54 protein-coding genes (1 of these 54 running past the window's edge) are annotated in these 57,671 nt (G+C 33.8%); 40 read left to right on the top strand and 14 right to left on the bottom strand.

The annotated features are described in order from the left end of the window. Both J2X17_RS16340 and J2X17_RS16335 read right to left on the bottom strand, forming a co-directional pair. Positions 1 to 622, bottom strand: partial view of an aspartate kinase gene (locus tag J2X17_RS16340; RefSeq protein WP_310300324.1) — the 5' portion only. It extends 638 nt beyond the left edge of the window; 622 of the gene's 1,260 nt are visible here — the first part of the coding sequence; it begins with the start codon at positions 620 to 622; its stop codon lies off the left edge, out of view. Positions 623 to 829: 207 nt separating this feature from the next. Next, positions 830 to 1,303, bottom strand: coding sequence for a GNAT family N-acetyltransferase (locus J2X17_RS16335; protein WP_310300321.1), 474 nt, complete (start codon positions 1,301 to 1,303; stop codon positions 830 to 832). A gap of 259 nt (positions 1,304 to 1,562) precedes the next feature. On the opposite strand from J2X17_RS16335, the gene fbp reads away from it, so the two are divergent. After that, complete coding sequence (gene fbp / locus J2X17_RS16330) at positions 1,563 to 2,570, top strand: class 1 fructose-bisphosphatase (protein WP_310300319.1); 1,008 nt, start codon at positions 1,563 to 1,565, stop codon at positions 2,568 to 2,570. A gap of 111 nt (positions 2,571 to 2,681) precedes the next feature. Here the strand turns inward: fbp and J2X17_RS16325 are convergent, their stop codons facing one another. Then, positions 2,682 to 3,113: a tellurite resistance TerB family protein gene (locus J2X17_RS16325; protein ID WP_310300316.1), complete on the bottom strand. Its 432-nt coding sequence runs from the start codon at positions 3,111 to 3,113 to the stop codon at positions 2,682 to 2,684. Positions 3,114 to 3,284: 171 nt separating this feature from the next. On the opposite strand from J2X17_RS16325, the gene J2X17_RS16320 reads away from it, so the two are divergent. From J2X17_RS16320 to J2X17_RS16300, 5 genes are all read left to right on the top strand, one after another. Next, positions 3,285 to 3,878 carry a HupE/UreJ family protein gene (locus J2X17_RS16320; protein ID WP_310300313.1) on the top strand — a complete coding sequence of 198 codons (594 nt, stop codon included), beginning with the start codon at positions 3,285 to 3,287 and terminating at the stop codon, positions 3,876 to 3,878. A gap of 4 nt (positions 3,879 to 3,882) precedes the next feature. Next, positions 3,883 to 4,314, top strand: a complete 432-nt coding sequence (locus J2X17_RS16315) for a deoxycytidylate deaminase (protein ID WP_310300310.1) — start codon at positions 3,883 to 3,885, stop codon at positions 4,312 to 4,314. Next, positions 4,315 to 5,892 carry a S41 family peptidase gene (locus J2X17_RS16310; RefSeq protein WP_310300308.1) on the top strand — a complete coding sequence of 526 codons (1,578 nt, stop codon included), beginning with the start codon at positions 4,315 to 4,317 and terminating at the stop codon, positions 5,890 to 5,892. 18 nt (positions 5,893 to 5,910) lie between these two features. Beyond that, positions 5,911 to 6,276: a nuclear transport factor 2 family protein gene (locus tag J2X17_RS16305; RefSeq protein WP_310300305.1), complete on the top strand. Its 366-nt coding sequence runs from the start codon at positions 5,911 to 5,913 to the stop codon at positions 6,274 to 6,276. Between the two features lie 78 nt (positions 6,277 to 6,354). After that, positions 6,355 to 6,672, top strand: a complete 318-nt coding sequence (locus tag J2X17_RS16300; RefSeq protein WP_310300302.1) for a hypothetical protein — start codon at positions 6,355 to 6,357, stop codon at positions 6,670 to 6,672. Positions 6,673 to 6,781: 109 nt separating this feature from the next. On the opposite strand, the gene J2X17_RS16295 is transcribed toward J2X17_RS16300, so the two are convergent. From J2X17_RS16295 to J2X17_RS16285, 3 genes are all read right to left on the bottom strand, one after another. Continuing rightward, positions 6,782 to 7,402: an FAD-dependent oxidoreductase gene (locus tag J2X17_RS16295; RefSeq protein WP_310300300.1), complete on the bottom strand. Its 621-nt coding sequence runs from the start codon at positions 7,400 to 7,402 to the stop codon at positions 6,782 to 6,784. Continuing rightward, entirely contained in the window at positions 7,389 to 7,592 is a 204-nt protein-coding gene (locus J2X17_RS16290; protein WP_074660928.1) for a hypothetical protein, read from the bottom strand. Before J2X17_RS16290 ends, J2X17_RS16295 begins: the two co-directional genes overlap by 14 nt. Positions 7,593 to 7,697: 105 nt before the next feature. Further along, positions 7,698 to 8,276, bottom strand: coding sequence for a MarC family protein (locus J2X17_RS16285; RefSeq protein WP_310300298.1), 579 nt, complete (start codon positions 8,274 to 8,276; stop codon positions 7,698 to 7,700). A 374-nt stretch (positions 8,277 to 8,650) separates the two neighbouring features. Here J2X17_RS16285 and J2X17_RS16280 point away from each other — a divergent pair, with 374 nt between their 5' ends. The 22 genes from J2X17_RS16280 to J2X17_RS16175 all read left to right on the top strand — a co-directional run bounded on the left by J2X17_RS16280 (position 8,651) and on the right by J2X17_RS16175 (position 34,423). Next, entirely contained in the window at positions 8,651 to 9,223 is a 573-nt protein-coding gene (locus J2X17_RS16280; RefSeq protein ID WP_072969681.1) for a DUF3109 family protein, read from the top strand. Positions 9,224 to 9,556: 333 nt separating this feature from the next. Next, on the top strand, positions 9,557 to 10,534 hold the full coding sequence (locus tag J2X17_RS16275) for a ribonucleotide-diphosphate reductase subunit beta (protein ID WP_310300293.1): 978 nt from the start codon (positions 9,557 to 9,559) through the stop codon (positions 10,532 to 10,534). Positions 10,535 to 10,784: 250 nt separating this feature from the next. After that, the gene (locus tag J2X17_RS16270) at positions 10,785 to 13,178 is read left to right on the top strand and encodes a ribonucleoside-diphosphate reductase subunit alpha (protein ID WP_310300291.1); all 2,394 of its coding nucleotides are present in this window, start codon (positions 10,785 to 10,787) and stop codon (positions 13,176 to 13,178) included. Between the two features lie 129 nt (positions 13,179 to 13,307). Beyond that, the gene (locus J2X17_RS16265) at positions 13,308 to 13,517 is read left to right on the top strand and encodes a histidine kinase (RefSeq protein ID WP_310300288.1); all 210 of its coding nucleotides are present in this window, start codon (positions 13,308 to 13,310) and stop codon (positions 13,515 to 13,517) included. Positions 13,518 to 13,762: 245 nt separating this feature from the next. Further along, positions 13,763 to 15,160: a DUF1800 domain-containing protein gene (locus J2X17_RS16260; RefSeq protein WP_310300285.1), complete on the top strand. Its 1,398-nt coding sequence runs from the start codon at positions 13,763 to 13,765 to the stop codon at positions 15,158 to 15,160. A 12-nt stretch (positions 15,161 to 15,172) separates the two neighbouring features. Next, positions 15,173 to 16,342 carry a DUF1501 domain-containing protein gene (locus J2X17_RS16255; protein WP_310300283.1) on the top strand — a complete coding sequence of 390 codons (1,170 nt, stop codon included), beginning with the start codon at positions 15,173 to 15,175 and terminating at the stop codon, positions 16,340 to 16,342. A gap of 94 nt (positions 16,343 to 16,436) precedes the next feature. Beyond that, positions 16,437 to 16,643: an addiction module protein gene (locus J2X17_RS16250; RefSeq protein WP_310300280.1), complete on the top strand. Its 207-nt coding sequence runs from the start codon at positions 16,437 to 16,439 to the stop codon at positions 16,641 to 16,643. Beyond that, positions 16,643 to 16,963, top strand: a complete 321-nt coding sequence (locus tag J2X17_RS16245; RefSeq protein ID WP_310300277.1) for a type II toxin-antitoxin system RelE/ParE family toxin — start codon at positions 16,643 to 16,645, stop codon at positions 16,961 to 16,963. Before J2X17_RS16250 ends, J2X17_RS16245 begins: the two co-directional genes overlap by 1 nt. A 330-nt stretch (positions 16,964 to 17,293) precedes the next feature. Then, positions 17,294 to 18,133: a prephenate dehydratase gene (locus J2X17_RS16240; RefSeq protein WP_310300275.1), complete on the top strand. Its 840-nt coding sequence runs from the start codon at positions 17,294 to 17,296 to the stop codon at positions 18,131 to 18,133. Between the two features lie 128 nt (positions 18,134 to 18,261). Beyond that, positions 18,262 to 19,407 (top strand): pyridoxal phosphate-dependent aminotransferase, encoded by a 1,146-nt coding sequence (locus J2X17_RS16235; protein ID WP_310300271.1) that lies wholly within the window; start codon positions 18,262 to 18,264, stop codon positions 19,405 to 19,407. A 109-nt stretch (positions 19,408 to 19,516) separates the two neighbouring features. Further along, positions 19,517 to 20,377, top strand: coding sequence for a prephenate dehydrogenase (locus J2X17_RS16230; protein WP_310300268.1), 861 nt, complete (start codon positions 19,517 to 19,519; stop codon positions 20,375 to 20,377). A gap of 12 nt (positions 20,378 to 20,389) precedes the next feature. After that, positions 20,390 to 21,472 carry a bifunctional 3-deoxy-7-phosphoheptulonate synthase/chorismate mutase type II gene (locus tag J2X17_RS16225; RefSeq protein ID WP_026983484.1) on the top strand — a complete coding sequence of 361 codons (1,083 nt, stop codon included), beginning with the start codon at positions 20,390 to 20,392 and terminating at the stop codon, positions 21,470 to 21,472. Between the two features lie 266 nt (positions 21,473 to 21,738). Further along, entirely contained in the window at positions 21,739 to 22,722 is a 984-nt protein-coding gene (gene rsgA / locus J2X17_RS16220) for a ribosome small subunit-dependent GTPase A (RefSeq protein WP_310300265.1), read from the top strand. A gap of 86 nt (positions 22,723 to 22,808) precedes the next feature. After that, positions 22,809 to 23,261, top strand: coding sequence for a D-aminoacyl-tRNA deacylase (gene dtd / locus J2X17_RS16215; RefSeq protein WP_310300261.1), 453 nt, complete (start codon positions 22,809 to 22,811; stop codon positions 23,259 to 23,261). A gap of 63 nt (positions 23,262 to 23,324) precedes the next feature. Then, positions 23,325 to 25,232, top strand: coding sequence for a DUF3857 domain-containing protein (locus J2X17_RS16210; protein ID WP_310300258.1), 1,908 nt, complete (start codon positions 23,325 to 23,327; stop codon positions 25,230 to 25,232). A gap of 5 nt (positions 25,233 to 25,237) precedes the next feature. Further along, a complete protein-coding gene (locus J2X17_RS16205) occupies positions 25,238 to 27,259 on the top strand; it encodes a transglutaminase domain-containing protein (protein ID WP_310300256.1) in 2,022 nt (673 codons plus the stop codon). 2 nt (positions 27,260 to 27,261) lie between these two features. Next, entirely contained in the window at positions 27,262 to 29,253 is a 1,992-nt protein-coding gene (locus J2X17_RS16200) for a DUF3857 domain-containing protein (RefSeq protein ID WP_310300253.1), read from the top strand. 2 nt (positions 29,254 to 29,255) lie between these two features. Continuing rightward, positions 29,256 to 29,582: a nucleotide pyrophosphohydrolase gene (locus J2X17_RS16195; protein WP_041518431.1), complete on the top strand. Its 327-nt coding sequence runs from the start codon at positions 29,256 to 29,258 to the stop codon at positions 29,580 to 29,582. Positions 29,583 to 29,716: 134 nt separating this feature from the next. Next, positions 29,717 to 30,946, top strand: coding sequence for a 3-phosphoshikimate 1-carboxyvinyltransferase (locus tag J2X17_RS16190; protein ID WP_310300250.1), 1,230 nt, complete (start codon positions 29,717 to 29,719; stop codon positions 30,944 to 30,946). A 353-nt stretch (positions 30,947 to 31,299) separates the two neighbouring features. After that, positions 31,300 to 32,349, top strand: coding sequence for a tRNA preQ1(34) S-adenosylmethionine ribosyltransferase-isomerase QueA (gene queA / locus J2X17_RS16185; RefSeq protein WP_310300246.1), 1,050 nt, complete (start codon positions 31,300 to 31,302; stop codon positions 32,347 to 32,349). 174 nt (positions 32,350 to 32,523) lie between these two features. Continuing rightward, positions 32,524 to 33,801: a kynureninase gene (kynU, locus tag J2X17_RS16180; RefSeq protein ID WP_310300244.1), complete on the top strand. Its 1,278-nt coding sequence runs from the start codon at positions 32,524 to 32,526 to the stop codon at positions 33,799 to 33,801. Positions 33,802 to 34,000: 199 nt separating this feature from the next. After that, positions 34,001 to 34,423, top strand: coding sequence for a YMGG-like glycine zipper-containing protein (locus J2X17_RS16175; RefSeq protein WP_310300241.1), 423 nt, complete (start codon positions 34,001 to 34,003; stop codon positions 34,421 to 34,423). Positions 34,424 to 34,495: 72 nt separating this feature from the next. Here the strand turns inward: J2X17_RS16175 and J2X17_RS16170 are convergent, their stop codons facing one another. Together J2X17_RS16170 and J2X17_RS16165 are read right to left on the bottom strand one after the other, a co-directional pair. Next, on the bottom strand, positions 34,496 to 36,289 hold the full coding sequence (locus tag J2X17_RS16170; RefSeq protein WP_310300239.1) for a hypothetical protein: 1,794 nt from the start codon (positions 36,287 to 36,289) through the stop codon (positions 34,496 to 34,498). 179 nt (positions 36,290 to 36,468) lie between these two features. Continuing rightward, positions 36,469 to 38,031, bottom strand: a complete 1,563-nt coding sequence (locus J2X17_RS16165; RefSeq protein ID WP_310300236.1) for a hypothetical protein — start codon at positions 38,029 to 38,031, stop codon at positions 36,469 to 36,471. Between the two features lie 116 nt (positions 38,032 to 38,147). Between J2X17_RS16165 and J2X17_RS16160 the strand changes: the two genes are divergently transcribed. Beyond that, positions 38,148 to 40,535 carry a penicillin acylase family protein gene (locus J2X17_RS16160; protein WP_310300233.1) on the top strand — a complete coding sequence of 796 codons (2,388 nt, stop codon included), beginning with the start codon at positions 38,148 to 38,150 and terminating at the stop codon, positions 40,533 to 40,535. 75 nt (positions 40,536 to 40,610) lie between these two features. On the opposite strand, the gene J2X17_RS16155 is transcribed toward J2X17_RS16160, so the two are convergent. The 3 genes from J2X17_RS16155 to J2X17_RS16145 form a co-directional block, all read right to left on the bottom strand. Further along, positions 40,611 to 41,063, bottom strand: coding sequence for a hypothetical protein (locus J2X17_RS16155; protein WP_310300231.1), 453 nt, complete (start codon positions 41,061 to 41,063; stop codon positions 40,611 to 40,613). Positions 41,064 to 41,219: 156 nt separating this feature from the next. Then, positions 41,220 to 42,668: a serine hydrolase gene (locus J2X17_RS16150; protein ID WP_310300228.1), complete on the bottom strand. Its 1,449-nt coding sequence runs from the start codon at positions 42,666 to 42,668 to the stop codon at positions 41,220 to 41,222. Positions 42,669 to 42,931: 263 nt separating this feature from the next. Continuing rightward, positions 42,932 to 43,525: a GNAT family N-acetyltransferase gene (locus tag J2X17_RS16145; protein ID WP_310300223.1), complete on the bottom strand. Its 594-nt coding sequence runs from the start codon at positions 43,523 to 43,525 to the stop codon at positions 42,932 to 42,934. Between the two features lie 391 nt (positions 43,526 to 43,916). Here J2X17_RS16145 and J2X17_RS16140 point away from each other — a divergent pair, with 391 nt between their 5' ends. Continuing rightward, positions 43,917 to 45,257, top strand: coding sequence for an FAD-dependent oxidoreductase (locus J2X17_RS16140; RefSeq protein WP_310300220.1), 1,341 nt, complete (start codon positions 43,917 to 43,919; stop codon positions 45,255 to 45,257). A gap of 92 nt (positions 45,258 to 45,349) precedes the next feature. Here J2X17_RS16140 and J2X17_RS16135 read toward each other — a convergent pair whose 3' ends face one another. Then, the gene (locus J2X17_RS16135; RefSeq protein WP_310300217.1) at positions 45,350 to 46,867 is read right to left on the bottom strand and encodes a helicase HerA-like domain-containing protein; all 1,518 of its coding nucleotides are present in this window, start codon (positions 46,865 to 46,867) and stop codon (positions 45,350 to 45,352) included. Positions 46,868 to 47,246: 379 nt separating this feature from the next. On the opposite strand from J2X17_RS16135, the gene J2X17_RS16130 reads away from it, so the two are divergent. The 8 genes from J2X17_RS16130 (at position 47,247) to J2X17_RS16095 (ending at position 53,729) form a co-directional block, all read left to right on the top strand. Then, the gene (locus J2X17_RS16130) at positions 47,247 to 48,071 is read left to right on the top strand and encodes a MotA/TolQ/ExbB proton channel family protein (protein WP_154341446.1); all 825 of its coding nucleotides are present in this window, start codon (positions 47,247 to 47,249) and stop codon (positions 48,069 to 48,071) included. Positions 48,072 to 48,127: 56 nt separating this feature from the next. Beyond that, on the top strand, positions 48,128 to 48,754 hold the full coding sequence (locus tag J2X17_RS16125) for an ExbD/TolR family protein (RefSeq protein WP_310300211.1): 627 nt from the start codon (positions 48,128 to 48,130) through the stop codon (positions 48,752 to 48,754). 19 nt (positions 48,755 to 48,773) lie between these two features. Further along, on the top strand, positions 48,774 to 49,322 hold the full coding sequence (locus J2X17_RS16120; protein ID WP_310300208.1) for an ExbD/TolR family protein: 549 nt from the start codon (positions 48,774 to 48,776) through the stop codon (positions 49,320 to 49,322). A gap of 36 nt (positions 49,323 to 49,358) precedes the next feature. Continuing rightward, positions 49,359 to 50,156, top strand: coding sequence for an energy transducer TonB (locus tag J2X17_RS16115; RefSeq protein ID WP_310300206.1), 798 nt, complete (start codon positions 49,359 to 49,361; stop codon positions 50,154 to 50,156). Next, positions 50,156 to 50,386 (top strand): hypothetical protein, encoded by a 231-nt coding sequence (locus J2X17_RS16110; RefSeq protein ID WP_026983456.1) that lies wholly within the window; start codon positions 50,156 to 50,158, stop codon positions 50,384 to 50,386. Before J2X17_RS16115 ends, J2X17_RS16110 begins: the two co-directional genes overlap by 1 nt. Position 50,387: 1 nt before the next feature. Beyond that, entirely contained in the window at positions 50,388 to 51,311 is a 924-nt protein-coding gene (locus J2X17_RS16105) for a PstS family phosphate ABC transporter substrate-binding protein (RefSeq protein WP_310300201.1), read from the top strand. A 16-nt stretch (positions 51,312 to 51,327) separates the two neighbouring features. Further along, the gene (locus tag J2X17_RS16100) at positions 51,328 to 52,995 is read left to right on the top strand and encodes a tetratricopeptide repeat protein (protein ID WP_310300198.1); all 1,668 of its coding nucleotides are present in this window, start codon (positions 51,328 to 51,330) and stop codon (positions 52,993 to 52,995) included. Positions 52,996 to 53,096: 101 nt separating this feature from the next. After that, the gene (locus J2X17_RS16095) at positions 53,097 to 53,729 is read left to right on the top strand and encodes a 7-carboxy-7-deazaguanine synthase QueE (RefSeq protein ID WP_310300195.1); all 633 of its coding nucleotides are present in this window, start codon (positions 53,097 to 53,099) and stop codon (positions 53,727 to 53,729) included. Positions 53,730 to 53,802: 73 nt separating this feature from the next. On the opposite strand, the gene J2X17_RS16090 is transcribed toward J2X17_RS16095, so the two are convergent. Both J2X17_RS16090 and J2X17_RS16085 read right to left on the bottom strand, forming a co-directional pair. Continuing rightward, positions 53,803 to 54,348 (bottom strand): YfiT family bacillithiol transferase, encoded by a 546-nt coding sequence (locus J2X17_RS16090; protein ID WP_310300192.1) that lies wholly within the window; start codon positions 54,346 to 54,348, stop codon positions 53,803 to 53,805. 18 nt (positions 54,349 to 54,366) lie between these two features. Continuing rightward, positions 54,367 to 55,074: a class I SAM-dependent methyltransferase gene (locus J2X17_RS16085; protein WP_310300190.1), complete on the bottom strand. Its 708-nt coding sequence runs from the start codon at positions 55,072 to 55,074 to the stop codon at positions 54,367 to 54,369. 74 nt (positions 55,075 to 55,148) lie between these two features. On the opposite strand from J2X17_RS16085, the gene J2X17_RS16080 reads away from it, so the two are divergent. Both J2X17_RS16080 and J2X17_RS16075 read left to right on the top strand, forming a co-directional pair. Next, the gene (locus J2X17_RS16080) at positions 55,149 to 55,643 is read left to right on the top strand and encodes a YkgJ family cysteine cluster protein (protein WP_310300186.1); all 495 of its coding nucleotides are present in this window, start codon (positions 55,149 to 55,151) and stop codon (positions 55,641 to 55,643) included. A 119-nt stretch (positions 55,644 to 55,762) separates the two neighbouring features. Next, positions 55,763 to 56,998, top strand: a complete 1,236-nt coding sequence (locus J2X17_RS16075; RefSeq protein ID WP_310300183.1) for an ABC transporter permease — start codon at positions 55,763 to 55,765, stop codon at positions 56,996 to 56,998. The last annotated feature ends 673 nt before the right edge of the window (positions 56,999 to 57,671 follow it).

Below are 57,671 nucleotides of genomic sequence, written 5' to 3'. Positions count from 1 at the left end.
CGAAAATTCCTGCAGTATAATCAGAACCCTCACGTCCTAAAGTTGTAGTGAAGTTATTTTCGTCGGCCCCCAGGAATCCCTGTGTGATATTTAAAGTTTTTCTTGGTACATTTTTGCTGATGTTTTGTTGCGTAGTTTCCCAGTCAACTTCAGCATCACGATAGTTTGCATCGGTTTTAATGAAATTACGAACGTCAAGCCAATTCGTTTTAATACCCATGAAATTCATGAAATGACTTAAAATTACAGTCGAAATCAATTCTCCAAAACTTACCACCTGATCGTAAACGAAATTGTAATTTGGTGATTTGTTATGTGCTAAAAAGTATTCTAATTCTGAGAATTGTTCAGTTACTGCTGCAAAAACCTCATGTTTATCATCTTCAAATAAATCTAATAATATTTGATTGTGATATTTCTTAATTTCTTGTACAGATGAATTTAACTCTGCCGATTTATCAAAATAATTTTTGATCACAACCTCAAGAGCATTTGTAGTTTTTCCCATTGCTGAAACTACTAAAATTACATCTTCATAACCCACTTTTTGCAAAACGTCGTAAACGTTTTTAATTCCGTCTGCATCTTTTACCGATGCTCCTCCAAATTTAAATACTCTCATTGCTAACTTTAGATTTTTAATTTTAGATTTCAGATTAAGTGAAATCTAGTATTTTTTTATTTTTCTGCCACAGATTAAAACGATTTTAAATGCTGGGTAAGTTTGCCGCGAATTTCACGAATGAGCACGAATTAATTAGTGAAAATTTGTGAAATTCGTGGCAAAAAAAAATCAGTGAAAATCATTTAATCAGTGGCTAAATATTTTTTATAGTTTTTCCAGAAATGAATCAATTCCTGCTTCGTCCATTTGAACTACACGCCATTCTTCGAGAATTTTTGCGCCTGAATTCTCGTAAAATTTAACGGCCGGTGTATTCCAGTCTAAAACATTCCATTCTACTCTTCTTACATTATCTCTTTTTCCCTGCTTCATTATTTCAGCATAAAGGGCCGATCCTAAACCAGTACCACGCATTTTATCCTTTACTATTAAGTCTTCAAGGTGTATTGTTTTTCCTTTCCAGGTAGAGTAACGGTAATAGTATAATGCGATTCCAACAATTTCTTTCTCTACTTCTGCAACAAAAACATGAAAAAGTGGTTTTTCGCCAAAACCATCACGTACTAAATCATCAACAGTTACGACAACAGCGTCAGGTTCTTTTTCGAATATTGCCAACTCCTGTATCAATCCCAAAACTGATTCCATGTCCTCAGGATTTCCTTTTCTAATATTCATATTTCTATTATTTTTTGTCTTGTCTATATATTATTGTCTTTTGTTTTACAGCGTTTTTTTGCTCAAATTTTTTTCAGGGACAATTTCTATATTCTTATTATTAAGCGTTTTTTAGCTAAAAAACTGTGTTTTTACTACGTGCTTTTCAGCTTTAATTAGCAAATATACAATAGTAGCAAACTAACAAAATAATTTTTAAACCATTCTCACAAAATAAGCGATATTTGTGACTTAAAATTAAAACTATAACGATATAGCAATGGAAGAACGCAATAAAACACTGGGAGAGTTTATTATTGAGAACCAAAAAGCATTTCAGTATTCGTCGGGGGAGCTTTCCCGAATTATCAACTCTATACGTTTGGCGGCCAAGGTTGTCAACTATAAAGTAAACAAGGCTGGATTAGTCGATATTATTGGCGCTGTAGGCGAACAAAATATTCAGGGAGAAGATCAGCAAAAATTAGATGTGTATGCCAATGAAGTATTTATCCAGACGTTAATTAACCGTGAGATTGTCTGTGGAATTGCTTCTGAAGAAAACGACGAATTTATTACTGTCAAGGGGAGCGACAACAGTAATAATAATAAGTACGTGATCTTGATGGATCCGCTTGACGGATCTTCCAACATTGATGTAAATGTTTCTTTAGGAACTATTTTCTCAGTTTTCAGAAGGATTACACCAATTGGAACCCCGGTAACAAGCGAGGATTTTTTACAACCGGGAGTAAATCAGGTGGCGGCAGGATATGTAATTTACGGAACATCGACTATGTTAGTGTACACAACAGGTCATGGTGTGAATGGTTTTACATTGAATCCGGCGATTGGTACTTTTTATCTTTCACATCCAAATATGCAATTTCCAAAAGACGGACATATTTATTCTGTAAACGAAGGGAATTATGTGCATTTTCCACAGGGAGTAAAAAACTACATCAAATATTGTCAGCGTGAAGAAGACGACAGACCTTATACTTCAAGATACATTGGAAGTCTAGTGTCCGATTTTCATAGAAACATGATTAAAGGAGGAATTTATCTTTATCCAACAAGTTCAAAAGCACCTAAAGGGAAATTACGTTTATTATACGAATGTAATCCAATGGCGTTTATAGCGGAACAGGCTGGAGGAAAAGCGACAGACGGTTTTGGACGAATTATGGAAATTCAGCCAACGGAATTGCACGAAAGAGTTCCGTTTTTCTGCGGAAGCCTTAACATGGTAGAAAAAGCAGAGCAATTTATGGCGGAAGCACTGTAGTGAAATAATTTCACCATTAAGATATTAAGAAAAATTAAGTTTTGCTTTAATGAACCTTAATGTCTTAATGGTAAAAAGTCATAAAAAAAGCTCCAATCTTGGAGCTTTTTTTTATTTATTCATATTTTCCATTTCGAAAAGGAATGTATCCAAATCTACTTTTTTATCAATTAAAGACAATGCCTTTCTTACAATATGGTTTACGTTTCCTGGTGTAAATCCTAAAGCTAATCCCATACGTGTCAGCATAACTTCTTGTTGGTCTCCTAAATGGTGGTCTACGTGTACCATTCGTGCCAAATCATATAAACGCTCAAGACGCTGTGCATATAAATAAGGAGGATTTATTGAATGTTGCCAAGGATCTTTAAGGATTTCCTTGTATTCTTCTTCTGAAATTTCTAATCTTGAAGCTAGTTTGTCCAAAAACGCTTGTTCTTCATCATTAATTTTTCCGTCAGCATAAGCTACACGAACAATTGCAGAGAAATGACCTCTGTTTCTTTGTTTGAATTCGTTATCAAATAATTCTGAAAATGGCATAATTAATAGGGTTTTATATAGAACAAAGATAAATCTTATTTTAATTTAACTTTTTAAATTTCTCATAAAATTTAACTTATTTTTCTGCGTTGTTTTAATATTGCGGTTTCTTTAATTTTCAAAATAAATCGTAAGTTTACAACCCCTTAATCAAATTAAAATTATTGCCCTATGTCAGAATTTTGGATTTATTTTCAGATAGGATTAAAACATGTTTTAGATATCCACGCCTACGATCACGTTCTTTTTTTAATCGCCTTAACAGTTCCTTATCTGTTTAAAGACTGGAAAAGAATTTTGCTTTTGGTTTCGGTTTTTACAATTGGTCATACCTTGGCTTTATTGCTTTCTGTTTTTGGAATAATCGCTATAAAAGTCAATATTGTAGAGTTTTTAATTCCGATTACAATCTTAATAACGGCAATATTTCATCTTTTTACAGCAGGAAAAGCATCAAAAAATGAAGGTGTAAATTTAATCTTCATGGTGACATTGTTTTTTGGAATAATTCACGGACTTGGATTCTCAAATTATTTTAAGAGTATTTTAGGAGGCTCGCCAACGTCAAAATTATTACCTTTAGGCGAATTTGCATTAGGAATTGAAGCGGCACAATTAGTTGTTGTTTTCGTGGTTCTGATAATATCCTATATTGTGCAAACCGTATTTCGTTTTTCAAAACGTGATTGGGCACTTGTAATGTCGGCTTTTATTATCGGAGTGGTGATTCCGATGATTATTGAAAGCCCAATTTGGAACAGATAAATAAATGGATGTAAAAAAAATAAATAAATACGATAAAGCGTACCTTCGTATTGCTAAAGAATGGGGTTCGCTCTCGTATTGCAAGCGTAAGCAGGTGGGCGCCATTATCGTAAAAGACCGAATGATTATTTCTGACGGTTATAACGGAACGCCATCCGGATTTGAAAATTGCTGTGAAGATGAAGAAGGACTAACCCGTTGGGAAGTTCTTCATGCAGAGGCAAATGCTATTTTAAAAGTGGCGCGATCAACACAGTCTTGTGAAAGTGCAACTTTGTATATTACACTTTCGCCTTGTAAAGAATGTAGCAAATTGATACATCAGTCTGGCATAAAGAGAGTGGTTTACCAAAACGGATATCGTGATGATGCCGGAATTCAATTTTTAGTAAAAGCAGGTGTTGAAGTTGAACATATTCCTGTTTTAGAAGAATAAATGAAATTTAATTCTAAATATTTGCCAATTGTTATCGGAGCTGCTTTTGCTCTGGGAACAGTCCTCGGAAGCCTGATGAATGCTCCCGTTGATGATGGGCTTTTGGCTAAAAATTACTCCAAAACAAAACTAAATAAACTGATCGATTTTATTAATAATGAATATGTCGACAGTATCAATACCGATTCAATTGTAAACTTAACAGTTGATAATATTCTCTCAAAATTAGATCCGCATTCTGTTTATATTCCGCCAAGTGAACAGGCTGAAGTGGCTGAAAGCATGAAAGGTGATTTCGTAGGAATCGGAATCAATTTTTATATGTATAAAGATTCCGTTGCAATTATAAGACCTGTCGAAAACGGACCTTCAGCCAAAGCGGGAATAAAATCCGGTGACCGGATTTTATTTGCCGGAAAAACAAAACTATACGGCCGAAAACTGCCTTCAGACAGCCTGTTTTCAAAATTGAAAGGACTTCAGGGTTCAGAGATTGAATTGACAGTTTTTAGAAAATCAGAACAAAAAAAAATAAAATTTAAGGTAAAAAGGGATATTATCGCCATAAAAAGTGTCGATGCCTCTTTGTTGCTTGGTAATAAGACAGGCTATATAAAAATCAATCGTTTTGCTGAAACTACTTTCAATGAGTTTAAAACTGGTTTGACAAGGCTAAAACAAAACGGAATTGAGTCGCTTGTAATTGATCTTCGTGATAATGGCGGTGGTTATATGGAAGAAGCAGTGGCGATTGCTGACGAATTCCTGAAAGACAAACAGCTTATTGTTTTTACAAAAAGTAAAAACGGAACCACGGAAAAAACATATGCTACAAAAGCCGGAAGTTTTGAAACCGGAAAAGTATATATTCTGATTAATGAAAATAGTGCTTCGGCAAGTGAAATTTTAGCGGGAGCATTGCAGGATAATGATCGCGGAATTATTGTTGGCCGACGTTCTTTCGGTAAAGGTTTAGTGCAGCGTGAAATGGATTTTAATGATGGATCAGCGGTACGATTGACTGTAGCAAGATATTATACGCCAACCGGAAGATCGATTCAAAAGCCTTATAAAAAAGGAAATGAAGATTATTTTAAAGAATCGGAATCAAGGGTAAAATCGGGTGAACTTTATGCAAAAGACAGCATAAAAGTGGCAGATTCCTTAAAGTTTAAAACGCCAAAAGGTAAAATCGTATATGGTGGTGGCGGAATCGTTCCGGATCTTTTTGTTCCGATGGAAGCGGAACACGGAAATGAAAATGTTGCGTACTTATTGCAGACTGGTGTGGTTGGTCATTTCGTTTTTGAGGAATTGGATAAAAACCGAAGTGCTTTTGCAGGACTTCATTTTAATGAGTTTTTGGCAAAAATGAAAAATAATGATGTGTATTTCAAAAAGTTCAAAAACTATATTTTCATGACCGGTTTAGATTTGAAATTGGATAAAACGAAAGATTTGGTAAATCGTTATATCACTGCTGAATTTGCCCGACAATTGTACGGCGAAATATACTATTATGATGTGATTTTGAAAGAAGATGCCATGATTAAGGCGATTCAGAATCCAAAGAAATAATGCTGAAACTTTTTAAAGATGAAAATAGAAGCCGTTGTAAATGCTGAGATAGAACTTTTGGCAGCCATTAAAAATGCTGATGTTTCGGCTTTAGAAAAAATCCTTCATGACGATTTGCTTTTCAACTTACCTGATGGAAATACAATTACTAAAGAATTTGATCTGAATTCTTATCGTTCAGGTAAAATGAAAGTTGACGCAATAGAAGCTTTGGATCAGATTATCACTTTAATTGATGATACGGCTGTTGTTGCAGTTACAGTTGTATTAAAAGGATTTGTTGATAATAATCCTATAAATGGTGCTTTTCGTTATATAAGAGTCTGGAAACAGTTTGATGAAAATTTGAGAGTGATAGCCGGAAGCTGTATTCAATTACAATAAAATAATAATAATTTATTAAAATATACTGTAATGAATCTTGTCTATGATAGTTCGAGATTTGTTGTTAAATATATAACTATGAAAAATCTAAAAAAAATAAGCTTTCTATTCGTTTTAATGACTTTTGTAATTTCGTGTAAAACCATAAAAGATAATAATGTAAATACCGTTTCCGGAAAAGTAGATGCAATCGAGGCTGGAAAGGACGGATACACAGCAACAATCTCAACAGCTGAAAAAGAAGTTTATTTGGCTACTATCAGCATCGTAAATCTTGGCGGACCTGAAAAGTATAAACAATTAAAAATTGGCGATAATGTTTCTGTAAAAGGAGAAATCTGGAAAACAGAGGATGAAAAACATATCAAAGTAACTGAGATTGTTTCGGTGAAGTAACAACATAGAATTTTTAAACCATTAAGAGATTAAGTTTATTAAGCGTAAAGTCTTAATTTTTCTTAATCTCTTAATGGTTTAATTTTATAAAAAACTTATGTTTTAAACTTTATCGAATACTATCGTGAACGTGAGTTTGTACGCCATTATTCCATAAAGTAAGAATATCGGTTGCAACAGCGGCACCGCTTCCGGCAGCAATCGCTAATTGGCTTCTCCAGCCCGCTAAAGTTCCAATTACATAAATACCGTCGGCTACTTTATGATCGTCGTTTTTAAGCTGAATGCGTTGTTTTTCGGGAAGTGCTTTTTTGTGAGGTTCAACATATTGCATTAAACCTTCAATATCAAAAGTATTGGCAGAACCAATTCCGATTACAATATTTTTTGTTTTATAAGAGTTTTTGTTGGTAGTAACAATAAATGAAGGAAAAGAGCCTTCAACTTTAATTACTTTTTCATTTGGAATCTGAGTAATATGCGGATAAGTCATAGCTAAATCCTGCGTACTTTCGATAAGTAATTCAGATCCTAATTTACCTGGTGTAATGCCATACGCATTGTAGAAAATTGCTTCTTGTAGCGAAGAATTTTTTTGATGTGTAAAAATTCCGATTTTTTTATCGGTAACAAAAGCTTTGTTTTTTGCTGATCCTAAAACCAGTGCACATGACATGCCAGAAACGCCTCCTCCAATAAGTAGAACGTCAAAGATATTATCTATTGTCATGCATTTTTTCTTCAATTCTTTTTGAAATTCTAAAAATCAAAAGAATTAATACTGCACAAAGCGCAGCTGCGATTCCAATAAGCGCAACGCCGCTGTCTCCCTGAAAAGGATTTTTAAAGTCTAATTGTGTAATATTAAAAACAATTAAAGCTAATGCTAAAAGCACTAAGATTGAAGTAAAGATTTTCATAGGGTTGTTTGTTTGTCTAAATATTAAAATAAAACCTTTAGGTATATGAATATGTTAAAGGTTCTATTTTAGAAATTTTATGGGGTAAATTTATAAAAATATCCGTTAGACGAACAAACCTTTAACATTAGCAGCGAATAATTTAACAGCAATCGCTAAAAGTATGACTCCAAATGTCTTGCGCACTACGCCAAGTCCGTTTTCTCCTAATAAATTTTCTATTTTTTTGGAAGATTTTAAAACGATATACACCAAAATGATATTTAATAAGATCGCTATAATGATATTGATGGTATGAAATTGAGAACGAAGCGATAATAAAGTCGTCATTGTTCCTGCTCCGGCAATCAACGGAAAAGCCAAAGGAACGATAGATGCTGATCCTGGTTCTTCATCACGATAAATTCGGATTCCTAAAATCATTTCCAGAGCCAAAAAGAATAATACAAAAGATCCGGCAACGGCAAATGAATGCACATCGATTCCAATCAGGTTAAGTAAACCTTCTCCAACGAAAAGAAAAACTATCATTATTAATCCGGCAACGATCGAAGCTTTTTCAGAATCAATATGCCCAACTTTTGCTCTTAAATTGACAATAATCGGAATAGAACCCACAATGTCAATTACAGCAAAAAGTACCATTCCAACAGTAATAATTTCTTTAAAGTCGATTTCTAACATATTAGTTTGATTTTAAGGGTTTAAAATTTTTGCAAAGGTAGATAATAAAGATAGGTGTTTTTTGAATACGATGCGTTTTTGTTATAAAAACACGTTTTAGTGGTTAAAAAATTGATATTTGTAACAATTAATAGCTTTACCACAGAGATTCACAAAGTTTGCCACAGAGTTTCGCGGAGTTTAATTTTTAGAGTTCGCAAAGTTTTTGAGTTTTTAAACTTTTGCAAAGCATGATAAATCTTTGTGGATCTCTGTGAAAAAACTTTGCGTAACTCTGTGAAAAAACTTTACTAACGCGACAGTAAAATTTAATCCCATTTCATCTGTTTTCTTTGACTATCTTTGCACTTTATAAATTACAGTACTTTATTATCATGTTTCAATTAGGTAAAACCATTATTTCAGAGGATATTCTTGAAAAAGAATTTGTGTGCAACTTGTCAGCTTGTAAAGGAGCCTGCTGTGTTGATGGGGATGCCGGTGCGCCTTTGAGCGAAGCAGAAACTAAAATCCTTGAAGAAATCTATCCTAAGGTTAAACCTTTTTTACGCAAGGAAGGAATTGCTGCTATCGAAGCGCAGGGGACCTGGGTTAAAGGAACTGACGGTGATCTTGAAACACCATTAATTGATGAAAAAGATTGTGCTTACGTTATTTTTGACGGAAAAACGGCCCTTTGCGGAATTGAGCAAGCCTACAATCAGGGAATCGTAGATTGGAAAAAACCGGTTTCATGTCATTTATATCCAATCCGAGTGAAAGACTTTACGGAGTTTGCTGCGGTTAATTACGACAAGTGGGATATTTGTGATGATGCCTGCTCTTTAGGCAAGGAATTGGAAGTTCCGGTGTACAAATTTGTCAAAGAAGCTTTGATTCGTCGCTTTGGTGAAGACTGGTATTTGGAACTTGAAAAAGTTGCCGAAGAACTTAAAAATTCGAAATAAATCGGCAGCCCATAGTATGGCTGAGAACTACTTCGATTTCGATCAGAAAAAATCAAAATCTGCTTCAAAAAAACTTTTAAAAACTATTCATTATTTCTTGCTTTTTATTTCAAAAAGTCTATATTCTACGGCCCTTCCGAGCGTAAATTAAAGGTTTAAAATACTCATTTGCAACTATTTAATTATTGTCTGAAAAAGATCTCATTTTTGGGCCGTTGTTAAAAACTACGTCCGATTGTGAATAAGTTTGACTTTTATTTTTGGCAACAAATGACAATCTTTGTAATCGTTCTGAATAAGTAAAATTCAGCATAAAAATTAAATAAAACCGTCATGTCACAAGTCGAGCCAATATTACAAGAAAATAAAAATCGTTTCGTTATTTTTCCTATCAAACATCATGATATTTGGGAATGGTATAAAAAAATGGAAGCTAGTTTCTGGACTGCTGAAGAAATCGATTTACACCAGGATTTGACAGACTGGAATAATAAATTAAGCGACGAGGAAAGATATTTCATTAAACACATTTTGGCATTCTTTGCAGCTTCTGACGGGATCGTAAATGAGAATTTGGCAGAGAATTTTGTGAACGAAGTTCAATATGCTGAAGCAAAGTTTTTCTACGGATTTCAAATCATGATGGAAAACATTCATAGTGAAACTTATTCTCTACTGATTGATACTTACGTGAAAGATGAAGCTGAAAAAGCGGAGTTATTCAATGCTTTGGAAGTTTTTCCTGCAATTAAGAAAAAAGCAGACTGGGCTTTAAAATGGATCGAGTCAGATTCATTTGCTGAAAGACTAATCGCTTTTGCTGCTGTTGAAGGTATTTTCTTCTCAGGTGCTTTCTGTTCTATTTATTGGTTGAAAAAACGTGGTTTAATGCCAGGTTTGACTTTCTCTAACGAATTGATTTCCCGTGACGAAGGTGTACACTGTGACTTTGCTGTCCACTTGCACAATCATCACCTGATCAATAAAGTTCCAAAAGACAGAATTAAAGAAATCATTGTTGATGCTTTAGATATTGAAAGAGAATTTGTAACAGAATCTCTTCCGGTAAGTTTAATTGGAATGAATGCTACTTTAATGACGCAATATTTAGAATTTGTTGCGGATAGATTATTAGTAGAATTAGGTTGTGATCGTGTGTATGGATCAGCGAATCCGTTTGATTTCATGGATATGATTTCTCTTCAGGGAAAAACTAATTTCTTTGAAAAACGTGTTGCCGAGTATCAAAAATCTGGTGTGATGAACACAGATAGTGATGCTCAGAAAATTTCATTTGACGCAGATTTTTAGACAACAAGAATATTTAGTGATACCGAAAACACTAAAAGAATAAATCATTTTTTTAAGATTGAATCTCTTTCCCCAAATCGTAGATTCAGTAACAATTTTTAGCGCATTTTCGATCTTTTTACAGGTCGGGGAGCAGGTGACTATTGAGGATTTTATAATTCTCAAATAATTTAAAAACACGCAATGTTTAAGCACTGGGATTTATTTTCCAGGTCTTTCATTATTTCAATAACTAATAAATAGTAAGCTTATGTATGTAGTAAAAAGAGATGGCCACAAGGAGCCGGTAATGTTTGATAAGATTACAGAAAGAATCAAAAAATTGTGTTACGGCTTGAATGAGCTTGTAGATCCTGTTAAGGTAGCCATGAGAGTTATCGAAGGATTGTATGATGGGGTTTCTACTTCTGAACTGGATAATCTTGCGGCAGAAACGGCAGCTTCTATGACTATTGCGCATCCTGATTATGCACAATTAGCGGCGCGTGTGGCAATTTCGAACCTACATTCAAATACTAAAAAATCTTTCTCAGAAACGATGAAAGATATGTATCACTACGTAAATCCAAGAAATGGACAAGAAGCGCCATTACTTTCGGATGAAGTATTTAAAGTGATTCAGGAAAACGCTGCGTTTTTAGATTCTCATATCATCTATACAAGAGATTTCAATTACGATTACTTTGGTTTCAAAACTTTAGAGCGTTCGTATTTGCTTAAAATAAACGGAAAAATCGTAGAAAGACCACAACATATGCTGATGCGTGTTTCGGTTGGTATTCACTTAGACGATTTAAAATCGGTAATTGAAACTTACGATTTAATGTCTAAAAAGTTCTTTACGCATGCTACGCCAACGTTGTTCAACGCGGGAACTCCAAAACCTCAAATGTCTTCTTGTTTCCTTTTGGCAATGCAGGATGACAGTATTGACGGAATTTACGATACATTAAAACAAACGGCTAAAATCTCGCAATCAGCGGGAGGAATTGGTCTTTCTATTCATAACGTTCGTGCGACAGGATCATACATTCGTGGTACAAATGGAACTTCAAACGGAATTGTTCCAATGTTGAGAGTTTTCAACGATACAGCGCGTTACGTAGATCAGGGTGGTGGAAAACGTAAAGGAAGTTTTGCGATTTACATCGAAACCTGGCATGCTGATATCTTTGAATTTTTGGATTTGAAGAAAAATACAGGAAAAGAAGAAATGCGTGCGAGAGATTTATTCTTCGCCATGTGGACTTCAGATTTATTCATGAAACGTGTTCAGGAAGATACAACATGGACTTTAATGTGTCCTAACGAATGTCCTGGATTATACGATGTATACGGAGACGAATTCGAAGCGATGTATACGGATTATGAATTTAGAGGTAAAGGTAGAAAAACCATTCGTGCACGTGAATTATGGGAGAAAATCCTTGAATCACAAATCGAAACAGGAACGCCTTATATGTTGTATAAAGATGCAGCAAACCGTAAATCGAACCACAAGAATTTAGGAACAATTCGTTCTTCTAACTTGTGTACAGAGATTATGGAGTTCACCTCTAAAGATGAAATTGCAGTTTGTAACTTAGCTTCTATTTCGTTGCCAATGTTCATCGATAACGGAAAATTCGATCACCAGGCACTTTACAACGTTACAAAACGTGTAACCCGTAACCTGAACAAAGTAATCGATAGAAACTATTACCCTGTAAAAGAAGCTGAAAACTCTAACATGCGCCATCGTCCGGTTGGATTAGGAGTGCAAGGTTTAGCAGATGCTTTCATCATGTTGCGTTTGCCTTTTACAAGTGACGAAGCAAAAGCTTTGAATCAGGAGATTTTCGAAACATTATACTTCGCAGCTGTAACCGCTTCTATGGAAATGGCGAAAGAAGAAGGACCATATTCAACATTTGAAGGTTCTCCAATGTCTAAAGGAGAATTCCAATACAACATGTGGGGAATGAAAGATGAAGAATTATCAGGACGTTGGGACTGGGCTTCATTAAGAAAAGAAGTTGTAGAACATGGAGTTCGTAACTCATTATTGGTTGCGCCAATGCCAACTGCTTCGACTTCACAAATTCTTGGAAACAACGAAGCTTTCGAACCATATACATCAAACATTTACACACGTCGTGTATTGTCTGGAGAATTCATCGTAGTAAACAAACATTTACTAGAAGACTTAGTAAAACTAGGTTTATGGAACGAAGATTTGAAACAAGAAATCATGCGTCATAACGGATCTGTTCAAAATATTGACATCATCCCGCAAGACTTAAAAGAATTATACAAAACGGTTTGGGAAATGTCGATGAAAGATATTATCGATATGTCACGTCAGAGAGGTTATTTCATTGACCAATCACAATCGTTGAACTTGTTCATGCAAGATGCTAACTATTCTAAACTAACGTCAATGCACTTCTACGCTTGGCAATCTGGTTTAAAAACAGGAATGTATTACTTGAGAACGAAATCAGCTGTTGATGCGATTAAATTCACATTAAACAATGATAAAAAAGAAGAAACAGCACCAGCTTTAGTTGCAGAAACTGAAGAAATCAACATTGAGGATTATAAAGCGATGTTGCTTAAAGCACAAGCTGCAGGTCCTGAGGATTGTGAGATGTGTGGGTCTTAATAACTTTAGATTTTAGATCTGAGATTTTAGATTTTTAGAATATAGAAAGCAGTTATCGTAATGGTAACTGTTTTTTTGTTACAAAGCGATGTTTGTAATAAAATTACTACTTTTGATAAAAAAAGTCAAATGAAAATTATAATTGAAGATTACAGTAGAATTGCAAAAAAATTAAGAGAAGAATATCCAAAATTATCAGATTTTGAAATTTTATCTTTAGCTATACAAATTGAGAGAAATCAAATTTTAGAGAATGGTTTAGTAGTCAGTTCGTCTGATAAGTATCCAAGTGGGTTAGAAGCTATAGCTATTGCTTTAGGTTATAATGAATCAAATTAGACATTGTACTATTAACATAGCCCGTGGTTTCAACCACGGGAAACGAATTGGAATAACGCATCGCATTCCCGTGGTTGAAACCACGGGCTATGTTTGATTATGATTGCTGAATATAAAATAAACAATATCCCCAAAAAAATCCCGTTCTAAACATTACCAAACTTTTCAAAACCGTAGCCCCTCAGCCCCTCAAATTAAACCTTTAAGGAAAAACAAAGTCTTATTTCTAAACAACTTCCTGCGTTATGAAAAAAAGCAATCTTTGGTCGTTACGATTGGGTTTTTCCGGTAAACAAGCCGGAGAAATAGAAAAATTAGGATTAGAAAAATTTCTAAAACATTCCTATGATTCCAAATTCGATACACAACTTCCTGCTTTTTTAGAAGATGATCCCAAAACACTTTTGGAACTTAAAGAATTGCGCGAATCCATAAAAACTGCTGATTCTGAATTTAAAAAGAAAGTTCTGAAAAAAGAAATCTACTCTAATGTAGAACTTAAAAAATGGTGGATTAACAAAATGCGTAATGACGAATTTCCATTACGCGAGAATATGGTTTGTTTTTGGCACAATCATTTCGTTTCAACCTCCCAAAAAGTAAAAGTCAATTACTGGATTTATCAGCATAATATGATTTTGCGTGAACATGCTTTTGGTAATTTCAAGGAATTAACCAAGCAAATCATAAAGTCAAATGCGATGATAAAGTATTTGGACAATGTCGATAACAAAAAAGGCAAATACAACGAAAATCTGAGTCGGGAATTATTGGAATTGTTTACTATTGGAATCGGGAATTATTCTGAAAGCGATATAAAAGAAGGTGCAAGAGCATTAGCCGGATTAAATTATGGCGATGATGGCGGCGTTTATCGAAAATTTGCTGAAGACAATACCGATAAAACCTATTTCGGAAAAACGGGAAACTGGAAAGCCGATGATTTGGTTGATATTATTTTTGAACAGAAAAACATTCCGTACTTAATTACCCGAAAAATCTTGGAATGGTTTGTTTATGATAATCCTACGGAAGATTTAGTGAAATATTATGGCGATTATTTCAGAAAAGTAAAGTTTGAAATTCAGCCACTACTAACTAAAATTTTTACTGAAGAATATAAAAAAGAAAATTCCGGAACAAAAATTAAAGATCCGTTGGTTTATATTTTACAACTTATGGATGAATTACATATTGACGATCTTGATGATGGTTTAGTTTTGTTTTTCCTGAAACAGCAAGGCATGGATTTGTACAATCAGGTGAATGTGAAAGGTTGGGATGGAGGAAATTCCTGGCTGACTTCGCAGATTTATTTACAGCGCAACAATACTTCAGATTTGCTTTGCAGCGGAAGAAGCATTACAAGAAAAGTTTTGAATACAATGACTGCTGAAAACGAGAAACCAAAGTCGGAATTTGATAAAATAGAGGTCAAAATCGATTTTGATAATGAAGGAAATAACAAAACAATTATCACGGAACTATCGAACAGGTTATTATTCAAAGTAAATGATTCCATGCAAAAAGACATGGAAAATTTGCTAAAATATGATTTTGACCCAAAAGACCCTCACGCCAATTTTGCTGTGATTCGATTGTTCAATTATATCACAAAGCTGCCTGATTATCAATTACTTTAAAAGATTGAAATTATGAACAGAAGAAATTTTCTAACATTGACAGGAACATTCACAGGCGGATTGCTCGTACTTCCTGATTTTTTGCATGCTTTTGGTTCACAAAATAATTTGGTAACCGGAGAGCAGTGTATTGTATTTGTTCAGCTCAACGGCGGGAACGATGGTTTGAATACTTTTATTCCGTACGATAATCCGCTGTATTATGATTTGAGAATGAAAATTGCTCTGAATAAAGATGTAGTTATTGGAAAAAATAAAGGAATGGCATTTCATCCTTCGTTAAAAGATTTTGCTCAAATGCAACAAAACGGAGATTTAACCGTAATTCAGAATGTTGGATATCCGGAACCAATTCGTTCTCACTTTAGAAGTCAGGAAATCTGGCAAACTGCTGTCGATTCTAATAAATATATAAATGAAGGATGGTTAGGAAGATATTTAGATTTGCAATGTAACGGTCATCAGGCCACAGCAGGAATAAATTTAGACTCAATCGATAATTTGGCTTTGAAAGGAATGGAACCTAATTTTATTACAGTAAAAGACCCAAACCGATTTAAAGTAAAATCAGATAAGGATGAAAATATAACGTTGTCTGATAATCCACAATTGGATTTTGTTCGAAAAATCGCCAATTCAGTTACCGAAGGTTCTGATGAAATCCAGAAAGCATTAGCAAAATCCAAAACAGAAATCAGTTATCCGAAAACGGAATTGTCGAAAAATCTGGAATGGATTGCTAGATTAATAAAAGGAAATTTAAATTCTAAAGTGTATTACACATCACTTGGTGGATTTGATACACACGATAATCAACTTGCTATTCATGAAAAAAGATTAACAGATTTGAATGATGCGTTATTCACTTTTTATCAGGATTTAAAACAAGCACAATTAATGCAGAATGTTACGATTGTTGTTTTCTCGGAATTTGGAAGAAGAGTTAGAGATAACGGAAACGGAACGGATCACGGAACTGCAGCCCCAATGTTTATTATTGGAGGAAATAACAAAGGAACGATTTTAGGTAATAATCCAAATTTAGCCGACCTCGACAACGGCGATTTAAAATATGAAATTGATTTCAGAAGTGTTTATGCTTCATTATTACAGCAAAAAATGAATTTCGATTATTATAAAATTGGGATAAAGAATAAACCATTGGCTGGATTGTTTTCTTGATTTAATAATTAAAAAAGTCCATCTGTTTTATTATGATTTATTTCAGAATTAAAATGTTTAAATTTGTAATTGTTCAAAGCTTAAAAACGGAAATATGGAAATCAAGAATTTATCAAAATATGGCAATGCCGAAAAAATTGTTCTGGCTGAGCAATTGTGGGATAGTGTTTCTAAGGAAAGTTTAGAGGTTTCTGATGAGGTTAAAAGAGAATTGGATATTCGGATACAAAACTTAGAAGAAGGAAAAACCGAATTATATACGTGGGATGAAGTAAAGGCGCATTTGAGATCGATTAGATAATGTATAAAATTAGTTTTGTAAAAGAAGCATTATTTGATGTTGAAGATGTTGTATTGTGGTATGAAGAACAAAGATTAGGGCTTTCTTATGATTTCGAACTTTGTCTCGAAGCAGGTCTTGATGAAATATCACGGAATCCTGATGCTTTTCAAAAGAAATATAAAAACGTAAAGATTAGATTCATTTCTAGATTTCCGTACGGAATTCATTATCGTTTTGAAAAAGATGAAATTATTATAATAGGCGTTTTTCATACTTCGAGATCACCTAAAAAATTGGTCCAAAAGATTACGTTTATAAGTGAAAACTCAGAATCTTAGCAACTTATTACCTCCGAAACTCTTTTAATATTTTCATTTTAAGACCGATTTATTAAAATATCTTACAAAACTGCGATAATTTGTTAAGAAATCCGTTTTTGTTTCATAAAATGCATTATTTTTTTTGGTGCGCTAAAAATAATTTATACATTCGCAGAGAATTTAAATAATAACACAAACAAAATGGCATCTAACCGTTTTTATTTTAGCAACTCTTTTTATTTCTTCTTTAGTAGAAGTAAGGATTGTGCTATGGTTATTTGAGAAATATAAAAGACAAATAAAACTAATATACAATCCTGATGCAAATCAGGATTTTTTTTTGAATATATGACAACTAAAATTGCAATACAAGGTATAAAAGGTTCTTTCCATCATCAGGTAGTGAATGAATATTTCTCTGAAAATGTGGCTATTGATGAGTGTTTGTCTTTTGAAGAATTAATCGACAGCCTTCTTTCAGGAAAATCTGATCAGGCGGTTATGGCGATTGAAAATTCGATCGCAGGTCCAATTATTCCGAATTATGCTTTGATTGACAAGAATAATTTGCACATTATTGGAGAGCATTATTTAAGCATTCACCAGAATTTAATGGCTTTGAAAGGCCAGAAAATCGAGGACATAAAAGAAGTTCATTCACATCCGATGGCAATATTACAATGTATGGATTTCTTAAAGCAGTATCCAAACATCAAATTGGTTGAGGATAAAGATACAGCCGAAACTGCCAGAAGAATTCAGGAAAAACAATTGAAAGGAATCGCTGCAATTGCGAGTAAAACGGCTTCTGAAATGTATGACTTAGAAATCATCGCTCCGGAAATTCAAACGATCAAAAACAATATGACTCGTTTTGTGATTATCAAAAAGCAAAATTCTTTTTTACCGGAAAGCGAAATCAACAGAGCTTCTATCAAATTTGAATTAGATCATAAAAGAGGAAGTTTAGCAGCAGTTTTAAATGTAATGAGCGATTGCAAATTGAATTTAACAAAAATTCAGTCGCTTCCAAAAATTGAAACACCTTGGAAGTATTCTTTTTTCGTAGATGTGACATTTGAGAAGTACGAAGATTTTGCAAAAGCCAAAACGTTACTAAATATAATGGCAGAATATTTTAAAATTCTGGGTGAATATAAAAACACAAAGCCTTTGAGTGAGTCATAAAGTTGGAAAGTCGAAAGTCTTAAAGTCAAAAAAAGCATAAAGCTTGCGGCCTAAAGCCTAAAGCAATATAAAAAGTCAAAAATAAAAGAGCCTAAAGCCTAAAGCTTACAGCCTAAAGCAATAAAAAAATGATTACAACAGCAAAACGATTAGATACAGTTGAAGAATACTACTTCTCATCAAAATTGAGAGAAGTTCGTCAACTAATGTCTGAAGGAAAATCTATCATCAATATGGGAATTGGAAGCCCTGATTTGAGTCCGTCGAAAGCAGTAATTGAAGCGGTTGCCGCGGCAATTCAGGATGAAAACGGACACGGTTATCAGAGCTATCAGGGATTACCGGAATTGAGAAGAGGAATGGCGGATTTTTATCAGAATCAATTTGGTGTTGCATTAAATCCGAATAACGAGATTTTGCCTTTGATGGGTTCGAAAGAAGGAATTATGCACATTTCGTTAGCGTTTTTAAATGAAGGCGATCACGTTTTGATTCCGAATCCAGGTTATCCAACTTATACTTCGGTAACTAATTTGGTTGGAGCGGTTCCGGTTTATTATGATCTGAAAGAAGAAAATGCATGGGAACCGGATTTTGAAGCTTTAGAAAAACTAGATCTTTCGAAAGTAAAAATCATGTGGCTGGGTTATCCGCACATGCCAACAGGAGCAAGGGGAAGTTTGGCGTTATTTGAAAAATTGGTTGCTTTTGCTAAAAAATACAACATTTTATTGGTTAACGATAATCCGTATAGTTTTGTTTTGAATGATAATCCGATGAGTTTGTTGCAGGTGGATGGTGCGAAAGATGTGGCTTTAGAATTAAACTCCTTAAGTAAAACGTTCAACATGGCAGGCTGGAGAGTGGGGATGGTTTTAGGAAATCCTGAAATTATTGATGCAGTTCTAAAAGTAAAAAGCAACATGGACAGCGGAATGTTCTACGGAATTCAGAAAGGTGCAGTTGCTGCTTTAAATTGTGATAAATCATGGTTTGCGGATCAAAATAAAATTTACAGACGACGCAGAGAATTGACAGAAAAACTAGCAGAAAAATTAGGCTGTAAAGTGTATAAAGAAGGAGTTGGGCTTTTTGTCTGGGCAAAATTGCCGGAAGGAATAGCATCAGCAGAAAAGTTCATTGACGAGATATTATACGAGAAACACATTTTTATCACGCCGGGAACAATCTTCGGAAGCAATGGTGAAGGGTATATCAGATTTTCGTTGTGTGTGAAAGAAGAAAAAGTACAAGAAGCGATTGATAGATTTTAGAATCAAGAATCAAGAATCAAGATTTTTGTCCAGATTGTCAGGCTGAGCGAAGTCGAAGCTTTTTTAATTGGAATTTGGAATTTAAAATTTTGGAATTTAAAGAAATAGTATGAAAGTATACGTAATAGGAATAGGGTTAATAGGAGGTTCGATGGTGCTGGACATCAAAGACCAACATCCGAACGCTACTATTTTTGGGATTGATAATAACGAAAAACATTTGCAGGAAGCAATTGATTTGGGTGTTATCGATGAGGCTGGAAGCTTTGAAGGTTTGGCTGAAGCCGATTTTGTAATCGTTTCGGTTCCGGTTGATGTCGCGCTGATCGTTTTACCAAAAGTATTGGATTTGGTTGGAGACAAAACAATTGTTTTTGAAGTTGGGTCGACTAAAAAGCCAATTTGTGATGCAGTTGCAAATCATCCGAAAAGAAGAAATTTTATCGCAACGCATCCAATTGCAGGAACGGAGTTTTCAGGACCTTCGGCGGCGATAAGAGGTTTGTTTAAAGGAAAGACAAACATCATTTGCGAAGTGGAAAAAACCACTTTTAAATTGCAGGAAAAGGCGCTACAGCTTTTTAGCGAAATCGGAATGAGGATTCGATATATGGATCCGACTTCGCACGACAAACACATTGCTTACGTTTCGCATTTGTCGCACATTAGTTCGTTTATGCTCGGAAAAACGGTAATGAATAAAGAAAAAGACGAACAGGATATTTTTGACATGGCGGGAAGTGGATTTGAAAGCACCGTTCGTTTAGCAAAAAGTTCTCCCGCAATGTGGACACCGATTTTTAAGCAAAACAAAGAGCACGTCATTGAAACATTAGAAGAATATATTTCAAATCTCAGTCGGTTTAGGGATTTGCTAAAAGAAGAAAATTACAATGCCATTTTTGAAGAAATGGAAAGCACAAATAAAATAAAAGAAATACTAAACGGATTAACAACAACTAAAAAGTAAATTAGAATTAAGATGGAAAATAAGAAAGAAATGAGAAAGTGGTTAGAAGATTTCAATTTAAATCACCCACTTGTGATAGCTGGACCTTGTAGTGCAGAAACGGAAGATCAAGTATTAAAGATTGCTCATGAATTGAAAGATTCAAAAGTTAGTGTATTCAGAGCTGGAATCTGGAAACCAAGAACGCGTCCGGGAGGATTTGAAGGTGTTGGGGAAATTGGTTTAAAATGGTTACAAAAAGCTAAAAAAGAAACTGGTTTATTGATGGGAACTGAGGTTGCAACTGCAGCTCACTGTAAACTGGCTTTAGAACATGATATTGACGTTTTATGGGTTGGTGCCCGTACAACTGCAAACCCTTTCGCAGTTCAGGAAATTGCTGATACTTTGAAAGGAACTGACAAAATCGTTTTGGTTAAAAACCCAGTAAACCCGGATTTAGCTTTATGGTTAGGTGGTGTTGAGCGTTTACACATGGCTGGAATCGAGAAATTAGGAGTTATTCACAGAGGTTTCTCTACTTACGAAAAAACAAAATACAGAAATATTCCAGAATGGCAGATTGCTATCGAATTACAAAATAAATTCCCTGATTTACCATTAATCATCGATCCATCTCACATTACCGGAGATCGTAAAATGATTTTCGAAGTAACGCAGGAGGCTTTAGATTTGAACTACGATGGTATGATTATCGAAACGCATTACGATCCGGACAACGCTTGGTCTGATGCAGCTCAACAAGTTACTCCTGATGCTTTGAAACAAATCATTAAAGATTTGACTATCAGAAAAACGGATGATACTACTGATGAGTACAGTTCAAAAATGACGAAACTAAGAGCTAACATCGACGTACTTGATGCTAACTTATTAGAATTGTTAGGAAAACGTATGAAAGTAGCTGACGAAATTGGTCAGGTGAAAAAAGATGCAAACGTGGCGATTCTTCAAAACAACCGTTGGAACGAAATCTTAGGAAAAATGATTTTAGAAGGTGAGAAAAAAGGTCTTACTGAAGAATTCGTTTTGAGAATGTTCAAAGCAATCCACCAGGAAAGTATTGGTCACCAGGAGAAAATTTTCAATGCATAATTTTTTCTAAACCATATAAGTGATATAAGTTAAATTTAGTTTTAGCTGAATTTTGTTATTTGGTTTCTTATATCATAGATTTAAAAATAGATTGTTTTTTTAAAATCTCCATCGCTTTGAAAGAAGTGTTGGAGATTTTTTTATGATTTTAAATACCGAAATCAATGGGTTTCAATTGTAAAACAGTAATTTTGTGCTTTAATATTTTTTAGTTTTCAGAGGAATCTAAAAATCTAAAATCTAAAAATCTAAAATCTAAAATTTGAATGACAGGACTCGTATATAAATCTACAGGAAGTTGGTACACCGTAAAATCAGAACAAGGCGATTTTATAGAATGCCGTATGAAAGGGAAGTTTAGGATGAAAGGTATTAAAAGTACTAATCCTATTGCTGTAGGCGATATTGTCGATTATGAATTGGAAGAAACTTCAGATGCTGTAACCGGAACGATTTTTAATATTCACGAAAGAAAGAATTACATCGTTCGTAAATCGGTTAACCTTTCGCATCAAATGCATATTATTGCGTCGAATATTGATCGTGTATTTTTATTGATTACGATTAATAATCCTCCAACGACATTCAATTTTATAGACCGTTTTTTGGTAACTGCGGAGGCTTACAATATTGAAACTATTTTGGTTTTTAATAAGATAGATACTTTTGACGAGCCAACGCTGGAAGATCAATTGTATATGCAATATGTGTATCAGCAAATTGGTTACAAATGTCTAAGAGTTTCTTCGACTGAAATGAAAGGTGTTGACGAGTTAAAAGAAATGATGATTGGTAAAGTAAGTATGTTTTCTGGGCACTCTGGTGTTGGGAAATCGACTTTGGTAAATGCGATGGAACCTTCTTTGCATCTTAAAACCAAAACCATTTCTGAAGCCAGTAAACAAGGTCAGCACACTACGACTTTTGCTGAAATGTATGATTTGTCATTTAATGCCAAAATTATCGATACACCAGGAATTAAAGGCTTCGGAATTGTGGATATGGAGAAAGAAGAAATCAGCGGTTATTTCCCTGAATTTTTCAAATTAAAAGATCAATGCAAGTTTAACAACTGTCTGCATAAAGAAGAGCCACATTGCGCCATAAAAGCGGCCTTAGAAAGAGACGAAATTGCATGGTCACGTTATAATAGTTACTTGAAAATTCTCGAAGGCGATGATGAAAATTATCGTACTGATTCTTATGACGAAGATCGTAAAGCCAGTGATGAAACAAGAAACCAGAAATAAAAACAGTCGAAAGTCAAAAGTCTAAAAGTCATAATGTACATTCCGGACTTTCAACTTTATGACTTTCCAACTTTAAGACTAAATATATGAGAATAGTTCTCCAAAGAGTTTCTTCTGCATCCGTAACGGTCGATTCTAAAATTGTTGCCAATATCCAAAAAGGTTTATTAGTTTTAGTCGGAATTGAAGATGCCGATACTCAGGAAGACATTGAGTGGCTGGTTGGTAAAATCATTAAAATGAGAATTTTTGGCGACGAAAATGACGTTATGAACTGCTCGGTTCAGGATATTGATGGCGAAATAATTGTTGTGAGTCAGTTTACACTTCACGCTTCTACAAAAAAAGGAAATCGCCCTTCGTACATAAAAGCCGCAAAACCAGAATTTGCGATTCCGATGTACGAGAATTTCGTAAAATCTTTAGAAAAAGAGTTTATTAAAAAAATCCAAACCGGAATTTTTGGTGCTGATATGAAAGTCAGTCTGTTAAATGATGGTCCGGTCACAATTTTAATTGACAGCAAAAACCGAGAGTAAAAAATAATAAACAAATGTTAAGGATTTCTAAAAATAATATATATTTGGAGAAATTCCCTACTAATGAAAAGACTCGTTTTTGCGTTATTTTTTTTCTTAATTGCGCTTATTTCTTCAGCTCAAAAGAGCGAATATTCCGCTGCTACTATTGCCGATAGTCTTAAACAAAACGCCGATGCCGTGGTGCGTTTAGATCAAATGGATATTGTCATTTCTTCTCAACGCAGCATGAATATTAAGGTCCAAAGGATTGTTACGGTTTTTACCGAGGCAGGATTAAATGATATTGATGCGTATCAGGGATATGATAAAGCAACATCAATAAAAAACATTGAAGCAATTGTTTATGATGCTTTTGGTAGGGAAATCAAAAAAATTAAACGTAAAGATTTTAAAGATCAGAGCGCAGTAAGCGGAAGCACCCTTTTTTCGGATAATCGCGTAACTTTTTTAGAATATACTCCTGTATCTTATCCCTTTACAATTGTTTATAATAGTGAGATTGAAAGTTCGAATACCGCCTTTTTACCACAATGGTATTTCTTGGGAGGTTATGCGGTAACTATTGAGAAATCGGTTCTGAATGTTACTTTTCCTAATAACCTCGGATTTAAAAAGAAAGAGTTCCAATTTTCAGGTTACAATATCAAAAAAACTTTAGAGACCGATACGCAACTAAGTTATGTAGCGACTAATATTTTAGCGCAGAAATCTGAAGATTTAAGCCCATCACATACTGACCTTTTTCCAAAAATCATGATGGGATTGGAAAATTTTCATTTAGAAGGTGTTGATGGTACAGCTAAAACCTGGGAAGCATTTGGTAAGTGGTATAGCGAAAAAATTCTGACTGGAACTACTGATTTGTCTGAACAAACTAAAACTAAAATAAGAGCTTTGGTTGGTGATGAAAAAGATCCGATAAAGAAAGCAAAAATTATTTATGATTACGTTCAGAAAAAATCAAGATATGTAAACATTGCTATCGGTATTGGAGGCTGGAAACCGATGCTTGCTGCAGATGTAGATCGCTTAGGTTATGGCGATTGTAAAGCGTTATCAAATTATACCAAAGCACTTTTACAGGCAGTTGATGTTCCTTCGTACAATACTATTTTATACGGCGACCGATATAAATCTAATATTCAGTCTGATTTTGTTTCGATGCAGGGGAATCACATGATATTAGCCATCCCAAACGGAGATAACTATACTTTTCTGGAATGTACGAGTCAGGTCGATCCATTTGGATATCAGGGAACTTTTACTGATGATAGAGATGTTTTGGTTGTTAAACCAGAAGGTGGGGTAATTGTCAGAACTAAAATTTATGATGACAAAGGCAACACTCAAACCGATAAAGGAATTTATACGATTGACGAAAGCGGAAACTTTTCAGGCTCAATAACTATTACTTCAGAAGGTTCTCAATATAGCTCTAAATCTCAAATAGAGTCTTTACAGCCAACAGAAAAGGAGGCTCACTATAAAAAATATTGGGATAACATCAATAATTTAAAACTCGGTAAAGTAGTTTTTACAAATGATAAGGAAAGTATTCGTTTTACTGAAAATGTTCAGCTTTCTGCCCTCAATTATGTACCGATTTCAGCCAACAAAATGATTTTTGCACTGGATGTCTTCAATCAGAATAACGGAAGCGTAAAAAGAATCAGAAACCGTAAAAATCCATTTCAGATTCAGCGAGGCTATTTAGATACAGATGAAATTGAAATCAATTTACCAGCCGGTTTTACCATTGAATTCTTGCCAACAAATTATGAATTGAAAGGAAAGTTTGGTGAATACAAAACAGAAATCATCAAAAAAGAAAATAATAAACTGCTATATAAGCGTTCGATGTTTTTAAGCAAAGGGAAATATTCGAATAAAGAATATGATGAATATCGCCTTTTTATGGAGCAGATTTCAAGAAACGATAATGCCAAAATTATACTAACTAAGAATTAACCCAAATGAAATTTATTAAATTATTTAGCCTCTTAACCGTTTTGTTCTTTTTTTCAAGAACTACTGCACAGGAATTTAAATTAGGAAAAGTATCAATAGCAGAATTGCAAGAAAAAGCACACCCTAAAGATTCATCGGCGGTGGCTGCAATACTGTATAAAAAAGGAAAATCAAAAATTGAATATAATGATAATGATGGTTTTTTTCTGTTAACAGAAGTTGAAACACGAATTAAAATATATAAAAAAGGTGGCTATGATTGGGCTAATCAAAGCATTAGGTATTATAACGTATCAAATGATTCAAAAGAATCGGTTTATATTTCAGACGCCGTAACTTATAATTTAGTTAATGGAAAAATCGAAAAAACAAAACTAAAAAGCGATGGTGAATTTAATGAACAAGTTAATAAGTTTAGATCCAGAAAGAAAATTACAATGCCTAATGTAAAAGAAGGCTCAGTTTTAGAATATAAATATACAATCAAAACACTTAATATCGGAATGATGCCGGATTGGAAATTTCAATCTAGTATTCCGGTTAATTTTTCTGAATATATAACTTATATTCCTGAATATTATACATTTAATGCCAGAGAGAAAGGATATCTTTTTCCAAAAGTTTCTGTTGTTAAGAATTCTAAATCCGTAAATATCTCAAGTAAAGAAAGAACTTCAGGACCAGGATATGTTTCGAGTACTTCATTTTCAAATGATAAATTTGATTATATTGAAACTCAAACAACTTATTTTTTAGAAAATTTACCAGCAATTAAAGAGGAAGCTTTTGTAAATAATATAGATAATTATACAGCCAGTATAGAACAGGAGTTGTCGATGGTAAAACCATTTAATCAACCTCTGAAAATGTATTCTACAGACTGGAACTCAGTTGTAAAAACAATTTACGATTATGATGATTTTGGTCCGGAACTAAATAAAACAGGGTATTTTGAAGACGATCTTAAAGCCGTATTAGCTAATGTAAATACTCCTGAAGAAAAAATATTGGTTATTTTAAATTATGTAAAATCAAGAGTTGTTTGGGACGAATATTACAGCTATAGCTGTGATAAGGGAGTAAAAAAGGCCTATCAGGAAAAAACAGGAAATGTTGCTGAAATTAACTTAATGCTTACAGCAATGTTGCGCTATGCTGGATTAACAGCAAATCCCGTTTTAGTAAGCACACGATCAAACGGAATTCCATTATTTCCTAACAGAACTGCTTTTAATTACGTAATTGCGGCGGTAGAAACTCCAAATGGGAATGTTTTACTTGATGCGACTGATAAGTATTCAATTCCTAATGTTTTGCCATTAAGAACGCTAAACTGGCTAGGCAGGTTAATACGTAAAGACGGAACTTCAGAGGAGGTTGATTTAATGCCTAAAAAGGTTTCAAGCGATAATGTTTTTGTCACTTATGCAATTGATGCGGAAGGTAAGGTAAATGGTAAAATTAGAAGACAATGTACAGATTTTAATGCTATGGTTATGCGAGATAATTTTTCGAGCCTGAAAGAAGATGCATATCTGGAAAAACTGGAAAATGAAAGTAATAAAATTGAGATCAGCGAATACAGTAGAACAAATGAAAAAGAAATATTATTGCCAACTATCGAAACATTTTCATTTAAAGGAGATAATTTGACGGAAGTAATTGGTGGTAAAATTTATATTAATCCGATGTTGTTTTTTGCCACAACAGAGAATTCATTTAAACAGGAAACCAGAGAATACCCTATAGATTTTAGTTATCCTTTTTCTGATAAATACAATATTACAATTCAAATTCCGGAAGGATTTGCTGTTGAGACATTGCCAGTTCCAGCAGTAATAACAATGGAAGATAATTTGGGTGGTTTTAAATTTAATGTTGCAGCAAACGGAAATTCTCTTCAATTAGCGGTTTCTCATCAAATTAATGAAGCGATTGTGTCAGCTGAGAAATATGAAATGATAAAAGAATATTATAAAGCAATGGTTGCAAAAGAAACAGAGAAAATAGTTTTAAAAAGAATCTAAATATGAAGTTTCAAAACCTCGCAATTGTTGTCTTTTTATTCTTTTTCTTTTCAAAAATGAATGCTCAAAAGTATGAATTAGGAAAAGTAACTGTTGCACAATTGCAGGAGAAAGTATATCCGCAAGATACTACTGCCCCTGCCGCAATCATTTTTAAGAAAGGAAGAACTTTTTATACTTACAATTTAAGTACAGGTTTTTCTGCGAATCATGTTTATGAGTTTAAAATAAAGATTTATAAAAAAGAGGGACTCAGCTGGGCAGATCAGAAAGTGCGTTTTTACATTGGTTATGAAAACCTAAACGAAGATCGTTTAGAGTTTTCTGACGCCATTACTTATAATTTGGAAAATGGTGCTATCGTTAAAACAAAACTGGATAATCAGGGAACTTTCAGGAAAAAAGTAAATAAATACTGGAAGGAGAAAATTATAACATTGGCAAATGTTAAAGTTGGGTCGATTATCGAATATAAATATGTTTTAAAATCAGAGAATATCGTAAAGCTCCCTGACTTTGATTTTCAGTATAATATTCCAGTTAATTATTTTGAATATAAAACCGAGATCCCTGAATTTTTCATTTATAAAACAATTAAGGTTGGTAGTACACCAATAACATCAGATGCCAAAATGGGCAGGGGAAGCCAAAGTTTTGACAACGAGTATAAGCAAACTACCAATATTTCGTATCAACAAATTAATTCTTTTTATACCGGAAAGGATATTCCGGCGCTAACGCCTGAACCGTATGTTGATAATATGGATAATTATAAAGGAAGTATTCAACACGAACTCGAACGTGTTCGCTATCCTGAAAAGCCGGTAAAAGATTATACCATGACGTGGGAAGGCGTAGCATCAACCATTTTTAAGGATGGAAGTTTTGGAAAAGAACTTGACAAAAGAGATTTTTTACTTGAAGATGTTACAAAATTATTGAGCAATATAGAATCGCCTGTCGAAAGGTTAAATATCATTTTTAAATTCGTTCAGAATAAAATGAACTGGAATGAAGAGAATGGATATTATACTGATAAGGGAGTTGAAAAAGCCTACGCAGATCAAACAGGAAATACTGCCGAAATCAATTTTATATTAATCAATATGTTGAAATTGGCTGGTATAGAAGTAAATCCGGTTCTGGTGAGTACTGTCGAAAATGGAATTCCTGTTTATCCTACAAGAACGGGTTTTAATTATGTTATTGCAGCAGCCGTTATTGATGGAAAACAAATTTTGTTAGATGCGACCCATAAATTTACTGCCCCAAATATTTTGCCGCTCAATGTTTTGAACTGGAAAGGCAGACTTATTAAAAAAGACGGAACATCACAGGAAATAGATTTGTATCCGCTTTATGTTTCTAAAGAATCTTCCAGTGCGATTGCCAAATTAGATCCTTCTGGTAAAATTGAAGGGAAGGTAAGGATTCAAAGGACAGATTACGACGCATATAGTTTCAGAATTAAAAATGCCGATAAAAATCAGGAAAATTATCTTGAAAAATACGAGGAGCAATTAGGAGACCTGAAAATATCTGATTATGCGATCGAAAACAAAAAAACAAATCTAACGAATCCAATTTTGGAAACCTTCTCCTTTATTTCAGAAAATCAAACTGAAATTATTGGCGGTAAAATATTCATAAACCCACTATTGTTTTTTACAAGAACTAAAAATCCTTTTACTCAGGAAAAGAGGCAAATGGGGATATATTTTGGATATCCTGAACAGGAAAAATTTAATCTGAATTTGAATATTCCGGAAGGTTATGTTGTCGAATCGCTGCCACAACCTACTCGTATTTCATCTGAGGATAAAGCAATATCATATACTTTTAATATATCGAACGAGGGTAATAAAATTCAAATTATTTGTTTAATGGAAATTAACAGTAGTATTTTTGCAGCTGAAGCTTATACTGGATTAAAAGATCTTTTCCAGAAAATGCTTGCCAGTCAAAATGAAAAAATTGTTCTTAAAAAAATATAACTATGGATTTGAAAAATGCCCAACTTGATGTTGATACCTGGATAAAAGAACACGGAGTTCGCTATTTTAATGAGCTGACCAATATGGCTCAACTTACGGAAGAAGTAGGCGAAGTTGCCCGAATTATTGCACGCAGATATGGAGAGCAATCTGAAAAGGAAAGTGATAAAAATAAGGATTTAGGTGAAGAATTGGCTGATGTTGTTTTTGTAGTGCTGTGTCTTGCCAACCAAACCGGAATCGATTTGCAAGCCGCTTTTGATAAAAAAATGGATTTAAAATCGATTCGTGATAAAGACCGTCACAAAAACAATGATAAATTGAAATAATTGTGAAATATCATTCATAAGTTTTGAATTATGAGTTTTGAATTTTGAATTATGAATGGGGAGTGGTAAATTGCGTGGCTGAATTACGTTTTTAATCATTCATAATTCAAAATTCACAACTTACAATTAAAAAAATGAATTTAAAATTAAGCACGAATTCACAATTCACCATTGACAATTCACAACTAAATATTACAGGATCAAAAAGCGAAACCAATCGTTTATTGTTACTAAAAGCATTGTTTCCAAATATTACCCTTGCCAACACCTCAAACTCTGATGACAGCGAGGTAATGCAAAAAGCTTTGGTTGGAAATGCTGAAATTGTAGATATTCACCATGCCGGAACTGCAATGCGCTTCCTGACAGCTTATTTTGCTGTGAATGAAGGCCGCGACGTAGTAATGACGGGTTCAAGCAGAATGCAGGAGCGTCCGATAAAAATTTTAGTGGAAGCTTTGGCGCAGTTGGGTGTTGAAATTTCATATGAAAAAGAAGTAGGGTATCCTCCAATTAAAATTAAAGGAAAAAAAGTTACAGCTTCAAAAGTAACTTTGGCAGCAAATGTGAGCAGCCAGTATATTTCGGCACTTTTATTAGTTGCTTCAAAATTAGAAAATGGTTTAGAACTTACTTTGGAAGGAGAAATTACTTCAATTCCGTACATCAAAATGACTTTGGCTTTGCTAAATGATTTAGATATTCAAACTAGTTTTGAAGGAAATGTGATTAAAGTTTATTCAAAAGAAAGTGTTGTTTCAAAAGAAATGGTTGTAGAATCAGATTGGAGTTCTGCATCATACTTTTTTAGTTTAGTGGCTCTTGCTGATGCGGCAACGATTACATTAAGCAGTTACAAAGAAAACAGCTTGCAGGGAGATTCTGAATTGGTTTCACTTTATGAGAAATTGGGCGTGAAAACGACTTTTCAGGATAACAAAATGACGTTGGTAAAACAACCTGATTTTAAATATGAAACGGTAAACTTCGAATTAAACAATACTCCGGATATTGCTCAGACAATTGTGGTGACTTGTTTAGGTTTAGGAATTGGCTGCCATTTAACGGGTCTTCATACTTTAAAAATTAAAGAGACGGACAGGCTTGAAGCACTTAGAATTGAGCTTACAAAATTGGGAGCAAATATTTCAGTAACAAATGATTCTTTGACTTTAGTAGCTTCTGATAAAATTAATCATGATGTGAAAATTGCAACTTACAACGATCACCGTATGGCGATGGCGTTTGCTCCGTTGGCAATTAAAGTTCCGATTATCATTGAAGATGCTGAAGTAGTTTCTAAATCATACCCTGATTTTTGGAATGACTTAAAAGCTTTGAATTTCCAAATCTTGGAATTGTAAAAAAATATTCGCCACGAATTCACGAATTTTAAATTAATAATACGTGACCTCGTGAAGAAAAAAATGAATAGCCTCCAGTTTTAATTGGAGGTTTTTTTATGCGAATAATTTTTCGGCTTTAGCCAAACAAAAACACTTACTAATTTTCAAGAACGGAAATTAAATGGACTTATATAACTTATATGGTGAAAAAAACGTTTTTTAACGAGGTCAAACCATCAGTAAATCAACGACTTTTGAAAATAAACAGCAAAACACTTGACAACGCCTATCTCACAATCGTATATTTGCACACGATTTATAATTTTAGATATAAAATCTAAGATCTACACTTTAAAATCAACAATTCAAATATGAAATTATCACATTTTCAATTTAATTTACCAAAAGAACTTTTAGCGGAATTTCCAGCAGAAAACAGAGACGAGTCTCGTTTAATGGTAATTGACCGTGCAAAACAAACTATAGAACATAAAATGTTTAAAGATGTTATCAATTATTTTGATGACGGAGACGTTTTAATTCTTAACAATACAAAAGTTTTCCCTGCTCGTTTGTACGGAAACAAAGAAAAAACAGGAGCAAGGATTGAAGTTTTCTTATTAAGAGAATTAAATTCAGAGCAACGTCTTTGGGACGTTTTGGTTGATCCGGCTAGAAAAATCCGTATCGGAAACAAACTTTATTTTGGTGACGACGATTCATTAGTTGCTGAGGTAATTGACAACACTACTTCTCGTGGTAGAACTTTGCGTTTTTTATATGACGGTTCTTACGAAGAATTCAGAAACAAATTGACAGAACTTGGAGAAACTCCAATTCCTAAATACATCAACAGAGAAGTTACTGCTGAGGATGCTGAAAGATACCAAACTATCTATGCGAAAGAAGAAGGAGCTGTAGCTGCACCAACTGCTGGTTTACACTTCTCAAAACACCTTTTGAAAAAATTAGAAATTAAGGGAGTAAACTTTGCTGAGGTTACACTTCACGTAGGTTTAGGAACTTTTAATCCGGTTGAGGTTGAAGATTTATCAAAACACAAAATGGATTCTGAAGAATTAATCATTAATCAGGAGGCTTGTGATATTGTAAATGAAGCAAAAACGAAGAAAAAACGTATTTGCGCTGTTGGAACAACTTCAATGCGTGCTATCGAAAGTTCAGTTTCATCTCAAAATACATTAAATCCTTACGAAGGATGGACAAATAAATTCATTTTTCCTCCTCACGATTTTAGTATTGCAAACTGTATGATTACTAATTTCCACACACCAAAATCAACATTACTGATGATGATTTCAGCTTTCTGTGGACATGATTTAATGAAAAAAGCATACGAAGAAGCAATCAAAGAAGAATATAAATTCTATTCTTACGGAGATGCGATGTTAATCCTCTAATTCAGAGATAAAAATTTTATAAGAACCCGTCAGTTAATGATGGGTTTTTTGTTTTAAAAAAGTTTTAATGTTTCAAGTTTCAGGTTTCAGGTTTTTGCGCAATGTTAAACTTGAAACCTGAAACTTGAAACAAAAGAAACATTTCCCTATTTTTACGCCCTCAAAATAAATACAATGACTTTTCAAAATACACGCGAATTCGCAAAACAACTCGATGCACAAGACGTTTTAAATCATTATCAGGAGCAATTTATTTTCCCTAAAGTGAATGACAAACGTGTTATCTATTTTACAGGAAATTCTTTGGGATTACAACCAAAACGAACCAAAGCTTATATTGATGAAGTAATGAATGATTGGGCAGAATTAGCTGTTGAAGGTCATTTTTATGCTCAAAAACCTTGGTGGGATTATCAGGAAAGATTTGCTGAACCGTTGAGCAAAATTGTTGGTGCATTGCCTTCAGAAGTTACGGTGATGAATACCCTGACAGTCAATCTTCATTTATTGATGGTTTCTTTTTACCAGCCAAAAGGCAAACGTTATAAAATTATCTGCGAAGAAAAAGCTTTTCCTTCAGATCAATACATGTTTCAGAGTCAGGTACATTTTCACGGTTATAAAACGGAAGATGCGATTGTTGAAATCAAACGTCGTGAAGGAGAACATAATATTCGTCTGGAAGATGTTTTGGCAAAAATTGAAGAAGTAGGAGAGGAGCTTGCTTTGGTTTTAATTGGAGGAGTAAACTATTATACAGGACAAGTTTTTGATATTAAAACAATTACTGCAGCCGGACAAAAAGCCGGTGCAAAAGTGGGTTGGGATTTAGCTCATGCCGCCGGAAATATCAAATTAGAACTTCACGATTGGAATGTAGATTTCGCAGCTTGGTGCAGTTACAAATATATGAACTCGGGACCAGGAAATGCTTCTGGATGTTTCGTTCACGAAAAACACCACAATGATCCTGATTTACCAAGATTCGCCGGTTGGTGGGGACATAACAAAGAACGCCGTTTTAAAATGGAACCTAATTTTGATCCAGTTCATGGAGCAGGGGGCTGGCAAATAAGTAATTTACCAATACTTTCTTTAGCACCCTATTTAGCTTCTGTAGAAATGTTTGCTGAGGTTGGAATGGATGCTTTAATCGTAAAAAGAGATCATATTACTTCTTATTTAGAATTCATTTTGCATGAAATTGATAAAGAAGTTAAAGGTAGTTTCGAAATCATTACCCCTTCAAATCCTGAAGAAAGAGCTTCGCAATTATCTGTTTTTTTACATGGAGAAGGAAGAAGTTTATTTGATTATTTAATGAAAAACGGAGTGATTACAGATTGGCGTGAACCAAATGTAATTCGACTGGCTCCGGTTCCTTTGTATTGTTCTTATGAAGACATGTATAATTTTGGTCAAATTTTGAAAAAAGGAATTTTAGGAAAATAATAGATTAAAAAAAGGAAACAATCTCGCAAAGTCGCAGCACCGGAAAGAAAAAACTTAAAAAGAAAACTTTGCGACTTCCGATTTTGCGAGATTAATTTTTTTGCAAACATGAAATTCTGTAACCTTTCCTCCAAATTTTATAACATCAACAAAAAGCTTCTTCTTTAATTTGTAGTGTATAATCATTAAAACTACAATCATGAAATCCTTATATATTTTATTAGCAGCTTTGTCTATTGTTTCTTGTCAAAATCAAGGAAATATGGCGATGAAAAAAGAGAAACAGGCCAGTATAGATTCCATGAAAATTGAAATTGCAAAACAAAAAGCAATCGATTCAATGAAAACTGAAATGGCTAAAATCACGGAAGAAAAACAAATTGAATCTCAAAAAGTGGTAGTAGTACATCAGACTGATGGAACTGCAACAACCACAACAACGAAAAAGAAAGGTTGGAGCTCTACCGCTAAAGGTGCCGTAATTGGTGCAGGAGTTGGTGCTGCAACCGGAGCAATCATCAGTAAGAAAAAAGGTGAAGGAGCCATAATTGGAGGTCTTGCCGGAGCCGGAGTTGGTGCTGGAACAGGCGCCATAATAGATAGCAGTAAGAAAAAAGAATAATCAGCATTATCTAAAAATAAAAACCCCAGATTCAGAAGAATTTGGGGTTTTTCAGTTTTTAGCGATTTAGTTTTATATTTTGATAGCAGCTAATGCTGTTTTATAAGACTCAAATTGTTGTGTTATTTGATTTTTGTCGTTTGCAAAATAAAATGTTGAATCAAATAAATTTTGATAATAAGTTATTCCTTCAAAAAGATTCGTTTTAAAAGTATTCCATTTTTTGAGCTGATTGGCAGTCACTTCCCCAGAAATTGTTTCGATTTCATTTTTAAGATAATCGACATACATTTTTAATTCTTTGACGAAGACATTAGGACGATCCGTAATTCTTAAAACCGATTTATTGCCGTAAATATGCTGCAGCATGTCTTTTAAGGAAACTTCCTGATCAAAATACGCCATATTTGGACCCGGGCAAATTACCACGCCTTGTTCCTGGCCTTTAATTTCGATATCATTTTCTAAATAAGAGGCGTTAGCCAGACCAACACACAAACATGCTTTTTCTGTAATTTTGAGTTTTGCTTGTTCGAACTCATACGGAGAAAAAGTTTCTTCTATGTTTTCTAATTCTTCCAGTTTAATGTCCTGATATTTTTTAGAAGCAGTACAAATTCCCTGAGAATCATATTCTTTACTCAATGCCAGAAATTTTTTAGGACAAGAGCTTCCAGCCTTGTTTTCCGCAATTCTTTTTTGTTTTATGATTTCATTTGAAGTTCCTTTCAATGTATTAAACGGAACTCCCAATGGCGAAATATGACTTAGATACAAATCTTTTTCTTTGGCATTTATTAATAAATTTCGGGTTGCGTCATCTACCGAAGTTGCTTCCGGAACCAATAAAAACGGCGATCCCCATCCAACCGAATCAACATTGTAATTATTCAATAAAAATTCATGTTCTTCTGAAGTTCCTACGCCTCCCTGAACCGTAATTTTTACTTGTAAAGGTTGACCAGGAATCGGCATGTTTTTTTGCTCTAATACTTTAATCATTAAGTCGTGAGATGACTGAACCAATTGTTCTTTCTTTTGCTTGAATTCCTCCAAAATTGTACCTAATAATAAACCTTCAGTAGCAAAAGCGTGACCTCCGCAATTTAGTCCTGATTCAATTCGATATTCAGAAACCCAGAGCCCTTTTTTAGCTAAAAAATTTCCCTGAATCATCGCTGACCTGTAATCGCTGACTTTAAGAATGATTTTCTTTTTAAGCTGATTGTTTTCATTCGGAAAGAAATCCGGAAAATTCTCAAAATAACTATAAAGTCTTGGATTCATTCCGGCAGAAAGGACAACTGAGGATTCAAGATTACTATTTGCAAAACCTCTTAAAGCAGCATGTGCATCATTAAATTCTTGTGGAAGCTGTTCATTTTTAATGAAATTATCTTTGTCCAGTTTCGTCATGATGTTCACATCAATTTCTCCGACAGACAGCTGTGATTCAATATAATTCTGGATATTTTCCTTGAAAGAAATGCCGTCATCAATTAAATTTTGAAAGCCTCTTTTAATGTCTGAAGTGTTAGGTAACATTGACATGAAATTCTCTAAAGCGGTTTTACTTTCAGCTAATTCGGTTTTAAAATTCTCAAATTTCTGCTTGACAATTTTGTCTACTAAATTTAGGTAAGATGTAATTCTTTCTGCGCGATAGTCCTGAAATTTCTGACTTATTTCTTCGTATGGGAGATTAAATTTGATACTGTAAAATTTACGCATCTTCTCAATCAGTTCATCATCAGCAATCGAAATTACAGATGAAATTCCGTATTGTGCCACGCGAATCGGGCTGTCAATTGTATATGCAAGCCCCATTACCGGAATATGAAACGTATGTAAGGGTGATTTTGTCATTTGTTTTAATTAAAATAAAAGCAAATGTTGGAAAAAGTATTTTCATAAAACCTGATAAATGTCAGGTTTATAATGAGTTGAAAAATATTCGCCTCGAATTACACGAATTTCCGCGAATTATTATTTAATTTTTAGGAAAAAAAATTAGTGGAAATTAGTGTAATTCATGGCAAAAAAAATCAAATCAATATCTTCTTCAAAGACTCGGCAATATTTCTCCAAAGGAAATTATAAAAGGATTTATCCTTAATTCTTTCCACTTCTACATCAGCATTTTTAGGTCTCTCGTCCGAATCATTTTTTAGCAATAAATTAGCCACTGCAGTTTTAAGTTTGGCTTCTTTTTCCGGATGTTTCTTTTTGTATAATTTGACTTTAAGATCATCATATTCCAATGAAGCATTTCCTTTTGAAGTATCATCATTTCCATAAAAATTAAAATGATATTTTTTAAATGTTCCTGTAAATGTGGTTTTTATATAAGGCTTAGTGAATCTTTCCATTGCCGCAACATTAAAGTTATCAATGGTTCCCTGAATGTGAAAACTGTCTTTCAGATCAAGAACATTAAAACTCCAATCGACATTTAAAGGCGAGGTTTTCATAAATTGACAGGCCACTTTTATCTTTACATCAGTAGTCTTTTTTAGGCCAAAACCGCTTCGGAGATTGGTCGCCTGCATATTAAAATGATCAAAAGTCAAAGCGCCGGGACCATTAGATTTATCTGTTTCTTCTTCGTAAACCAATTTTGATTTCAGAATTTGCAGCGTATCAATTTGAAGTGGAAATTTAATATTTCGCAGCAAATGATTATACAAATATTTTTTGCTTAAATCGTCTTTTACCGCTTTGTCACGGTAAATATGAGCATCAAAATGATTCATTACAAGTGAATTTGCCTTGAAGAAAAAGCGGTCATTTTTAAAACCCCAATCCATTTTGTTGATGCTGGCCGAATCTACTTTTAAAGTGTAAATATCCTTTTCTTTTTCCAGTTTCTGAACAAATTCTTTTCGGTTATATTCAGGAAGCATCGAGAACTTTTTTATTTTCAAAAAGTTATTTTCTGTGCTTAATTGACCAATGTTCAAATGATAAAATTGATTTGGTTTGTAATATAAGCTATCAAAAACCAAAACATATTTTTCATAATGCATCGGAATTTTTTCTTTTAAGGTGGCATCAGTAATCAATATACCTTCTAGTTTCAGCAAAATATTTTTGACACTAAAAATTGGTTTGTTATTTTGTAATGAAACGACGTCTAAGGTTCCGTCATTCAAATAAATGTTTGAGACGGCAATTACTTTTTGAAAAGGCTCAATGATTTCCGTTCGAATACTTTTGCTGTTATTTAAAAGCTTGTCATTTTTTTTATAAAGAATAACGCGTGGTTTGTTGATGATTATACTTTCTGCCTGAATAATGTCGCGAAATGCCAAATCCCAGACATTAAAATGTTTAATAGTAATCGATTCAATTTTAGAATAAATTCCGGTTTTTGTTGGGCTGTTCTCAGGTTGATTTTTGGGATGAACAAGCAAAGTTGTAGCATAAATATTTCGCGACCAAAGCGAGACTTCGATTTTTTCGTAATTAATATGATAAGCGGTTTTGTTCTTCTCATGAACAATAATCGGCAATTGTTTTTTGATCCAATAATTGAGGCCAATGTTGAGTAAAAGCACAAAAACAAAGATCGAAATTACACCGATTGCTATTTTTTTATAGATTGACATTTATCGTATTGATTTTAAATATAAATTTAGGCTTTAGAAAACAATCCTTTTTACACGATTTTATCTTTAAGTTACATCATTACCGAATCCTTTTTATAAGCTATACTTTTTTGAATATGAGAAAAATTAAAAAAATACTGTTGGTTTTACTGCTCTTAATTGTTGTTTTGGGAATTGCTTTATGCGCCTATATTTTCCATTTGAAGCCAAAATATGAAGGTGAAGTAAAGTTGAAAAATCTTCAGAAGGAAACCACAGTGTATTTTGATGATTTTGGAGTGCCTCATATTTATGCTGATTCTGAAAAAGACGCTATGACTGCTTTAGGGTATGTACATGCGCAGGAAAGATTATGGCAAATGGAATTACTTAGAAGAATTGCACCCGGTCGATTGTCTGAAATCTTTGGATCAGTTGCGCTTAAGAATGATATGTTTTTCTCCGGAATTGGTATTGAAGAAGCTTCGGCGAAAGCCATTGCCAAATTAGACAAAAACAGTCAGAGCTATAAGCTCACGATGGCATATTTAGACGGATTAAATCAATATTTGGATGAAGGTGTAACGCCAATCGAATTTACTTTGGTTGGAGTTAAAAAAGAAAAATTTACCATAAAAGACGTTTATAATATTTTTGGATATATGTCTTTTAGTTTTGCGATGGCTCAAAAAACGGATCCGCTTTTGACAGATATTCGGGCAAAATATGGCGCGGAATATGTGAAAGAACTGGGGATTGAAGGAGAATTCAATACGACAAAAATCAGAAGCTCAAAAGGGGATATTGAAGAGTATACTTCGATCGCAAAATCGGTAGCGAGTTTACTGGATAAATCTCCAATTCCCCCATTCGTTGGTAGTAATAGCTGGGTGGTTGGTCCAAATAAAACAAAAACCGGAAAAGTTATTTTTGCCAATGATCCGCACATTGGGTTTTCGCAGCCGGCGACTTGGTATGAAGCACATTTAATAACACCGGAACATGAATTGTACGGGTGTTATCTGGCAGGAACACCGTTTCCGTTATTGGCTCACAATCGCGATTATGCTTACGGATTAACGATGTTCGAAAATGATGATATCGATTTTTATCAGGAAACTAACAAAGCAAATGATGCAAATCAGTATCAGACACCAACAGGTTTCGCGACTTACCAATCCAGAAAAAAGACAATTAAGGTAAAAGATACTTCGGATGTGGTTTTGACTGTTAAATCAAGCCGACACGGACCAATTATGAATGATGTATTGGAGAATCTGAAAAGTAAAAAACCAATTGCCATGTCGTGGATTTATACACAACAGCCTATTCAGATTCTTGATGCGGTTTACGGACTTTCGCATGCAAAAAGTAAAGAAGACTTTAGAAAAGCAGTACAATTGGTTGCAGCGCCGGGATTAAATGTAATGTACGGAGATGCGAAAGGAAACGTTGCCTGGTGGGCGACAGGAACGCTGTATAAACATAATAAAGGGGTGAATTCATTTTTTATTTTGGATGGTGCCAGCGGTAAAGATGATATAACAGAATATTTGGATTTCAATAAAAATCCATCGGCTGAAAACCCAAAATGGGGTTACGTTTATTCAGCGAATAATCAGCCGGAAGCCGTTGATGGTTATTTGTATCCGGGTTATTATCTGCCGGAAGATCGTGCAAAGAGAATTTCAGGTTTAATGGATGCCAAATCAGATTGGGATAAGGAAACTATTAGCAAAATGATTTTTGATAATACTTCAGCTGTTGCTCCTGGTGTAGTTCAGAATTTAATTTCAAATCTTGATAATAAAGAACTTTCTGCAGACGAAAAAGAAGCTTTGAATGTTTTAAAATCATGGAAAGGAACAACTAATTTAGAAGATGTTGGCCCAACGATTTACAACAAATGGATTTATTTGTACTTGAAAAATACGTTTGAAGACGAAATGGGCAAGGAGGATTTTAATTTATTTCTCGGAACTCATTTGGGAAAACAAATTATTGCGCGTCAAATTGTCAATGAAAAATCAGTTTGGTGGGATAATATCAAAACTAAAAACATAAAAGAAACGAGAACAGAAATTGTTTCAAAATCATTTCAAGAGGCAGTTTTGGCACTTCAAAAACAATTAGGGAATTCGATTGCTGATTGGAATTGGGGAAAAGTACATACAGTTGAGCACGAGCATCCACTTGGGAAAGTAGCTGCTTTGCGCAAACTATTTAATGTCGGTCCTTTTGCTGATCCGGGATCAAATGAAGTAATTAATAATCAATTTTTTGGTCTTAATGAAGAAGGGAAATACTATGTAAAAGGAGGTCCGTCAACTCGTAGAGTTGTTGATTTCTCTGATATTGAAAATAGTTGGAGTATCATACCAACCGGGCAATCCGGAAACCCGTTTAGCGAACATTATAAAGATCAGGCTGAAATGTTTAATACGGGTAAATTCAGAAAGATGAAATTGAATAAAGAAGAAATCATCAAGACTTCAACGAAGTTAGTCCTAAAACCAGAAAAATAGAGTTTTAGGTCTCAGGTTTTCTTTGTTTCAAGTTAGGTTCTAAGGTCGAGAAAATAACCTTAGAACCTTAGAACCTTATTTAGAAGAAATATATCTCCCCTTAACAATATCATTTGCAAAAATATTCAAATTATTAATTAGTGCTTTGTTGGTTGTCATCACATTCGTTTTTTGATAAGCGGTGTCTTTTTGATATGCTTTTAGTAAAGTTTCTAATTCCACTTCATCATAAAAGGCAAATACATTGTAAATGGCGTCCCTGAAATTTTTGTAGTTAATGCTTTGGGTTATTTCCATTGATTTTTGTTCGTTCCAGCCTTCTTTTTCTGAAGTTTCATTGATTTTACTTAAACAAAAATCAACAACGTAAGTTTTGTAATTCGTAGCTTCAATAATTTTATCGACAATAATTTTATTTTGCTGTGTTGGCATTGCTACAGGCGGAGGATTTGTTTGAGAAATACAAATATTCGTGATAAACAGACATAGCAATGAAGCCAAAATGGAAGGCGTCTTTAGATTTTTCATAGGTTATTTTATTGTTTTTGGGCAGGGCTAAAGTAATATTTTTTATGATAGATTATCAAACTTCAATGTTAGAAATTGTAACAAAAAAACTTCGATAATACCGATTTGAAATCTGTATTATCGAAGTTTTTTTTGTAATTTTTTAAGATGATTATTTTATTTTTTTGAAATTTCTTCTAATGCTTTCTTTCCTCCTTCATTACCCGGATCAAGTTCAACAGATTTGGTGTAATTTTCAAAAGCCAGGTTTTTATCTCCATCGGCTAAATAAGCTTCACCAAGGCTATCATATACATTTCCGGATTTTGGAAAGTTTTCTACATTGATTTTGAAAACCTCTATTGCTTCCTTTTTTTTACCGTTTTGGAGTAATAAATAACCAACTCTGTTTATATCAGCTTCTTTAATACCGTAGATTGGATCTTTTTTTAATTTTTTATAACGCTCTGTACCAGCGACTGCTCCGTTTTCAGAATAAACATCTAAAAGTTCAAGGGCCATTGATTTTTTAGGTTCATTAAAAGGCTGATTGTATAGAATAGCTCTGATGCCCTCGTTCATTTCACCTAAAATTGTTCCGCCAGTATTATTTAGTAAGACTACTAGGTTCCTATCTGCAGGAACTCGTGAGATAATGGTGTTAAATCCGTTGATTCCTCCACCGTGTTCAACGATTTTCAATTTCGCTTTATCTCCATTTGGAGCATCTTCCAGAAACCATCCATACCCGTAAGAATCATCTCCGCCAGTGCTGATATAAGGTTTGAACAATAAATCCATTGATTTTTGTGAAAGCAGTTTGGTCGTATAAAGTGCCTGTTCCCATAAATATAAGTCTTCGGCGGTCGAATATAACGATCCTGCTGCATACGGAATACTCATGTCTAAATAAGCAGAATTGACGATTTTATTACCTTGTTTTTCATATCCGGAAGCTCTCTTTTTTAATATGATGTCGCTGTGGTCATAACCTGTGTTCGCCATTTTTAAAGGAGTAAGAATAATTTCCTGTAAATATTGTTCGTATGATTTGCCTGAAACTTTCTCGATGATATAGCCCAATAAAAAATAGCCTGAATTACTGTAGTTGAATTTTTCGCCAGGCGTAAATTCAAGTGGAAGACTTGAAAATGTTTTTACAAATTCTTCCGGAGTGTACGGATTTCTACTTTTTTCTTTAAAGAAATTAGGAGATGAAGTATAGTTTGGAATTCCGGAAGTGTGTGTCAGTAAATGATGAAGTGTTATTTTGTCGCCATTTGCTTTTGGATAATCTGGCAAATAAGTGGTAATGGGAACGTCAAGCTTCAGTTTGCCATCTTCAGCTAATTTTACAATTAAAAAAGCTGTAAATTGTTTGCTGATAGAACCTAATCTGAATTTGGTGTCAGGCTGATTTGGAATGTCCCATTCCATATTGGCAAAACCGTAACCTTTTTTGAGAATGACTTTTCCGTTTTCTGCAACAAGGGCTGATCCGTTAAATTGTCCGTATTCTTTGTATTTCGAAAGCAGTTGGTCAATTTTCTTTGCCTTATCCTGTGCAAAAGCTGTATTGAGGGTTAAGAGAATTGCGAGAACAATTAATTTGATTGATTTTTTCATACTGATTGATTATTGGTTAGGGTTAATGATTCAGTGTCTGATTTTTTGATTGATGATTGAAACATTGTAATCATCTGAATTTTAATTTGTTGTGCTAATTTACAAATTAAAATGAGTGATTATATTCGTGTGCTAATTTGTTAGACGACTCAAGTTTCATTTGGTTTCAGAATCATGCAACTTTTTTCATTTTTTCCTAAAATAATTCAGATTTTGTCCATTGATTGGACGTCGTTAATCTTAAAATCACAATAAAATATTTTTTAGATAAACTCCTTAAAATGCGCTCTTTTAGTATCCTGCCATTCCTCTGTAATAATACTATAATATACATCGTCTTTACTTTTTCCTTCCGAGTCGACGTAGTTGTTTCTAAAAGTGCCCTCTTTTATGGCACCCAACTTTTCAATAGCTTTTTGAGATCTGTTGTTTTCAAGATCGGCGCTGAATTGTATTCTTTTAAATTGAATGTTTTCAAAACCGAAATTCAGTAATTCAAATTTGCAGGCCTTGTTTAGTCCCGTTCCCTGAAATGCTTTTCCGTACCAAGTCCAGCCAATTTCGCATTTTTGACTTGCATGATTTAGGTATCCATAGCGTGTGCTCCCGGCAACTTTGTTGGTGGCTTTGTCAATTATTAAAAACGGATAACAAATTCCGTTTGCTTTTTGTTGAAGGGTATTTTGAATGTAGTTTTCGAAATCAGTGCCAGTACGTACATACATTCCCATATATTTCCAGATTTCATCATCAAGAATAATTTCTTTGAGCTCAATGTTTCTTTTGTTTTCAAACGGAAGCAATAAAACCCGGTCGTTTTCTAAGATGATGTTTGATTGTAATAATTCACTATTCATTGGTTTTAAGTATTGCCACAAAGTCACAAAGGTGCAAAGTTTTTAAATCCATTTAATCCTTTAATCTGTGGCTGTAAAAAACTTTGCGACTTTGCGTCTTTGCGAGATTATTTCCTCAAGCGAAAGTAGTCGTTTTCGGATTTCTAATAAATCAGTAAAAACGGGATTTTGTTATGAAAACGAGTCTTGCATGAGGGATAGGAGCGGCATCCTTTTGTGGCCATGAGCGTTCCTATTGTGAGCCACAAAAGATATAGCAGATAGCCCGACCCGCTCCCGAGGCTTCGGGATCGGCGGGTCATGCCCATGTAAATCATAAATATTTCCTTTATTTTTAAGCTCTTGTAGAATTATTACTTATTTTTACGGACTTATATTTAGATTTTTCTTGATGCAAACTTCACTAAAAATTGCTGTGGTCGGTTCTGGATTGGTAGGATCACTGTTGGCAATTTATCTTAAAAAAGCAGGTCATACCGTTCATGTTTATGATCGTAGTCCTGATATTCGCAAAATTAATTTTTCGGGTCGTTCTATCAATCTCGCAATGTCTAACCGTGGCTGGAGGGCGCTTGATGGCGTTGGCGTTGGCGATGCGGTTCGTGAAATTGCGATTCCGATGGACAAACGTGCGATTCATTTGGTTGATAAACTTAATTTTCAGAATTACGGACAGGAAGGCGAATCGATTTATTCGATTTCCAGAGGAACTTTGAATCGGAAAATGATTGACCTTGCTGAACAAGCAGGAGCGGAATTTTTGTTTGATCAAAAAATCTGGGATGTTACGCTGAGTGATGCGACTTTGCATATTGGTGAAACCGAAAGAGGGGAATGGGAGGAGAAAAAATACGATATGGTTTTTGGTGCCGATGGTGCGTTCTCAAGAATCCGTCACAGAATGCAGCGCCAAAGCATGTTCAATTATTCGCAGGAATTTTTGAATATGGGGTATAAAGAATTGAATATTCCGGCAAATGCCGATGCTACTCATAAATTAGATAAGAACTCATTTCATATTTGGCCACGCGGTAAATATATGTTGATTGCACTTCCTAATTTAGATGGAAGTTTTACCTGTACTTTGTTTATGCCATTTGAGGGGGAAAATTCTTTTGAATCGTTGACAGATCGTAAAATGGTGGAAGATTTTTTTGAGAAAAACTTCCCGGATTCTATTGATGTGATTCCGAAGCTGGCTGAAGATTTCTTTAAAAATCCAACAAGTACTTTGGTAACGATGAAATGTTTCCCGTGGACATACGAAGATAAAATCGCTTTAATTGGAGATGCCTGTCATGCGATTGTTCCATTTTATGGGCAGGGAATGAATGCCGGCTTTGAAGATATTACGGTTTTAAACGAAATGATCGAAAAATTCGGAGATGACTGGAAGAAGATTTTTTCAGAATATCAAATCTCTCGCAAACCAAATGCCGATGCGATTGCAGAACTTTCATACCGTAATTTTATGGAAATGAGTACCAAAACTGCCGATGAGAAATTCTTGCTTCAAAAGAAAATAGAAAAAGCATTTTCTGATAAACATCCTGATAAATGGATTCCGCTTTATAGTCGTGTGACTTTTAGCGATCGCCCGTATGCTGAGGCATTAGCAATTGGTGATTTTCAGAACGGAATTATGGAGGAAGTTCTAAAACTCGATAATATTGAAAATATTTGGAACACACCAGAAGTAGAAAATAAGATTCTGGAGTTGCTGAATAAATAATTTTCAATGTCAATAGCAATTACAATATCAAAAATCAATTAAGATTTGGAATTGATATTGTAATTGATTTTTGATATTGCCATTGATTCTTTTTACTTCTTAAAGATTTTTGACAATACGCCAAAAACACCTCTTATAAAGGTAGCACTCGTTACCACTTTTAAAACCGATTTTCCAACGACACTTGCTGTACTTGGTTCAGTTTTAGAAGATTTTGTTGGTGTTTCCTCTTCTTGCTCTGCCGCCGCTTGCGTGGCATCTGCAATTTTTTTGTTCAGCAATTCGTAAGCACTTTCGCGATCTATTTCCTCGTTATATTTTCTTACCAGTTTCGATTTGCTGTTTATTGCTTCAATTTCATCAGAAGTTAAAATATCCATTCTGCTTTCTGGCGCGCGCATCATTGTGGCAACAAGCGGGGTTGGAACTCCTTTTTCATTTAATGCCGTAACTAATGCTTCGCCAATTCCCAGGCTGGTCAATAATTCTTCGGTTTTATAGTAAGAAGAAGTTGGATAATTATCAGCAGTTTTTTTAATGGCCTGACGGTCATTTGCTGTAAAAGCTCTCAAAGCATGCTGAATTTTTAATCCTAATTGCGCCAAAACACCACTCGGAACATCCATTGGATTTTGCGTTACAAAATAAACACCAATACCTTTAGAACGAATTAGTTTAACTATAGTTTCAATTTGTTCTAATAAAACCTTACTGGCTTCGTTGAAAATTAAATGTGCTTCGTCAATAAAAATCACTAATTCAGGTTGCTCTGAATCTCCTTTTTCAGGCATTTTCTGATAGATTTCAGCCAATAGGCTTAACATAAAGGTCGAGAACAATTTAGGTTTGTCCTGAATATCCGTCAGGCGGATAATGTTTACGTAACCTTTTCCGTTTTCGTCGATTCGCATCAAATCATCAATTTCAAAAGATAATTCTCCAAAAAATAAATCGGCTCCTTGTTGTTCCAGCTCAATTATTTTTCGCAGAATTGTTCCTGTTGTTGCAGTTGATATCTTGCCATAGGTCGCTGCGATTTCATCTTTTCCTTCTTCAGTAATATAATTCATGACTTTTTTAATGTCCTTTAAGTCTAATAAAGGCATTTGATTATCATCGCAATACTTAAAGATAACAGCAACAACTCCTGCTTGAGTGTCATTTAAATCCAGAATCCTGGAAAAGAGAACCGGACCAAATTCTGAAACAGTTGCGCGCAGGCGAACACCATCTTGTTTAGATAATGACATTAATTCAACAGGAAATGATGCTACATTATAAGGTATATTAATTTTGGCGTGACGCTCAGTGATAAAACCTTCTTCTTTTCCTTCTTTTGCAATACCACTAAAATCACCTTTTATATCCATCATCAAAACAGGAATTCCTGCATTCGACAATTGTTCTGAAAAAACCTGAATTGTTTTGGTCTTGCCTGTTCCTGTTGCACCTGCTATAAGTCCATGACGATTTAAAGTTTTTAAAGGAATTTTTACGTGAGCCTCCGCAATTGGTTCTCCATCCAGCATAGCGCCACCAAGAATGATACTGTCGCCTTTAGAAAGATAGCCTGTATTTATATCCTGAATGAAATTGTCTTTTTTATTCATGTTTTTATTGTAATTTAGATGATTATAAGAGTGTTACTTTGCTTATTGGAAAATTGTATTTATTTTTTTTAGTAGGAAAAAGCTTTTTTCATTTAAAAATGCAATAAAAAAAAATTTCGCAACTTTTTAAGAAGATATCAATGGAATCTTTGAATATTTACTAAAACGTTGTAATTTTCCCATAAAACGTCCTTATTTTTGTTTTATCAAAAAAATCGCGTTGGCAATTTAATGAGATATTTTTTAAATTGACGTTAAATTTCCTTCAATAAAATTAAAAAAAGTTTTTTTATTTAAACTAAACGTATAAATTTGCTCCTCTACAAGTTAAATATAACTAAAAAATAAAAATTATTTAAAACTATTAAAATTAAAAAAAATGGCAAACGTTAAAGTTAAAAAAGAAAGCACTTCAAATGGAGGAGGAATGATCACTGGAATCATTATTGTAGCGTGTATTTTAGTTGGGGTGTTTATTTGGAAAGTAATCATGGGAGATGCTTCTAACTTCGAAGGAGGTAATCCAGAAACAGGTCATCCGATCAATACTTTAGGTCAGGTTTATAAAGGGGGATTCATTGTACCAGTATTATTAGGAATGTTTTTAATGGTTGTTGTTTTTTCTATTGAAAGATTTATCGTTATCGGTAAAGCTGCTGGTAAAGCTAACTTGGATAAATTCATGAAAAGCGTTCAAGGAAGTATTAAAGAAGGAAACATCGAGGCTGCTATCGCTTCATGTGACAAACAACAAGGTTCAGTTGCAAATGCAATTAAATCTGCTTTGATTAAATATCAAGATGTTAAAAAAGAAGGTTTCAACAGTGAAGAGGCTTCAGAAGTAATCCACAAAGAAATCGAAGAGGCAACTTCATTAGAAATGCCAATGTTAGAAAAAAATATGACTATTATCTCTACTTTAGTATCATTAGGAACTTTAGGAGGATTATTAGGAACTGTATCAGGTATGATTAAAGCGTTTGGTGCGTTAGCTTCTGCTGGAACTCCAGATCAAGCTGCTCTTGCAACAGGTATTTCTGAGGCACTTATCAATACTGCAACAGGTATCTCTACTTCTATCTTAGCTATCGTTTCTTACAACTTCTTTACTGCTAAGATTGATGATTTAACTTACTCTATCGATGAGGCTGGTACTACAATCGTAAATACTTACAGAAGATTCAGAGGAAGTTTGAAACAATAATTAATTTTTGATATTAATAATTAAGATTAATTATATCAAAATAAAAATAAAAGAGAATGGCTAAAATAAAAATGAAAAAAAAGTCAACATCGACAGATATGACTGCCATGTGTGATGTTGCGTTCCTTTTGCTTACGTTCTTTATTTTGACCGCTACTGCTAAGGTGCCTGAAGCACTTCCTGTAGATATGCCTGCTTCTGTTGCTGAATTTAAATTACCAGATACTGATTTGGCAATTATCACAGTAGGAAAAGGAAAAGACGGGAAAAGCAAAGTGTTTTTTGACCTAAAAGGAAGAGAGATTCGTAAAAGAACTCTTGAAGGTATAGGTGCAAAATTCGGTGTAGAATTTTCAGAAGATGAAAAAACTAAATTTGCTTTAATGGATGACTTCGGTGTTCCGGTAACAAATTTAAAGCAAATCATTGCTATGAAATCGTCTGATAGAGTGAAAGCGGATCAACCTGGAATTCCAATCGATTCTTTAGATAATCAATTAAAAGAGTGGCTTTTGGTTTCAAGAAGAGCTGCAATTGATCTTGATGATAAAGAATTGCAGATTGCAATTAAAGGAGATGCTAAAGAACAATATCCACAAATCAAAAAGATTATGGATATTTTACAAGACCAAAAAATCAATTCCTTTAACTTAGTTACAGGTATGAGAGGAAAAGACTTTTAATTAAAAAAGATACACTAAAATGGCTGAATTAAATACCGGCGACGGTGGTGGCGGAAAAGGTGGTAAAGTAAGAAGTAAAAAGCAAAATTCTAAAGTCGATTTAACGGCAATGGTGGATTTGGCATTCTTGTTGATCACATTCTTTATGTTAACCACATCGTTGTCAAAACCTCAATCGATGGATTTGTCTCTGCCAGATAAAGATGAAGATCCAACAAAGAACAAAGATATCAAGGTAGACGAGAATCGTACTATGACGGTTATATTAGGAGAGAATAATAAGTTGACTTATTATATGGGATTATTAGCTTCTCCTAAGGTTGGACCAAAAGATATTGCATACGGTAAAAATGGTATTCGTAGAGATTTATTGACTCAAAAGAGAGCGGTAATTCAATATACTGGTGATACGAAAAAAGGAATTATAGTTATTATCAAGCCAACTAAGAAATCAAATTACCGTAATTTGGTAGATATTTTAGATGAGATGGCTATTACTGGAGTGAGTACATATGCAATCGTTCCTGAGTTTACGCCGGAAGAAACAAAATTGGTAGATAAAAAATAAGGACATTCTTATTTTGATACCCTAATACTCAAGAAAATGAAATTAGATATTATAAAAAATCAGTGGCTTGATATCGTATTCGAAGGACGTAATAAGATATATGGTGCATATGAGTTAAGAAAATCGAACGGTAAGACGACTGTTAAAGCCCTTATCATAGGTTCGATCATTTTTAGCTTTGCTGTAGCAGCTCCTCTTATTGCTAGTTTTTTACCGGATTCTGGTGAAGATGAAGTAGAAAATAATGTTAAGATTGCGACAGTAAAATTACCTCCTAAAAAAGAGGAAGTTAAACCTAATCAACCACCTCCACCACCTCCACCACCAAAAGTGGATCAGGTGAAGTTCGTAAAACCAGTGGTTGCTAAGGCAAATGAAGTTACTGAAGATCCTCCAAAAATTGAGGAACTTAAAGACAAAAAAGTTGGTTCTGAAACTATCAAAGGAGATCCAGATGCAGTTTTAACTGTTGATGAGCCAGTAGGTACTGGAACTGCTGCAGTAGTTGAAGAAGATAACCAAGTATATAACACGGCTGGTATCGAAGTAAAACCAGATTTCCCAGGAGGAATCGATAAATTCTACAAATTCGTAGGAAACAATTATAAGACTCCAGAAGAAGAAGGTTTAAAAGGTAAAGTTTATGTTACTTTTGTAGTTGAAAAAGACGGTTCATTAACCGACATTAAAGTTTTAAGGGATATCGGTTACGGTACAGGAGCAGAAGCAATTCGTGTTCTTAAAAAATGTCCAAAATGGACTCCTGGCGAGCAAAATGGTAAAAAAGTTAGAGTACTTTACTCTCTGCCTATTACTATTCAATCTGCAGAATAATGTTAAAAGATATGCTTAATAATATTCAGAAGAAATCGCTCAAAGAGCGATTTCTTCTTGTTTTAGGAATACTGTTTTTTTTAATATATCTTGTACTGGGTTTAATGATTATGTTTTGGAAGAAATTACCATTAGATATGGAACCTAAATACAGATATGCTTTTGGAGGCTTGTTGATTGTATATTCCGCAATCCGTTTTCTGAGATTAATTAATTCAAACGCAGAATAATATGTTGAAGTATAGTAAAGTTTTTGTTTTGGTGGCTTTTGTCTTTTTGTTTGCTATGTGCAACCAAAAAAGCAAAAGTGATTCTGATAAGGAAACAATTTTAAAAGGTTCAGTTGATGTTACTGTTGATGAAACGATAAAACCAATTGTTGAAGATCAGGTTGCTGTTTTTGAAGGAACTTATTATGATGCTAAAATTAAAATTAAAGCTAAATCTGAAGGAGAACTGATAAATGATTTGTTAGATCAAAAAGCTAAGGTGGTCATAATTGCAAGAAATTTGACTGAAGATGAATTAAGAAGATTTGAAAAAAGTAAAATTAAACCAAGAGTTACGCCTTTTGCAAAAGATGCTATAGCTTTAATTTCAAATAAGAGCAATAATGATACATTAATTGCGTTGAAAAATGTTATAGATTTTATGCAGGGTAAAGCAGATCCAAAAATTAAAGGACTTGTTTTTGATAATCCAAATTCTAGCACAGTACGTTATATGTTAGAATTGGCCAAAGTAAAAGAGATTCCAAAAAATGGTGTTTTTTCTTTTAAAACAAACGATGAAGTTATTAAATTTGTTTCTGAGAATAATGGAATGATTGGCGTCGTGGGAGTTAATTGGCTGTCTCAGCCTTCTACTAATATGATTGAGACAATAAAGAAAATTAATGTCTTAAGCGTAAAAGGGTTAAATGATGACAAGTATTACAACCCAAGTCAAAATGATTTGGCTGAAGTAAAATATCCTTTGGCACGTGATTTGTTTATCATAAATTGTCAGGGTTATTCTGGATTAGGGATGGGCTTTGCTTCATTCATTGCTGGAGACATTGGGCAAAGAATTGTTTTGAAATCTGGTTTACTGCCTGTCAGAACTCCGGGAAGAAAGCTTAAAATTAGAAATCAAATTATTAATGATAAAGAATAAATTAATTACAACAAAGATGAATAAATTTAAAATTTTTAGTCTTGCTTTAGTTGCTTCTGCCACTGTTGCACAAGCGCAAGATATAAACCAGGCCAAGAAAGCAATTGATGCTGAACAATTTGAGAAAGCGAAATCTTTGCTGAAATCAATCATCAAAGCAAAACCATCTGATGGAGAAGCTAATTTTGTTTTGGGTAACATATATTTAAATCAGGCTATTGTCGATTCTGCTAAAATTTATTACAATAATGGTTTAGCAGCTTCAGACAAGAAAAACTTAAATTATATTGGTTTAGGTCAGTTAGATCTAGATGGTAAAAATACTGCTGCGGCGCAGGCAAATTTTGGTTTGGCTACAAAAGATATGAAACGTAAAGATGTAAATGAGTTTATTTACATTGGTAGAGCTTATATGAATTCTACAAACCCTGATTACACTAATGCTGTTGCGAGTTTAAAGAAAGCTTTATTACTAGAGCCTCAAAATGCAACTGCACTTTTGGCAATTGGTGATGCGTATTATGGAGCAAATAATCAAAATGATGCTTACAAAGCTTACCGTGATGCATTTACTGCTGATCCAACGCTTTTAAGAGCGAAAATGCAATTAGGGGTTTTATTAAAAGGTGCTAAATCATATGACGAAGCTATTAAATCTTTTAATGAGGTTATTGCTATTGATGCTAATTATGGACCAGTTTACAGAGAGTTGGCTGAAACTTATTACAAATGGGCAAGAAACAAACCTTCTACAAGACAGGTGAACTATCAAAAAGCAATTCAAAACTACGAGAAATATTTGAGTCTTACTGATTACTCAATGAACTCTAGAATGCGTCATGCGGATTTCTTGATTTTGGTTGAAGATTATAAAGCTTTAGAAAAAGAAGCTAACAAAATGATCGAATTGGATAAAGTTAATCCTAGAATTTACAGATATTTAGGATATTCGGCTTATGAAAATGGTAATTATGATGTTGCGATTAAATCTTTAGAGGATTACATGAAAGTACCTACTAATAAAGTTATTGCAAAAGATAATTTATATTTAGGATTTGCTAAAATTAAGAAAGGAACTGATGCTGCTGGTGTAGTTGATCCTGCTGCTTTTGATGCTGGTTTAGCTGAAATCAAAAAAGCTGTAGCTGTTGAGCCATTAGCTGTTGAAGATCTTGGAGATTTTGGTAAAGAATTGTTTGGTAAAAAACAATATAACCAAGCTGCTGCAATTTATGAATTGAGTACTACAAATACTGAGCAAAAAAATTACCTAAACGATAATGTATACTATGGTATCTCTTTATACTATGCAAATGCAAATAAAGAAAAAACGGCTATAGATGCTGCCGGTTTAGCTAAAGCTGATGCTGCTTTTGATAGAGTATTGGTTGCTTCTCCAACTTATGATGAGGCTTACTTATACAAAGGAAGAATCAATAACTTATTGGAAAAAGATGATTTAATTATCAAAAACTACCAAGAGTATATTACAAAAACAACTGCAAAAGGTGCTGAAGAATTAGCGAAACCTGCAACAGTTAAAAAAGTTGTAGAGTCGTACAATTCAATCGGTGCTGCTTATGCTAACACTGATAAAGCAAAAGCTATTGAGTATTTCAATAAAAGTTTAGTTTTAGATCCAACTAATGCTTATGCTACTCAATCTGTGAAAGCTTTAAAATAAGATAAATTACTTGTCTAAATATAAAACCGATAGTTCCTTTGAACTATCGGTTTTTTTTGTTCCGTATTTAAATGACTATCTTTGCACTTTAAAATGAAGTAATGTTATCAAAAGAAATACAATTAGAAGTTAATAAGGGTGCTATGTTACCTTTGATGGAAGAGTTTTATACCATTCAGGGAGAAGGTTACCATACAGGTACCGCGGCTTACTTTATTAGAATTGGAGGTTGCGATGTGGGTTGTCACTGGTGTGATGTGAAGGAAAGTTGGAATGCAGAATTACATCCGCCAACGAGTGTTGATTTAATTGTGAAAAATGCTTCAAGCTATGCTGATACTGTTGTAATTACAGGTGGAGAGCCTTTAACATGGGACATGAGTTTGTTGACACAGCAATTAAAAGATAAAAATTTAAAAGTTCATATTGAAACATCAGGTGCTTATCCGCTTTCGGGAACTTGGGACTGGATTTGTCTTTCTCCTAAGAAAAATAAATTGCCTACTCAAACCGTATATGATAATGCACATGAGTTAAAAGTAATTATTTACAATAAACATGATTTTATCTTTGCAGAAGAACAAGCAGAATTGGTAAACGATAATGCAATTTTATTTCTTCAGCCAGAATGGAGTAAAAAAGAAGAAATGACGCCTTTAATTGTTGATTATGTAATGAACAATCCAAAATGGCGAGTTTCACTTCAGACGCATAAATATTTGAATATTCCTTAAATAGAATAAAAAAATCTCTTCAACTGAAGAGATTTTTTTGTTTGTAAGCCTGTGTAAAAAGAAACAACTTTATTTATTTCCAGTTTTTGTATTTCTTTAAAGTAGTAATGTGTGCCAAATGATGATTTCCATGCCAGGCATAGGTTCCGATAATTTGTTTAATTTGATATTCAGAATTATTTTCCGGATGGATAAATGATTTTTCTAGATCAGTTTCTGATAAATTTTTCATTATAAAAGCTAAACGGTAATGTAATCCCTCCAGTAAACTTAATGTTGGCAGAATTGGCATTTCTAAATTATCTGGTAATTCAGACCATAAGGTTTCATTATACGCTTTTATCACAGGATTATTTTCGGTCAAAGCCCATTTAATTCGAATGAAACAATTCATATGGCTTTCGGCACAATGATGAATTACTTGACGAACCGTCCATCCGCCATGACGATAAGGTGTGTCTAATTTTTCATCACTCAAATGAAGCGTTTCTTTTTTGAGCCTTTCAGGAAAAGATTCGATTTCGGCAATTCTGTCAGAAATGTATTCAGGCGTATACGCTTTCGGTGCTTCAAATTTTCCAATCGGAAATTTTAATTTCTCTAAATCTAATTCTTCCATAATAGTCGATTGATATTTTTAAATTGAAAGTCGGGCTAAATAATCGTAATGGTCACCTTCTAAAACAAGCTCACATTTTAGCCCATTCGAAATAGCAGCATTTTGCAAAGTGTTATAGTCAAGATATAACCAGTCAAAAGGCTCTTCTTTTTCTCCTTTATATGAAATATTAAATATTAATTCACCATAGTAATCATTATTAGACGGAATCCATTTTCCGCCGTCTTCATCTTCATCAAACATATAAATAATATCGGAGCTATCCAGTAATATTTGTCCATTTGGATTTAAAAGTGATTTTAATTTTGATAGATATTTATTGCAATTGTCTAATTTTCCAAAAATTCCGACGCCATTCATTAATAATATAATCGTGTCAAATTTTGCTCCGTCAAAATCTAATATATTTTGAACTTTTGCATTTTTAACACCACGAAGTTTACAAGTTGCAATTGCATTTTCAGAAATATCAATGGAAGTAACCTCTAAATTACGATCGTTTTGCAATGTCAGACTATGGCTTCCTGCTCCGCAACCCACATCTAAGATTTTTCCATTCGCAAGTTGTAATGCTTTTTGTTCTAGTTTTGGCATTTCATTATAGGAACGAAATAAATAATCGACACTCATCTCGTCTTCTTCAGAAATAGAAGTTTCGGTTATTATATCTTCAGGTGAATTATTGGTTTGAAAATCATACATAGCTTTTCCAAAAAGATCTTTCATGGTAATTTAGTTCAAAGTTTAAGGTTTCAAGTTTAAAGTTGTTTAATTTTGCAGATCAACTTTAAATTTTAAACTTGAAACAAATTTTAAATAACTTAAATAAGTTAGCCAAAGATAAGCATATCGAAAATAAAAAGTATTTCGATAAGTTGAAAAAGAAACAGCCGAAGAATTTAGATTACGTCATGCAGGATTTGCATAATGCAGAATTTAAAAAAACGGATTGTCTACAATGCGCCAATTGTTGCAAAACTACCGGGCCCTTGTTTACTTTGGCAGACATCGAAAGAATTTCTAAATCCTTCAGGCAAAAACCACAACAATTCATCGAACAGTATCTTCGTATTGATGAAGATAAAGATTATGTCTTAAAAAGTGTTCCCTGTACTTTTCTGGACAGTGAAAATTACTGCATGATTTATGATGTGCGTCCAAAAGCCTGTAGAGAATTTCCGCATACAGATCGTAAAAAGTTTCATCAAATTGCGGACCTAACACTTAAAAATGTTGCTATTTGCCCTGCGGCTTATAATATAGTAGAAGAAATGAAAAAGAAATTGCCGCTTTGAGAATTTAAAAATTTTGTAATTGTTTTTCGGAACAATTCTTTTTTGTTTTTTTAAATGTATTTTTGAACATACTGAAAAACCAGAGTACGGAATAAATCATTAATCAGATAATCATCAATTTGAACTTAGAATATTTTATAGCCAAAAGGCTTATTACTGCGAAAGATTATAAAAGCAGTATTTCGGCACCTATTATCAAAATTGCTATTTCGGCTATTGCTATTGGTATTATTATGATGTTAGTTTCGGTGGCAACAGGAATTGGACTGCAACAAAAAATACGAGATAAGGTTTCTGCTTTCAATGGTCAGATTATTATTTCGAACTATGATAACAATAATTCAGAAGTAACGCTCATTCCGATTTCTAAGAAACAGGATTTTTACCCAAATTTCAAATCAGTTTCTGAGGTTAGCCATATTCAGGCGGTGGCAAGTAAGGCTGGAATTATAAGAACTGAAAATGCTTTTGAAGGTATTATTTTCAAAGGGGTAGGTGCAGATTACGATTGGAATAATATAAAAGAATATTTGGTTGAAGGGAGATTGCCTGATTTCACGAAAGAAATAAATGAAGATGTTATAATTTCTCGGTTTCTTGCTGATAGGCTTAATTTGAAAGTGGGTGATGAGTTCAATACTTTCTTTATTAAGGAAGAGCAAGGGAAAATGCCTAATAGCCGCCGATTTAAAATTGCGGGTATTTTTAATTCGGGGTTTCAGAATTTCGATGCTACATATATTATAGGAGATATTCGTCATATTCAAAGAATAAATAAATGGACACCTGATCAAATTGGGGCTTTTGAGGTTTTTGTAAAGGACTTCAATAATATTAAAGCAACCGGAAATGAGATTTACGATCAAACATCATCTAGTTTAGATACTAAAACAATAATTGAAAAGTATAGTTATATTTTTGACTGGCTACAACTTTTTGATTTTAATATAATTGTCATTCTGGCTGTAATGATTCTGGTTGCGACTATTAACATGGTTGTTGCTTTACTAGTTCTTATTCTAGAGCGAACACAAATGATTGGAATACTAAAAGCACTGGGTGCTAATAACTGGACAGTTCGTAAAATATTTTTATACAATGCATTTTATCTCATAATAAGAGGACTCTTCTGGGGGAACTTAATTGGTATTTCATTATTGTTAATTCAGCAGCAATTTGGAGTCATCCATTTAAATCCCGAAAACTATTATGTTAATGTAGCGCCGGTATACATTAATTGGGTTTATATAATACTACTGAATTTACTAACTGTTACGGTTTGTTTTCTGGTATTATTAATTCCGTCCTATATTATAACCAGGATCTCACCCGTAAAAGCAATTCGGTTCGATTAAATTTAAAACATAACAATTCCAAGCCTGACAAGTTCTTAGAACCTGTCGGGTTTGTTTTTTTTGTACATGATTAATAAGTATGAATTTCTACTTTAATATATAAGAAGGATTTTTTAGAGAAGAATTAATATTTTAATCAGGAGCTATTTCCTGCTGTCCTTCCAATCTTTTGTGGTGTCCCGAGGCTTCGGGGCCACCACAAAAGGATTTCCTTCCGTCCCGAAGCGTCGGGATCGGGACTATCGGGGCTAAGGGGGTTGTTTTCAAAAGAAGTATTACTTATAATATAGTATAAGAAAAAGCAGAAGAAAGCGACTTTGTGTCTTAGTGTCTTTGTGGCAAAGCTAAAAAAGAGGGTAAGTAGATATGTTGTAAAGTTCTCAGCAAAGAGTGTATTGTTGTGTGAAGTCCATAAAAATAGGGTATCTGGAAATAAAAGAATTGAGAGAAATACAAACTCTACAGAATATTCTTATAAATGATAAAAAACTTCAAAAGCTAAGCTTTGCGTTATCAGAGTGTTAAGAAAAAGTTTTAAAAAAGATCAAAAAAACTCATAGGAAAAGCTTGCAGAACTCAATAAAGGTGCTACTTTTGCACCCGCAACAGCGATAGACGTTCCCTGAAATACTGACAAGCATTAGAATCCAAACGAAAAAATATTTTCAAAAAA

The sequence above is a fragment of the Flavobacterium aquidurense genome, from assembly GCF_031458035.1.
GTDB classification, from domain to species: domain Bacteria; phylum Bacteroidota; class Bacteroidia; order Flavobacteriales; family Flavobacteriaceae; genus Flavobacterium; species Flavobacterium aquidurense_C.
The sequence above is the reverse complement of the archived record's forward strand: the minus strand, read 5'-3'. Positions and strand labels throughout refer to the sequence as shown.

Bases quoted from the DNA above. Each gene is read 5' to 3' on its own strand.
- J2X17_RS16250 (WP_310300280.1), top strand. From the start codon at position 16,437: ATGGAAATCAAGAATTTATCAAAATATGGCAATGCCGAAAAAATTGTT.
- J2X17_RS16130 (WP_154341446.1), top strand. From the start codon at position 47,247: ATGGCAAACGTTAAAGTTAAAAAAGAAAGCACTTCAAATGGAGGAGGA.
- J2X17_RS16245 (WP_310300277.1), top strand. From the start codon at position 16,643: ATGTATAAAATTAGTTTTGTAAAAGAAGCATTATTTGATGTTGAAGAT.
- J2X17_RS16290 (WP_074660928.1), bottom strand. From the start codon at position 7,592: ATGAAAATCTTTACTTCAATCTTAGTGCTTTTAGCATTAGCTTTAATT.
- J2X17_RS16090 (WP_310300192.1), bottom strand. From the start codon at position 54,348: ATGGAAGAATTAGATTTAGAGAAATTAAAATTTCCGATTGGAAAATTT.
- J2X17_RS16315 (WP_310300310.1), top strand. From the start codon at position 3,883: ATGGATGTAAAAAAAATAAATAAATACGATAAAGCGTACCTTCGTATT.
- J2X17_RS16255 (WP_310300283.1), top strand. From the start codon at position 15,173: ATGAACAGAAGAAATTTTCTAACATTGACAGGAACATTCACAGGCGGA.
- J2X17_RS16285 (WP_310300298.1), bottom strand. From the start codon at position 8,276: ATGTTAGAAATCGACTTTAAAGAAATTATTACTGTTGGAATGGTACTT.
- J2X17_RS16265 (WP_310300288.1), top strand. From the start codon at position 13,308: ATGAAAATTATAATTGAAGATTACAGTAGAATTGCAAAAAAATTAAGA.
- queA (WP_310300246.1), top strand. From the start codon at position 31,300: ATGAAATTATCACATTTTCAATTTAATTTACCAAAAGAACTTTTAGCG.
- J2X17_RS16260 (WP_310300285.1), top strand. From the start codon at position 13,763: ATGAAAAAAAGCAATCTTTGGTCGTTACGATTGGGTTTTTCCGGTAAA.
- J2X17_RS16085 (WP_310300190.1), bottom strand. From the start codon at position 55,074: ATGAAAGATCTTTTTGGAAAAGCTATGTATGATTTTCAAACCAATAAT.
- J2X17_RS16150 (WP_310300228.1), bottom strand. From the start codon at position 42,668: ATGAAAAAATCAATCAAATTAATTGTTCTCGCAATTCTCTTAACCCTC.
- J2X17_RS16210 (WP_310300258.1), top strand. From the start codon at position 23,325: ATGAAAAGACTCGTTTTTGCGTTATTTTTTTTCTTAATTGCGCTTATT.
- J2X17_RS16275 (WP_310300293.1), top strand. From the start codon at position 9,557: ATGTCACAAGTCGAGCCAATATTACAAGAAAATAAAAATCGTTTCGTT.
- J2X17_RS16135 (WP_310300217.1), bottom strand. From the start codon at position 46,867: ATGAATAAAAAAGACAATTTCATTCAGGATATAAATACAGGCTATCTT.
- J2X17_RS16145 (WP_310300223.1), bottom strand. From the start codon at position 43,525: ATGAATAGTGAATTATTACAATCAAACATCATCTTAGAAAACGACCGG.
- dtd (WP_310300261.1), top strand. From the start codon at position 22,809: ATGAGAATAGTTCTCCAAAGAGTTTCTTCTGCATCCGTAACGGTCGAT.
- J2X17_RS16325 (WP_310300316.1), bottom strand. From the start codon at position 3,113: ATGCCATTTTCAGAATTATTTGATAACGAATTCAAACAAAGAAACAGA.
- J2X17_RS16225 (WP_026983484.1), top strand. From the start codon at position 20,390: ATGGAAAATAAGAAAGAAATGAGAAAGTGGTTAGAAGATTTCAATTTA.
- J2X17_RS16095 (WP_310300195.1), top strand. From the start codon at position 53,097: ATGTTATCAAAAGAAATACAATTAGAAGTTAATAAGGGTGCTATGTTA.
- J2X17_RS16165 (WP_310300236.1), bottom strand. From the start codon at position 38,031: ATGTCAATCTATAAAAAAATAGCAATCGGTGTAATTTCGATCTTTGTT.
- J2X17_RS16105 (WP_310300201.1), top strand. From the start codon at position 50,388: ATGTTGAAGTATAGTAAAGTTTTTGTTTTGGTGGCTTTTGTCTTTTTG.
- J2X17_RS16240 (WP_310300275.1), top strand. From the start codon at position 17,294: ATGACAACTAAAATTGCAATACAAGGTATAAAAGGTTCTTTCCATCAT.
- J2X17_RS16190 (WP_310300250.1), top strand. From the start codon at position 29,717: ATGAATTTAAAATTAAGCACGAATTCACAATTCACCATTGACAATTCA.
- J2X17_RS16170 (WP_310300239.1), bottom strand. From the start codon at position 36,289: ATGACAAAATCACCCTTACATACGTTTCATATTCCGGTAATGGGGCTT.
- J2X17_RS16175 (WP_310300241.1), top strand. From the start codon at position 34,001: ATGAAATCCTTATATATTTTATTAGCAGCTTTGTCTATTGTTTCTTGT.
- fbp (WP_310300319.1), top strand. From the start codon at position 1,563: ATGGAAGAACGCAATAAAACACTGGGAGAGTTTATTATTGAGAACCAA.
- J2X17_RS16155 (WP_310300231.1), bottom strand. From the start codon at position 41,063: ATGAAAAATCTAAAGACGCCTTCCATTTTGGCTTCATTGCTATGTCTG.
- rsgA (WP_310300265.1), top strand. From the start codon at position 21,739: ATGACAGGACTCGTATATAAATCTACAGGAAGTTGGTACACCGTAAAA.
- J2X17_RS16295 (WP_310300300.1), bottom strand. From the start codon at position 7,402: ATGACAATAGATAATATCTTTGACGTTCTACTTATTGGAGGAGGCGTT.
- J2X17_RS16320 (WP_310300313.1), top strand. From the start codon at position 3,285: ATGTCAGAATTTTGGATTTATTTTCAGATAGGATTAAAACATGTTTTA.
- J2X17_RS16110 (WP_026983456.1), top strand. From the start codon at position 50,156: ATGTTAAAAGATATGCTTAATAATATTCAGAAGAAATCGCTCAAAGAG.
- J2X17_RS16120 (WP_310300208.1), top strand. From the start codon at position 48,774: ATGGCTGAATTAAATACCGGCGACGGTGGTGGCGGAAAAGGTGGTAAA.
- J2X17_RS16335 (WP_310300321.1), bottom strand. From the start codon at position 1,303: ATGAATATTAGAAAAGGAAATCCTGAGGACATGGAATCAGTTTTGGGA.
- J2X17_RS16280 (WP_072969681.1), top strand. From the start codon at position 8,651: ATGTTTCAATTAGGTAAAACCATTATTTCAGAGGATATTCTTGAAAAA.
- J2X17_RS16195 (WP_041518431.1), top strand. From the start codon at position 29,256: ATGGATTTGAAAAATGCCCAACTTGATGTTGATACCTGGATAAAAGAA.
- kynU (WP_310300244.1), top strand. From the start codon at position 32,524: ATGACTTTTCAAAATACACGCGAATTCGCAAAACAACTCGATGCACAA.
- J2X17_RS16205 (WP_310300256.1), top strand. From the start codon at position 25,238: ATGAAATTTATTAAATTATTTAGCCTCTTAACCGTTTTGTTCTTTTTT.
- J2X17_RS16305 (WP_310300305.1), top strand. From the start codon at position 5,911: ATGAAAATAGAAGCCGTTGTAAATGCTGAGATAGAACTTTTGGCAGCC.
- J2X17_RS16270 (WP_310300291.1), top strand. From the start codon at position 10,785: ATGTATGTAGTAAAAAGAGATGGCCACAAGGAGCCGGTAATGTTTGAT.
- J2X17_RS16300 (WP_310300302.1), top strand. From the start codon at position 6,355: ATGAAAAATCTAAAAAAAATAAGCTTTCTATTCGTTTTAATGACTTTT.
- J2X17_RS16160 (WP_310300233.1), top strand. From the start codon at position 38,148: ATGAGAAAAATTAAAAAAATACTGTTGGTTTTACTGCTCTTAATTGTT.
- J2X17_RS16310 (WP_310300308.1), top strand. From the start codon at position 4,315: ATGAAATTTAATTCTAAATATTTGCCAATTGTTATCGGAGCTGCTTTT.
- J2X17_RS16100 (WP_310300198.1), top strand. From the start codon at position 51,328: ATGAATAAATTTAAAATTTTTAGTCTTGCTTTAGTTGCTTCTGCCACT.
- J2X17_RS16235 (WP_310300271.1), top strand. From the start codon at position 18,262: ATGATTACAACAGCAAAACGATTAGATACAGTTGAAGAATACTACTTC.
- J2X17_RS16230 (WP_310300268.1), top strand. From the start codon at position 19,517: ATGAAAGTATACGTAATAGGAATAGGGTTAATAGGAGGTTCGATGGTG.
- J2X17_RS16140 (WP_310300220.1), top strand. From the start codon at position 43,917: ATGCAAACTTCACTAAAAATTGCTGTGGTCGGTTCTGGATTGGTAGGA.
- J2X17_RS16115 (WP_310300206.1), top strand. From the start codon at position 49,359: ATGAAATTAGATATTATAAAAAATCAGTGGCTTGATATCGTATTCGAA.
- J2X17_RS16125 (WP_310300211.1), top strand. From the start codon at position 48,128: ATGGCTAAAATAAAAATGAAAAAAAAGTCAACATCGACAGATATGACT.
- J2X17_RS16200 (WP_310300253.1), top strand. From the start codon at position 27,262: ATGAAGTTTCAAAACCTCGCAATTGTTGTCTTTTTATTCTTTTTCTTT.